The sequence below is a fragment of the Methanosarcina sp. DH2 genome (genome assembly GCF_020804225.1).
Classification (GTDB): Archaea; Halobacteriota; Methanosarcinia; order Methanosarcinales; family Methanosarcinaceae; genus Methanosarcina.
Genome location: NZ_WJBI01000004.1, coordinates 56535 through 114205, shown reverse-complemented (window position 1 = coordinate 114205; position 57671 = coordinate 56535). Strand labels below are relative to the sequence as shown.

Here is a 57671-nt window from a genome sequence, read left to right as displayed (position 1 = left end):
ATCTATCCCTGAACCCCGGATTAAACCCTGAGAACCAGCTTTCAACCGGACCTTCAGAAAAGTACATTGTAAATGACTTTTCTCTCCGGTACCAGTATGACCCGATAATGATAATCGGACATTAGTTCCGAAACGTTTATATGTTTAGTCGAGCAGGTACTCCTAATAAAATTTGGGGGAACTTTCAATAAAATTCAATAAGTTTGGCGCTTCCCCGGTTTTAAGTAAAACAGATCAAGCTTACAAAAACGTACTCGCTGCCTTTCATCAGCTATCAGGCATCTAAACCGATTGCTGATGCATTGAGTTAATGGCTCTACGAATTCCCTTGAGCAGCCATTGTGCAAAAAAAGGCAGCAATTTTCAGAAAACGGGTTTACTGGATCCATTAAAAATTGAAGGATAAATCGCCCGTTTAAAATGCCGGTGAGCCACACCCTGGGCTACCGGAAAAAACCTAAAATCCAACCCTAAACCCAATTCAAGATCCTGCAGAAACCTGACAGGGTCCTGCCAGGATCCGGCTTCGAATCCAGTCCGATTCGAACCCAATCCCGGTTTACTCCAATCAATCGGGACCCTACCGCGATCCAACCCATGGGGCAATACCTGAGAATATCCACCAACCCAAAATTCGTCGGGTACTGCCAGGAAGTCCAGCTACTATTGGGTGTTCAGACACTCAATCTACAGAATCCAGCGGGAAACCCAGCCCGGGATTCTATTATATCCTGCATGGACTCCAGCCCTGGATACAATCGAAAACCTACCTTCAACCCAACCCAACCCTAAAGGTCGTAATCGAACCATGTCGATTGTTAAAGAGAAACCCCAGTTAGACCTTGTCTTAACTCACCCTGGAGCATCCGGACAAGAAATCGAGCAAAAAGACAGACACAACGACGCACTTAAGAATTACAGCTGTTTTAAGGAGTTTAAAACAGTAAACTTTGAAACCCTGAACCCTAAAATGAATTTCCCTATCCAACCAGGTACTTGTTTCATTTCATCAAATGCCAGCACCCTATCTGGCAAGATATGCAATGTTAAAGAATCAGGCTTGAATCTCCTGCAGACTGCAGAAACAGGCTACCTGAACTTTAACCAGCTAACCGAGAGTTATTCAGTCGTAACTGGCAGAGCAACAGAACTCCGTTCTTGCCCGGAAGCCCCGGAAAACAGTAACTAAGGCGGGGAGTTTCATGTCAGTTAACGAATCCGTTAACCGGATAGTGGGAGGTTCCGGTGTAATACTTGCAGGAACCTTCCTTGGGATGCTTTTCGACATCCTTATTAAAAAAGTAATGACATCACACCTCTCGCCAGCCGACTTCGGCACATATTCCCTCGCACTTACGGTAATATCAATTTCAGGCGCTGTCGCAACTCTCGGACTCAACGAAGGAGTGCCAAGATATATTGCGTTCTTCAGGGGCAGGCAGGAGGAACAAAAGGTACATGAATTAATAATATCAGCCATACTTATGGGCCTGCTTGCAGGCTTGTTCGCTATCCTGGTTTCGCCTTCGCTGTTCGAAAGTCTGGCCGGAGAAGGATTTGATGCACAGGGCAAAATCCTGTCCGTGATCAAGATCCTTGTCTTTGCCATTCCGTTCACCATACTCCTGAACCTGACAGTAGCGATCTACAGAGGATTCGACCGTACAAGTGTTAACATGTACTTCTATAACATCATAAGGCCGTTATCTCTGCTTGGATTTGCTTCAGCCGCCGTATTCTTCGGCGCTTCCCTGAAAGGAGTAGTATTTGCGGACCTGATTTCAATGGTCTTCACTTTCGGTATAATGTCGGTGTACTTTATAAAGAAGCCACCGGTTAAACCGGAATTAAAGCTTAAATTCAGCGAACCCACCAAGCAGCTGATAAGGTACTCATTCCCGCTCCTGATAACTGCGACTCTGCTGAACCTCATGAGCTGGATAGATACCATAATGCTCGGTTATTTCAAGCCAGCCGAAGTTGTGGGAGTTTACAATGCAGTGTATCCTATAGTAGGGTTCCTGTCCCTGGTAATAGCTTCCATGGGCTATGTGTATGTCCCTGTAGCATCAAAGCTATGGGGTCTGAACGATACTCAACCGGTTGGTTCGATATATGCGGTAATGACCAAATGGTCCTTCCTGCTTACATTCCCTATCTTTGCACTGATATTCGTGTATCCTGAGTTTCTTATTACGAAACTCTACGGAGCGGAATATGTAGGCGGTACAACGGCCCTGCGCATCCTTGCCATGGGATTCATAGCAAACTCATATTTCGGATTCAACTATCACACTTTACTGGCATCCGGAGATTCTGACTTCCTGATGAAGTGTTCGGTTGCAAGTGCGGGAATTAACGCCGTTATTAACTTCACGCTTATACCTGAGTACGGTATGATAGGTGCAGCTATAGGAACTGCCGTATCTTATGCATCGATAGAAGTCTCAATGACCTTAAGAGCATGGAGAAAGCAGAAAATGCATCCATTCACTTCGATGTACAGAAAGCTGACCCTGGTTTGTGCCGTCATGACTGCAGCCATGCTCGCTGCCAAGGAAGTAATTCCTCTTTCCGGAGCAGCCTGGGAATATGCAATCTTCATCATTGTGTACTTTGCAATCGTTCATTATGCAAAGATACTGGACAAAACTGAAGTAAGCATGATAAGCGAGATACGGAAAACCATCAGGCACAATGTAAGTACTCATATCCCTGAGAAGATTAAGACACTTACATCATAACCTGTCTGCACTCGCATCATAGCTTGTTTGTGCCTGCAACATACCTAGCTGGTACGAAACAGGCCCGGCAATATCTCTCTTTGAGAGATGCCGGAACTCTATTTTTTAATTAGTTCTTAAATCAAAAGGCTGATTTGTTCAGGCGCAATCCAGATATTCAAGCTTTACCAGCCGCTAGTTACCAGCCGATACTTTATTAAAACTCATCAACTTTTCTTATCACGAAAGCTTAATCTGTGTTATTTGTTAACATACTACATATTATCATGGATTACAAGTTGATTCGTTGATTCGACTGGAGATAAAAAAATGCTAGGAATTAATGATCCCCAGATCTGGATTGCATATATCCTGTGTTTTGTTAGCGCTTTCGGATGCATTGCTTATGGCATTTTGAAATGGAATATCGGTGCCGAAGAGGAGGTCTGAGATAATGGTCGTAAGTACTCCGGTTCTCGGATTGGCGGTTCTGGTCTATTTAATGGTAATTTTCTACCTGGGATGGATGGGATACAAAAAAACGAAAGACATAGATGACTACATGGTTGCAGGAAGGAAAATAAACTCATACGTACTTGCCCTGTCATACGGGGCAACCTTCATCAGCACATCTGCGATAGTTGGGTTCGGTGGTTCAGCCGGGGTCCTTGGAATGGGGCTTTTATGGCTTACATTCATGAACGTTTTTGTAGGAATTTTTATCGCATTTGTTTTATTCGGGTCAAAAACCAGGCGTATAGGTTTGAACCTTAAGGCTGTAACCTTTCCGGAGTTGATGGGAAAACGATTTGAATCAAGGTTTATACAGGGTTTTTCAGGGATTCTTGTAGGTTTATTCATGCCGCTTTATTCGGGAATAGTCCTGATAGGTGCGGCAAGGTTCCTTGAGACTACGCTTGGAATAAACTATGATGTAGCTGTTTTGATATTTACAATCATAATTGCAGCCTATGTGATAACAGGCGGCTTGATCGCAGTCATGTATACAGACGCGCTTCAGGGAGCTCTCATGTTTCTGGGCATGGGAGTTTTAATGGTCCTGACCTACTCAAAACTTGGCGGCATTACGGAAGCACACAGAATGCTCACCGACATGGCTCCACTAGTTCCGGAAACCCTTGTACAGGGAGGGCATCTCGGGTGGACTGCAATGCCTGCATTCGGCTCAACAATATGGTGGACCTTAATCTCGACTCTTGTCCTGGGAGTCGGAATAGGAGTTCTTGCGCAGCCACAGCTTGCAGTAAGGTTCATGACGGTTAAGGATGACAGAGCCCTTAACAGGGCAGTCCTGGTAGGCGGGCCTTTCATTTTTATGATGACAGGAGTTGCGTTTACCGTGGGTGCGCTATCAAATGCGTACTTTTATAAGACGCAGAACATGATATCAATCGCCGTCGCTAAAGGAAACACAGATCTCATAATTCCTGAATACATTAACAGCTCCATGCCTGATCTCTTTGTGATCCTTTTTATGCTTACCCTGCTTGCTGCCGCAATGTCTACATTGAGCTCGCAGTTCCACACAATGGGTACGGCAATAGGGCACGACTTTTACCGCGAGTACCTTATGAAAGGGAAGTCCGGCAAAACCGTTACCGTAACAAAACTGGGTATTGCAGTAACAATCCTTGCAAGTGTAATTCTTGCATATTTCCTTCCGATAAGTATTATTGCGAGCGCCACAGCAATTTTCTTTGGGCTGTGTGCAGCAGCCTTCCTTCCAATGTATACAGGCGCCCTTTTCTGGAAGCGCATGACAAAAGAAGGAGCTATTGCAAGCCTTATAGTAGGGACATTTAGCAGCCTTTTCTGGCTTATTTTCGTGCACGCAAAAGAAGCTGCTCCCCTCGGCGTTAGCCAGGCTCTTTTCGGAAAAGCTACCCTCCTGACAGGGACATGGACTGTTATCGACCCCATACTTGTTGCAACCCCGCTTGCAATTCTTGCAGCTGTTGTTGTAAGCTTTGTAACCAGCCCCCCATCAAAAGAACATCTTGAGGCCTGTTATAGGAGGTAAGGGTATTAGAACTTCATGGAGTACGAAGTCCATGAAGTTAGCTTCTATTTTTAAGAAGTCTCAGCAAATCGTTTACTCTGTTTAATTTTTAAATTTATTTTTATTTCAGCAAATATATCATGTAAAAAGCGATACAATGGTACATGACTGTACATAATGGTATATAAAGGTACATTTGTAGATTATTCAAATTTCAATATGTTAGGAAGAGCCTGGAAAAACCAGCTTACACTTCTTTGAGGGCTATTTTGAGAAGTTAGCATTTAAAGTTTTGAGCATGCTGTTGAATATTAAAACCCCTCTCTTACGAAACTAGAAATAGGTTAAAACTTAATTTTTATATTAATCTGACTTTGCTGCAAATAGTTTTCACTTTATGGTCTTTTTTTTATCTATTTGTAGCCAGTGATGTTTATAGAGAGGTAAAAATGGCTTTTGGAGAGATAGAAATGGCTTTTGGAGAGATAGAAATGGCTTTTGGAGAGATAAAAAATGGCTTTGAAAGATGAAATTAAAACTAAGGCTCTTACCGGAGGATTCCAGCTTTTTGGAGTTTCTGATATTACTAAGCTGGAAGAAGTTGAGTTTCCTCAAGGTAGGGGGCTTTCCCTTCCGTCTGAGATAATGCCTGAAGCTAAATCACTGATAATCATGGGCATGGTGATCTGGGATGAAGGTATGAATGCTGCTATAAGTACGCCCGGAACAGGAGATTTTAGCGGGGGCGAGGCTGAGTATTACAATCTCTATTATGAGACTGTTGAGACAAGAGCCTGGAGACTTGCCCAGTGGCTCTGGGAAGACAAAGGAATAAAAGCTATTCCCACACACTCCCTGCATGTAAAAGTGGCCGCATATTTTGCAGGACTCGGCTTTATAGGGCACAACACTCAGGTTATAACCCCTGAATATGGCCCGAGAGTGCGCTGGGTCGCGATGCTCACTACAGCCGAGATTGAGCCTGACAAACCTTTCACAAGGAACCTTTGTGCAGAGCAGCCTCTCTGCCAGAAAGAATCTGTGTGTGTAAAGGCATGTCCCTACAATGCTATCATACCTGGCCCTTCCCAGGGTGTGCCTCCGGGTGAAAAAGTAAATTATGATAAGTGTGTGGTCTCCCATGAACTTGAGAAGAATATAGATCCGAAATGGGAGAAAAAAATTCGGAGAATTACGGAAAGAGGTTTTATGGAATGCACAATATGCAACCTTGCCTGCCCCTACGGAAAAACCGTTGATGAAAAGGTGATCCCTGCAAAAAGAGGCATAGTCTAAGAATAAAAAACTCTATATGCGCAGGATATAAACTACATTATGTTGAATATATTTTGTTAAACGGATTTTCTTTATCCATTTTTTTAATTCCTATGTTTTACTCTTTTATTTTACGTCTCTGTTTTATCTCTATCTTCACCATTTTTATCAGCTAAAGTTAACTCCCAGTAGTGTATTGAATTTTCATTCTTCTCTTTCATTTCATATTTGCAGAATTCGGAATTACAAATATCGAATATTATTTCAAAATACGGCAAAAAGTCGTATCATAAGGAATTATTCAGAAGATGCAAAATACCTGTCAAGTGCAGGGTAAAAATAGGGAATAAATAATTAAACAGTGTTTTCTGTAGACGAACCTGTCCATAAATCAAAAATTTTATATGTAGTGAAGGAGTATACATCGATAGCAAATATTTTACGCAATGTTTGGGGACAAAAATAAAAGAGTAGGTAAAGAGTGGGGACTCATGACAAGAATTAACCTTTCTGGAACCAGAATAATAAATATTAAACGCGATGCCTTTAGCAGGTCAACGCCTGTGTCAAGAATATGCTCTTTTTCAAAACTGATCCACAGCAAACCAGCTTTAAAAGGTAAAGAATCTATCTTCACTGAAAAAAAGACATTTGAAGCGGAAACTCATTGCAAAGGAAATTATGGTACTGTAGTGCATAAAACTATAGCATTTTATTTACCATCCCTAATAAGGATAAGAGTTACTGACAGGGAGGGAAACTCCATCGAAATCACGTACTAACTAATTGAAAGCCCGAATAAGTGCTTTGAAGGCTAAAAAGGTAAAAAGGACCTTCACGGTGTTTATTCATTTCTCTGTTTTTAAAAAATCCAGCTAGTTAAGTTGCCTACCTTTATATGTTGATTCTTTTGGATAAGTAAATAAGTGACTGGCTCTAAATGACTGGATCTACCTGAGCTGGCTTTTAGTTAGTTTACCTCTGTTTATCTTTGTCACTTTTGTTTCCCGGCTGAAGAAATAGATTTTATAGAACTTTGATAAGAGATATTTAATAAAAGAGGGTATATTATGAATTAGGGGAAAACATGAGTTCGGGATATATAAAAAGTCTGATCACCGGAACTATAAAGAAGTGGACAAAAGACGATGCACAGACTTATAGTGCTGCACTGGCATTTTATTTTGTGTTAAGTCTTCCTGCTCTTCTGTTATTTTCGGTATCCATAGGAAGTATTTTTTTAAAGTCAAGACAGCTTCAGGATACTATAATCAATTACCTGCAGGGGTCCGTTGACCAGAGCGTAATAGATATGGTAAGCGCGCTTTTCGAACGTATTCCGGAAGTTAATTCCCTCTCAACAGGCGCATTAATCGGCTTTTTGCTTCTCCTCTGGAGTGCAAGCAATGTTTTCAGGCAATTGAAGAATTTCCTTGAAAAAGCCTGGAATATCGAACCTGTTGAGCCCAATACTATAAAGGATTTTATAACGGATGCAATCGTCTCCTTTTTTATAGTCATAGGTTTTGGAGGGCTCCTTGTTCTCAGCATAATTGTTGAAGGAGTCCTTTATGCAGCTTCAAATCTGTTCCGGGGATTTTTCCCTTTTTCATCTTCCATTGCCCAGTATACAGGCTCTATAGTTAGTTTCCTGATCCTTGTGCTGTTTTTCATGCTCGTGTACAGGGTATTGCCCGATTCAAAGCTTGGCATGAAGCCGGTTTTTGTAGGGTCGCTGGTAACAGTAATTCTCATAAACATAGGCAAGTATGCCATCGGTCTTTTTTTCGCATACAGCAATCCTGCAAGCGTCTATGGGGCAATCGGATCGATAATCGGTTTATTTCTCCTGATTTATTATTCTTCAATTATGATCACAATTGGTGTGGAGTTCACAAAAGTCTATTCTGAATCATAACACGCCTGCTCCTGTAAAATTGGTTGATTTATTCAGGATCCAGAAAGGAAATCTATCAGTTTTCTCTTACCGTGCCGCACGGGGCTGAAGCCGGCATGTCAGCCAGGTAAAAACTAAAAAAAATATTGATTGTGATTATAAGAGATTAAATAATATGTGAAAAATCCCCCGTGAGATAACACTCTCTTAACCGAAGAGACCCTTTTTTAATTTAAACTGTACAGGGCGCCTCTGTCAGCCTGGCTGGTGGCCCTGCAAAAAAGCGAAAAAGAGCATAAAAAAATATTATTTTTTAAGCAAATGTTTAGAAAATAGGTGGGAAAAAATTTCAGTTTGTATTATCTGCTTTTTTGGCCCTGATTGTTTATATCACTACAGATTTTTCTGCCGTTTTCATTTTGCATCTATTCTCGTCCTTCTTGTCTTCTTTTTTCTCTTTTGTAACGTTACTTGCCCGTAAAAGCACATAAAATTCATTGAATAACAGGCTCAAATGAATGAAAATACTTTTCAAGTTGCAGTACTTTCATGCTAAATTGTCCGCCTAAGCGAAGCGGAAAGGACCGCACACTGCGGGTCCGCAACTGCTGAAACAGACTGCGTACTCTCGAGGCGCAATTCGGGCTGCAAAGCTTTAAATTCACAAATTAAAAAAATATACTTTTTGATAGATTTTATAACTAATACTTGATAGATTCTATAATTAATACATTATTTGTCCATTTTGACTATAGTAATAGAAATTAATGTTATAAATTCATATTTTAGCTAATTAATAGTCATAATAAATAATATATTATTAGATCTCATTGGCAATGTGCCGATTTTTCTGTAAAATCACAAATTTCAATAAGTTTTCGAGTCAAAAATTCCATATCAAAAGATCCATTTTCCCCACAGTACACAATAACTTTACTCTAAATTTACAGCAAATTCGCGACACTGCCATCTCGTTTCAAATCGGAATATATATAATCTCTTAATATGAAGTGATTTAATCTCAATTATTTCTGTAAGTTTGGAGTTTGGTGTACGAACGCAGAAATAAGCGGATTCTGGAACAAATCAAATCATGGTTAAAGAATTCTATTTTTAATTAGGGGTGAAATAGAATGAAAATAAACAAAAGAACGCCAATTTGTTTTGGGATATTTATTGTTTTATTTCTGATGACCGTAGGGAATGCAGCTGCAGCTCCGCTGATGATTACTGAAACCCAGATCACCACCAGCGGATCAGCATCTAATACTGCTATCTACGAGGATAAGATAGTGTGGCAGGATAGTCGCAACAGTGGAAATGATATCTATATGTACGATACTTTCACTGAGAAAGAAATCCGTATTACCACAAGTGGATCGGCATCTAATCCTGCTATCTATGGAAACCTGATAGTGTACGAAAAACATGGAATGCCCTATCCGGATGAGCCTTGGAATATTAGTTCTGATATTTATATGTACGATATCTCCACTCAACAGGAAGCTCAAATAACTACCAGCGGAAGGGCATTTAACCCTGACATCTACGGTAATAAGATAGTGTGGGATGGGGGCGGAATCTATCTCTACGATATATCTACTGAGAATGTAACGACGATAGCTGAAGATTGGTCTAATGATGACGAATTTGCTAGTTCCGGGCGTTATAATAGTAATCCTGTTATTTACGAAAACTGGATAGTGTACAATGGAAACGATTACGATGATATATTTAATGGTTACACTATTTACTTATATGACATCTCCACTAAAAACGAAACTTGGATAGCGTATAGTGGAAATGAAGGCTTTAGTTTCCCTGATATCTATAACGATGAGATAGTATATTCAACAGTGGGATACGGAGAGTCTGGAGAGTCTGGAGAATATGTCTACATGTACCATATCTCCACTCAGAAGGAAACTAAGATCACAGCCAGCGGATCAGCAACAGGTCCTTCTATTTATGATAACAGGATCGTGTGGAGGGATTGGCGTAATGGATGGGATCATATTGAACTCTATATGTTTGATCTCTCTACTAACACAGAAACTCAAATTACCACCAGCGGATCAGCATCTAATCCTCGTATCTACGGGGATAGGATAGTTTGGGTTGATGGCAATGATATTTACATGGCTACTCTTAGTTATCCGACATCGCCTGTTGCAGACTTCAGCGCCAATATTACAAGCGGGTATGCTCCCCTTTCTGTTCAGTTTAATGACGGTTCTGAAAATGCAACTGGCTGGTCCTGGAACTTTGGGGATGGAGCTACTTCAACTCAGCAGAACCCGATGCACACTTATCTCTTCGCAGGGAACTATACCGTTAACCTGACAGTGAGCAATGCAAACGGTACAGATTCAAAACTTGCTACAATAACTGTTTTAGCACAGCCAGTACTTCTTCCTGCCTTCCCCGGTTACACTAATCCACCGACAGATCTGGACCAGAATGGTCTCTATGAGGATGTCAATGGAAATGGAATACTGGATTTCGATGATGTTGTGACATACTATGACAACATGGAATGGATAGAAGAAAATGCTCCGCTTGAGTTCTTTGATTATAATAACAACGGTTTAATTGATTTTGATGATGTTGTAAAGCTTTATGATATGCTTTAAGGGGATATAGAAAAGTTTGATCCCCAAATAGTTGAGATGTATCCGGGTTCTTCTAAGGATCTCCAGATTGTGATGGATGAAGTCCCTAACGAAATTTCAGGTTTCAACATCACAATTTCTATTTTTAGGAAGGACATTTTCTTCTGGAGGTGCCTGTAGATTGATTTTTGTGTCTTTAGGTCTAGGTTTTTATTTTCTGATATTAGATGCAGTTTAATCACTTTCATATTTGATGATAATTCCCAAATTGTTCCATTACTACATCTGCGCTTTGAAATCATAACTACTATGTCCCCTATTTTTTATTAAATTTCGATTTTTTATAATATTTTAATAAAAAATCGAAAGATTTATCTATTGTTATTACAACTCAACTGTAACAAATATTTTATTAGAAATATACATAATTTTTTATATATACTGTTGTTATGATTCGCAAAAGTGGTGAGATACAAAGGTTAGGTCGGAAAGGAAATTTGTTTCATAGAATATCACGGCTTAACGGGCAAACAATGATGTTGTAATACTTTATGATATGCTTTAAGGGGTAAGGAAATATGAGTAATTTGTATAGAGTTTTAATTCTTCTCGTGACCTTTTTTGGACTCGGGATATCATGTGCATCGGCAGCAAATGTCGTTTCATTTGACCCTCAGACAGTCGAAGTGTATCCGGGTTCTTCTCAGGATGTCCGGATTGTAATGGATGAAGTTCCTGAAGGGATTTCAGGTTTCAATATCACAATTTTCATTTTAAATCCGGAAATTGCGGAAATCACTGCGGTTTCATTCCCTGATTGGGGACAGTTGCCAAGGAATTCTACACTTCCTTCGAGTTCGGTCTGGATAAAAGTTTCTGACCTTGGTAGTCAAGTTGGCCCTGGGGACACCAACGTTTTACTGGGAACCATTACTGTAACCGGAAAAAAGGCGGGTACTACGGATCTGGGCATACCGACAACAAAGATAAGTGCTGATGGTGGCAGCTTAATAAGTCCAACTATAATCACAGGTAATATACACGTATTAGATAACGAAGCCCCTGTTATCAGCTCAGTCAGCCTCAGCAACAGTTCGCCTCATACTGGCAATTCTATCACTGTTACTGTGGACGTAACTGACAATGTTGGAGTTAGTTCGGTTATAGCATCTGGAGTTTCACTTGTCAATACAGGCGGTAATGTCTGGAAAGGTGACATAACTGCTATTGAAGGAACTCATACCGTTTCAGTTACTGCTTCCGACGCTGCAGGAAATACGGCGGTCGATGAGTCTGCAACCTACACCGCAACCACAACAACATCTGACACTCAAGCCCCTATAATTAGCTCAGTCACGTTAAGCAGCGGTACACCTGATGCCGGTGCTTCTATTGTTGTGACTGTAGATGTAACTGACAACGTCGGAGTTAGTTCAGTTGTAGCCTCTGGAGTTGCTCTTGTAAATACAGGTGGGAATGTCTGGAAAGGAAATATTGTTGCACTTGAAGGTATTCATTCTGTAAATGTATCTGCTGTGGATGAAGCAGGCAACGTTGCCCTGGATAATTCTACTTCATATACCGCTCTAACGCCCGATAATTTACCTCCTTCCTCAATTACCAACCTCCAATCTACTAAAGGTACTACCTGGATCCACTGGACATGGCAGAACCCCAAAGACGCTGATTTCAACCACACTGAAATCTATTTGAACGGAGCCTACCAGACTGAGACCTCTGCAGAGCATTTCAACGCCACAGGCCTTGAACCCGAAACAAGCTACACCATCGGTACTCGCACTGTGGACATTAACGGAAATATAAATGAAATATGGATTAATCAGACTGCGATAACAGAGAAGGAGTTCGTGCCTGAGATCAAACTTCCTGTAGCAAACTTCACTAGTAACGTCAGTGAGGGTTCTGCTCCTCTCTCAGTTCAATTTACAGATTTGTCTGAAAATGCAGTTTCTTTCAACTGGAATTGTGGAGATGTAACATATTCAACAGAGAAAAACCCAATTCATACTTACTCTACAGCAGGAATCTATATAGTTAACCTGACAGTAACCAATGAAAATGGTACAGATTCAAAGCTTGCCACAATAAATATTTCAGAAAAAACTGTTCCGGGTGACAATGATACGGACGAGGGTACGGAAACTCAGATCACTACCAATAACTCAAGACAATCAAATCCCGATATCTACGAAGATAGGATAGTTTGGATCGATTGGCGCAATGGAAACGCAGATATCTACATGTATGACCTCTTCATTTCCACTGAAACTCAGATCACCAACGATGAAGCAGACCAGCTTAACCCCGATATCTATGGGGACAGAATAGTCTGGCAGGACAGTCGAAATGGAAAATCGGATCTCTACATGTTCAATGTTTCCACTTCCAAAGAAACCCGGATAACCACAAGCGGATCCGTGTATTACGGGTCTGAAATCTACGGAGATCGGATAGTCTGGATGGATAAGCGCAATTCCGGGAGTGCTCCTGATGATGGTTTCGGAGGATTTGACGTCTACATGTACGATTTGTCCACTAAGAAGGAAACTCGAATAACCAAAAGCACAATACCAGATAATCCCGATTTGAATGTTTTTGTAGATATTTACGACAATAAGATAGTGTGGGGCCCTGACATGGATGGCTCTAACATTTCTGTATATGATCTCTCGACTAGCAGGCAAGAAAATGTAAGTTCAGCCTTACAATTATACAATATTGCTTTCTCGGGTAACAGAATAGTAGGAACAAATAATCGGGAAGGGCGGGAAGGAATTGTCAACATGTACGATCTCTCCACTGCCACGGAAACTAAAATAACTTCCGACTTTTCAGCTTACGGAGGTCCCGATATCTCCGGAAACAGGATAGTGTGGCCAGATCATCGCAATAGTGACTATCCTCCTGATTCTGGATCTGAATTAGACCTCTATATGTACGATCTATCTACTTCCACGGAAACTCAGATTACCACCAGTAAATCAGTAGCATGGTCCACTCCCAGTATCTACGGAGACAGGGTAGTGTGGTGTGATGAGCGCAACGGAAATATGGATATCTACATGTTTACCCTTGCTTCGGATGAGGTGCCGCCTCTGGATGATAATGATACGGATGAAGGCAATGAGACGGATGATGATACTCAGGTTCCTGACAATTGTTCTGAATTAACGCCTCTTGATAATATACAGGCTCTCAAGGAATATGTAGAAAGTACATACAAGTGCCATGCAAAGACAAAAATCGGGCAGGCTTCTCTCCTTGATAAGTCGATGTGTTTCTACGAAAATGGTGAGGACGAAAAAGCCATTTCCATGCTTAAATCCTTTATTCACCTCGTTGAAAGAATGAAAGAATGCAAGCAAATTTCAGTTGATGAAGCGGATTACATGGTAAAGGAAGCAAAGAAAATTATCGATCAGATGGATGAAGGAGATAGAACAGACAATGGCAATAAGGTTCCAAACAATGGCTCCGATAATGTATCAGGCTGTGTAACTGACGAAGTATGCCAAGAAACTAAACCAGTCTGCGAAGAAACTATACCAGTTTGTGAACCCGTCTGTGAAGTAACCAAACCCGTTTGTAAGCCAATCTGCGAAGAAACCAAACCAGTCTGTAATTATATTGGAGAAGTGAGCTCGAATACTGAAAAAGCAGTTTCTGAACCTGTAAAGAAAGAAGAAGTAAGCCTGAATACTGAAAAATTAAGTGAAGATACTATCGACCAGATAGAGGCAAATTAAGGATAAGGATTGAAGTTGTGAACTTCAGGAGGTGATAAGCAAAAACCAGTGACACTCTTTATACATTCATTTTTCTCTTTTTTGATCTTATTAAAATGTTTAGCAATTTCCTTCTTTTCAGGATTCCAGAGTTGAATTGTATCTGTAGCATTTTTCATTTCTTAGTTATTTCAGCTATTCTTTTGAAAACAGTTAAGGAATGCAGGTACACTAATCTCTCCCTGATCTGAATTTAAAAATCAAATTTCTGAAATATTTTATAATTAATGCACAGCTTATCCATAATGATGATAATTTCTGTAAAAAATGATATAAATTCATATTTTTGATAATTGTTTATTATTATAGGTAATAAACTATTCTATTTTGTTTAAAATCGGAACATATATATTCTTATTTACTGGGTAACTGTGAAAGAATTTCTTTCTGCAATTTTATTTCGGTATGCGAATGCAGGAATAACTGGATTTTGGAGCAAATTCCAACCAGGGGTAAAAGAATTCTATATTGAGTCAAGGGGTAAATATATGAAAATTAACGAAAGGACAGCAATTTGTTTTGGGATATTTTTTGTTTTATTTCTAATGACCATAGGGCATGCAACTGCAGTCCAGGCAGAGGGCATGAGAACCCGGATCATCAGCAATGGAGCAAATCAAAAGTGTCTGGACATCCAGGGAGACAGGATTATATGGGCAGATGATCGGAATGGAGAAGGTCAGGCACACTATTGGAGACCCTCCCTTGGAAGCTGGAGCTCTGATGGAAACTGGGACATCTACATGTATAATTTTTCCACGTCCACGGAAACTCAAATAACCGCCAATAGCTCAACGCAGTTCAGTCCTGCTATCCATGAGGACAGGATAGTGTGGGAGGACAAACGGAATGGAAACTGGAATATATACATGTACGATCTCTCCACCTCCACAGAAACACGGATAACTGCCAATGAATCAAATCAGAGTGGTCCTGCTATCTATGGGGAAAAAATAGTATGGCAGGATGATCGAAATGGAAACCTGGATATCTACATGTTCGATCTCTCGACTTCCACAGAAACCCGGATAACCACCAACGAATCAAATCAGAGTGAGCCTGCGATTTACGGGGACAAAATAGTGTGGGTGGATGAAGTGCAGATAGACGATCCGGAAATTGTCGTAGACCCGTACTTTTCTATAAACCACGTGATCTGCGTGTACGATCTTTCCACTTCCACGGAAACCCGGCTTTACCCTGGAATAAGAATATGGAATCCTTCAATCTATAAGGACAGGATCGTATGGGAGCAGGAAGATAGTACAGGAAACAACGCTATGGTTGTAATGTATAACCTATCTACTTCCACATCAAATATGATAGCCATTGAAAGAACTGGTGATCCTGATATCTACGAGGATAGAATAGTGTGGACTCAAGATTTATGGGATTTTAGAAGTCATGTTTTCATGTATAATATTTCCACTTCCACTCAAACCGAGTTGACTGCAGAGGGGGTACATGAACCGGCTTACGGTAGTTCCCCTGCTATCTACGGGGACAGGATAGTATGGGTACATAACGGTATTTACATGTTTACCCTTGCTTCCGCCGGGTCGCCTGTGGATAACAGCAATAAGGAGGCTGGAACTGAAACGCAGATTACCACAAATGGATCATATCAGAGCAATCCTGCTATCTATGGAGATCGGATAGTGTGGCAGGATTCTCGCAATGGAAAAGGCATTGGTCAATCTGGATATCCCACTGGAAGCTGGGACATTTACATGCATGATCTCTCCACCCACAACGAAATTCAGATCACCAATGATAGCTCAGACAAAGGATCTCCTGCTATCTACGAGGACAGGATAGTGTGGGATGAGTGGCGAAATGGAAACCCCGAGGTCTACACTTATAATATCACTACTTCTAATAAAACCAAAATAGCCGATGGCGTATCAAATCATCTCGTTATCTACAAGGATAGGATAGTATGGGCAATTAATAACATCTACATGTACAACCTCTCCACTTCCACGGAAATCCAGATAAGCACCAATGCATCGTATCAGGACTATCCCGCAATCTACGAAGATACGATTGTATGGACGGATGCCCGAAAGGGAAACCTGGATATCCACATGTACGACTTTTCAACTTCTACAGAAACCCAGATAACCACAAATAATTCAATTCAAAGACTCCCTGATATCTATGAGGATAGGATAGTATGGGAGGACAATCGAAATGAAAACTGGGATATCTACATGTACAATCTTTCCACATCCACGGAGACTCAAATAACCACCAATGAATTTAATCAAGGGTTCCCTTCGATCTATGGAGACAGGATTGTGTGGGTGGATGATCGCAGTGGCAGGCCCGATATTTACATGTATAATCTTTCCACTTCCAGGGAAACCCAGATTACTAACAGCGGATCAGTCTGGGTAGAAATAGAATCTGATGAGATATGGGGAATGAGAGAGGGGAGACCTGTTATCTACGGAAACAGAATAGTGTGGTATGATTCTCGCAATGGAAATCCCGACATCTACATGTTTACCCTTGCTTCGGCTGAGGTTCCGAACAACGGTTCTTCTGAATTAACGCCTTTGAATAGTACACAGGCTCTCAAGGAATATGTAGAAAGTACATACAAGTGCCATGCAAAGACAAAAACTGGCCTGACCAATCTCCTTGATGCTTCGATGCATCATTATGAAAAGGGTGAGGGTGCAAAAGCCATTTCCATGCTTAAGTCCTTCATTCATCTCGCTGAAAAAATGAAGGTATGCAAGCAGATTTCGGCTGATGAAGCGGATTACATGGTCAGGGAGGCAAAGAAAATTATCGACCAGATAGAGGCGAATTAAGGGTGAGAATTGAAGTTAACGTGTTAAGGAGGTAATAACAGAGAAAATGATGAAATTCTTCATGCATTCATTATTTTTTTTCTTTTTTGATCTTTTCTTTTGACCTTTTCTTTTTTGATCCATTAAGACCTCTCTTCCATAGGACTTGTTTCTCGAAATTTTCCTCAATAATTGGAGAAGCTTCCGGGAACAATCTCCAGTTCCTCCAGTGTGCAGACTTCCCCCAGCTCGACTGTCGCATTCCTCCAGATCACGCCGGGAACAAAAGGCGTAATCATCGGCATGACAATGTTTCCCACAAGTGGCTTTATAAGAGCCGTGGATGCGTATCCATGATAAAGTAATTGCCAGCTGGATTACTCGTTTCTCTGTACTCAATTAGCTGTATACTCAGCTCTACGAGTAAGAGGGTCCAGTTCTCAAAAACTATAGTCTCAAGTGCAAATACCCTCATTTAGCCCGGTTAAGTTCCTTTTTTTCATTTATCGGGATGCCAGCGCTCCATATGCTTTGCATGAGTTTCAAGATAGGCTCCTTTTTCATAGAAGTGGTCATAGAACTCGAGGTCCAGGTGATGAGCCTGAAGATAGGGCATAACAAAGATGCTCGGGACTGTGCCCGGGAACTTTCCGAAACTATCGTAGATATACTGTGCCTGCAGGGCAACACATTCTCTGAACTCTTTATTATGAGGTACAGCGCTGCTCCGGACTGCCACTGCATCCCTGTAGTATCCCGGGGTATCAGGATTGAAAGGCCCGCCTTTTCCGAACTTCCTTTCGGTAAGTGCATCAACTGCCTGACGCATATCTCTGTAATGGGGAGGAGTATAGCCTTCAAAAACTCCCGGAAGCCCTGTCGGATTTGGAAGAGTCCAGCGTTCATCTGTATCATACCTGAAACCAAGTCCTGGAACGTCAGGATTTCCACTTGCCCCCAGAATTGAAAACGGGTCCATGCCATTGAACATCCAGCCCCCAAGGCCCATAGCCTGCAGCATGAGCATACCTGCATAACATGCAATCGAAAGCTCTGCGGTCGCTTCGGAAAAAGACCACAGCTCAAGAAAACTTAAAGGCAAAGGATTTTCTATGTCAACAAGCCCGCTAAACTTCTCAAGTCCTTCTATCTTTTCTCCGTGGATGTCGTCATAAAAGCAGGCACCGTTCTGTGTATAATAGCAAATTCCGGCAAGCACATGCTGGGCAAGGTCTGCAACTGGAATGATCAGGGTTGTTCCTGGATGGTTGACTACCCAGGTATTATGGGCTTCAACATAAGGTGTCTCTGGAGGGATTTTCAGCCTGCCCTCGGAAATCTTACGGACTCTTGCCCTGTGGGCTTTAACCAGTTCCTCTGCATCAAAAGTCCCGCTTTCCGAGCGTGTTGCCAGTTCCGGAGCGTCACGGGTCTCGAAAAAGTAGACTCCAGTATCATCGGTAAAAAAGAGCTCACTCGTATGAAAGCCTGCTGCAGATGGAAAGGTGCGACCACCAGCACTGCATGCATAATTTGAAAGGGCAGGTGCATACCTTTCCCCGCGCATTATCAGGTTGTGCCAGCCCGTGTTGCCTGCTGCTGCAGATAGGACTGCCATCTGCTCCCATTCCGTAAGAGGCAACGGATCATGTTTTGATGTATACTTAAAATAACCGTCCGGAATCGAAGCCCCCATAAAAAAACGGCGTGCCCTTCTTCCGAAAAGTGCATCCGTGAGTCTGAAATCAAGCGTGTCTTTAAAACCCGGTGGAATGTTTTCCTTTCCCATCTTTTTACTCCCCATAAAATAAATTATAAAAAATCACATAAAATACTATTCTTATGTAATTATGAGCACATGTATGGATCCCGAGTTTCGCCTCCCGAGTTTCGCCTCCCGAGTTTCGCCTCCCGAGTTTCGCTTCGGGAGCACGAGGTCCTTTTCGCTACGCTTTGCTCCGCTCAAGAGGACTAATTTATGAGGTATAGGAGTGAGCTTTGCTCAGAAGGACTGAATTGCAAATATTTCTAATCAGTGCAGCCTTATTTGCTATGTTAAGCCGGTTTTGGCACGCTTAACAAAGGAGAGCGGCTTTTCTCAAAAAGAGGAAAAGAAGAAATAAAGCAAAATTAGAGACAGTCTGAAAATATTCATAAGTATTCTTTTTTTAAGTCTCCTTTTTGTGTTTTTTTCTTTTTTTGACGGGCCCCAGGAAGGGTGTTCTCCATGGCATCTGGCAGGCTGGTTACAGCTCTGCAAAGCACGGATAGAAAGCGGAATTATCCCTTTTAAGAGTTTCTGTATATAAATCAGTTGACTAGGGAAACCCTTTTTAAAAATTTGTTTTTATTATAAGTATTCATCCCTTTTTGGAGAAAAAACCTCAATAGCTACGGAATCTTCCAGAGCTTCGGCACTGTGAATTACACCACCGGGAATATTCCATGAATCACCCGGGCTCACTTCAAATGTTTCTCCATCAAAAGTCAGGAGAATTTTTCCTGATACCAGATAGCCGGTTTGTTCGTGGATGTGGTCATGAGAAGGAAGGTTACTTCCACTTTTTAAAAGGAACTCGGTCATCAGGGTCTTTTCCCCATAAACTACTGTTTTCATCCGGATTCCGGGAAGAAGGTCTTTATATTCTTTTGAATCGCTCTTACAAAACATAAGAAGTCCTCTATTCCTTTCTAAAAATTAGATCGATATGCCAGCTCTGGCAGAATTTTTTACATGAGATTATCTTTTATATTATTTTATGTTTCCTGGTAAATTTAAGCATCAAATTTAATCTTTTCCAGATAAGCCTGGAACTACGTCTTTTCAAACTGCATTCTTTCCAGATAGATAATACTTCTATCTTGATCTAACACGGTTTTCGGATGAATTTGATCAAAAATCTGATCAAAATATATTATATCCATAATTTTATATAATATCAGCCATTATTATATCACTGGGCATCTGAAACACTCTTTTCAAACCCCCAACAACTTTTACACCCCCACTCCCAAACCACTCCAAACTCTCAGATGCCCATCCCCCTCATTTTGATCTCATTTCCAGACCTTAGAGGTAACTTACCAAAAAGATTATCTCTAAAAAGACACAAATCCATTGCATGCCCCTGATTCTTTTTCCTATTAACACCGAAAGGATGTCTCTGGTTCCTGCAACTGTGAAGCTATATCTTCTGGAACTGCATGACCGCACGTCATTTGCTTCTACGCTCAATGCACATGTTCCGCAGGAATGGCCGCCTGATCAGATCACTCCTGAAGTGATTGAAGAGTTCATAGGGAGGATGCAGGCAAGAGACAGAAAAATCTGGACCTTTTACTGGCTCCTGAATCAGAAGGAGCTGAAACTGCCTGTCCTGATAGGAAACGGAGGATTCCTTGTTCACGAAGACGGAACTCTTGAGATAGGATACTCCATGCTTGCCGACTACCAGAACAAAGGATATGCAACAGAAGCTGTCCGGTCAATGCTGGAGTGGGCTTTTTCCAGCCTCAAAAAAGATTGCATCATAGCCCATACGTATCCGCGTCTGAAAGCTTCGATTCGTGTACTGGAAAAGAATGGTTTTCTTTTTGTAGGAAATGGCCCAGAAGAAGGAACAATAACTTATGAGCTTCAAAGAGAAAATAAAAGTTTCTGATCCAGCTTTATAATCCTTTTATAAGGCTGCTTCAATACCACTTATTCTCCTGAACATTCTGAGACTAGAGATACAGTCCTTCAGGACAATTAAGTTATTGAAATAATTAGAGTACTTCCAGAAAAGGCTGAAATATAGCAGTATAAACCATATTTTATATATTTATAAGTATTATATACATACTGGGCATCTGAAAACTCTTTTAAAACCCCACATTCCTATCCCCCCAATTCCTACCTCACCGAAAAACAGATGCCCCTACCCCCTTCATAAAGTATATCTTTTTACGTTATTTTTTTATATTATTTTTTTACATCATTTTTTTACATTATTTTTTTACATCATTTTTTTACGCTATTCCGCACTTTTTTACACTTCCTAATATACTACTCACTTTCAGTACCTTTTTTTACATTGCTGCATGGCAGACTTTAGCTGTCTTTTCCTGCACTCCGGCACGAATGAAGCCGATCACCGTCAATTAAATTAAAGTATAGTTTTAAATTGGAGTACAGTTTTAAATTAAAGCACTATTTAAATTAAAGCACAGTTTTCAATAGGGCTGAAAGATAGGACAATTAACCATTAAGCAGCAAGTGACGGCTAATTGATAAACATATCTGGGATAGTCAACCTGGTTTATGAGAGTGAAAACAGCCCTGAAAATTCTTAATGATTGGAAATAAAAAACGGCTTTTGGGATGAGCTCGATAAGTAAACAGAGTGATAGGTAAACAGAGTGATAAGTAAATAGAATAATACTAATAGAAAAGAAAGAAAATAGAAACGAAAGAAAATAGAAACGAAAGGGAATAGAAACGAAAGGGAATAGAAATGAAAGGAAATATGCCAATAGATGTAACCGAAATTTCGAAAGAAATATTGATATGGAGGCGATAAATTGTCAGAAAACCCTTTGCAGGTTATAATGGATAAAGATCCCGAATTTTTCAAGCTTCTCGAAAGTACGCGCGGACTCGCATTTTCAGAAGGCGGAATGCCAATGAAATACAAATTCCTTATTGCAATGGCACTTGATGCAGCTAACGGTGCAGTCGACGGGGTAAAAGTCCTTGCAATTCAGGCAATGGAAGCCGGAGCTACAAAAGAAGAGGTTATGGAAGCAATAAGGATAGCTCAGTATATTTTTGGAGTTGGAAGTGTTTACACGGCTGCGAGAGCCCTGAATGATGTCCTATAAAAGGTAAAAAAGATAATTTCACTATTTTTATATGTGATGGAGGACTAAATAACATTGGGAATAGGGCACCTGAGAAAACTATTTTTCTCAATAAATATCCCAAACTCATATCCACCTAAACTCAATCCCAAAAATCAGGTACCCTATCTTCCCACAAAGACTCACTTCTGCTGTTTAATCCGTTGTCCTGTTATCAGTACTTTCTAGTTATCTGCCTTTTTTACTCAACTGTCGCCTTTTAATACTTAATCTGTTTTTTACTCAATATGATTTTGCCTCGCCTTAATATGAGTAGTCGGAATTTTAAAACCAGCTCATTAGTATAATAACTGATACTTTATTGGTCATGATGCTAGGCGGTGCTTCCATGCATACCATACGATTAGTGCCGAAGCCACGACTGCCGAAAGCGTCAATAGTGCTCCGCCCCAGTATGCAGACTGTGTAGCTTCAATTACGCTAATGAACCATAGGACAGCAAAGACCCCACCCACGATGATATTTAACCAGCGATTCAGCGACTCTTTCAAGGTCAGGGATAAGAAAACAATTATCATTGGAACCAACATTAAGATTGCAAAGAATAGTATCATACCAGGGCTTATTTTCTGACCTTCTGCTTCTCCTGCCATTAATTGTGCTATAATACCTGGTTCCATAAGCACCAGTATCTGATGAGCTAAAAAGGCAATTGATGCAAAGAGCCAGAGCACTGAAATCTTTATCCTCCAATCTTCCAAAACCTCTGCCTCCTTAGAGATATCTTAAAGTAACTTTACCTGTTTACCATTTTCCCTATTATAACTCATCTACTTTCCACAAATAATTTTTATTTTACTTGTAAGTGAATTTATTTTATTATGTCATGCAGGATGCCTTGGAATTGTCACAAAGAAATATCAAATAAGTTAAAAAGTTGTTATTCGAAGTGTAAGTGTAGTGATCTTTCTAATTCATTTTAAACATACTATTAAAGAGCCTGAACAAAAATATTACTATTTAAAAGTATTTTTATAGAGAAATCACTATTTGACCGTTAGTGATAACGTGAAAATATTTATCGGTTGGTCTGGAGATTTAAGTAAAAAGATTGCTATTGCATTAAAAGAATTGATTCCAAATGTTCTCCAATTTACTGAACCGAACCTTATGTCTCATTGGAAGATATTGATAAGGGAAGTCGCTGGAGCAAAGTAAGGGACACGATACTTTTGGCTCTGTATAGATCGTCATTTGAATAATGATAAAAATGTTTTTTACCAAAAGAAATTGTATCTATACAGTAATCCAGAGGTCATATTGTGATAGATAAACTAAAAAAATTGGATCAAAGAGACAACAAGCAAAGCACAACTATCATTGAGAAAAATGAACTGCTTTCAAAGGAAGACTGGCTTATTGTTGGTTCTGCACTGGTCTTGTTCATTGTGAACAATGTCTTCTTGAGTATTTTCCTCTCAAAGATGCCAGGTGGGTCAGCCGCAGGCATTACCACAATCTATGTTATTTCGTTAGTAAGCTTAGTCATCAGGAAATTCAAATCCGTCACCATGATTTTCATAATATATGGGAGTATTGGAATTCTAAGCCACATAATGGTTGGAGACTGGATATACATTCCAAAGGTTGCAATAGTAATAATGATTGCAGCGCTATTCGACTTTCTCCTGCATGAAAGTAGTTACAGAGCGACTTCATTCATTTTTGGGTTTGCAATATTTGTTTTTTTATTAAATGTAACTGACTATGGTTTTTCATATCTGTTTGAGAATTTTGCAAAGCCTATAAACATAAAGGACATAATCCTCTCTCTTGCCTATGGATACGCAGGGATAATATTTGCATTCGCCACATATGACCGCCTACAAAGAGCATGACTGCAGGAGAATTACAGATCGAAAATCTCAGGCCATTTTAAGCCCTTTAAAGCCTTTCCAAACATTTGGTCAAGGTGTTTGTGTCTAGAAGGGTCTGAAAAATAAGCCTGTTTTTACACAGTGCCTGCTAGAAGCTGTGGGTATCTATAGAATAGATTTCCTACAAAACAAGAAGCCAGAGCAAAAATACCAAATTTAAGATCTGTTATATGAGGAGTTCTTGAGTTCGAATCCCATCCCTCGCACTAAAAGATAGGGATATAGGGATCTTCAAAAAAAGTGTACGCTTTTGTATGAGTTATGCACAACCATATTTTTCAAAAGTTGCCCTGGTCAAAAATCACTTGGTTTTTATGAAGTAAATTTAATGAATAAGTTAAATTTTTTGTACTCTTTTATAAAAGTAATACCCAAGTTCTGATTTTCAAAAGTTGAACTAAGCAGAATTAAAAAATGATTTATAGTATTTGCTTATAAATAATATCATTTTTTTTGTATGTGTCTTTGTGCATTTTTAGACTATTGGCAAATGTAAGATAAATCTTTAGTAACAATATCTGACATGATTCGAATAACTTAAGTACTCTTCAATAATCTTAAATGCCTAACAGAAAAATGTAAAAAGATGCCTTATATGTAAGGTTCCGTTATCTTTCTAGCCATTAATTCTATCTTTTGAGATCAGTCCAACGATTTTGAAGAACGAACTTGGGTGCAAAAATGATCGAAGAGTTGCAGCTTATTAACTTTAGGTGTTATCGAAAACATAGAGTCCCTTTTAAACAAAATACAATAATTGTTGGAGAAAATAATACTGGGAAATCAACTATTATTGAAGCTCTTAGAATCATTTCAATAATAGCAGCGAAATACAAAAGTGTAAATTACAATAAACCTCCAGATTGGTTAGATATTCCTATTGGGCACAAAGGAGTTGCACCTTCACTAAAAGACTATGATTTTCATTTTGGGAGTGTAAGTTATCGTTATAATAAGCTGACAGCTCAAATTAAAGCTAGTTTTACGACAGGGGAGTCAATTGAAGTATATATTGGAGGAGAAGAAAAAATATTTGCTGTTATAAAAGATAAAAATAACAATGCAATTAAAACAAGAAGTGAAGCATCAGCCACAAATCTTCCCGCAGTCTTGATTTTGCCAGAAATTTCGCCCTTATTTTTAGAAGAAAAAAGGCTTAGTAAAGACTATGTTAAACAAAACCTTTTCTCACGACTATCCTCCCGCCATTTTAGAAATCAAATATTAATTTACCCAGAGAGATGCAAAAAATTTAGAGAACTTGTGGAAACTAGTTGGGATGGGTGTCAAATAAAGAGCATTAATACAGATGGTAGCCCAGGCGAAGAAAAAATATCATTAATTGTAAGAGATACTGATTTTTCTGCAGAAATTGGTTGGATGGGACATGGGCTACAGATATGGCTTCAAATTATGTGGTTTTTGTCTTTTACTGAAAAAGACAACATTGTTATCATAGATGAACCAGATACTTACATGCACGCTGATTTGCAGAGAAAAATAATTAGGTTGCTATTGGGAGAACAATACCATCAATTAATTGTTGCAACACATTCAATTGAAATTATTTCCGAAGTAGAGCCAGAAAATATATTGGTAGTTGATAAAACAAAGCAAATATCGAGATTTACAAACACTATTCCCGCTGTACAAAAAATAATAGATAATATTGGTGCGGTTCACAATATACAACTCATGAGGCTTTGGAAGTGTAAAAAATGTATTTTTGTAGAAGGTGATGACTTAATTATTCTAAAACCTTTACATAAAACTCTATTTCCAAAAGCCGAAATTCCAATCGATATTATACCTAACATGTCTTTAAGAGGTTGGAGTGGATGGGATTTAGCAACTAAATCATCAATGTTTTTAAAAAATAATGCAGGTGAAGCAATATATGTATATTGTATATTAGATAGTGACTATTATACCAAATATCAAATTGAGAAAAGATTAAAAGATGCAGAGAGAAGCGGTGTGAAGCTCCATATTTGGGAACGAAAAGAAATCGAGAATTATTTAATAGTTCCTGAAACCATCAGCAGAATTATTAATCGGGAAACAAATCTGGGCATACGTGCTGATGAGTCAAAAATAACTGAGCAATTAGAAAAAATATGCAATGATTTTTATTTTGATACATTTAATAGAATATCTATTCAAATCTCAAATGAGAATCCAAGTGAACGCGAAAAAGCAAATATAAAAGCTAAAGCGATAGTGGACGAATATTGGAAGTCAATAGACGGAAAATTAACTCTAGTTTCAGGAAAAGAAGTATTAAGTAGATTATCTGCTTGGAGTCAAGCGGAGTATCACGTATCATTAAATAGTACAAAAATAGCAAAAGAAATGAAAAAAGAAGAGATATTACCAGAAATGAAGGATGTAATCCAAGTAATAGAAGAGAGGCGTGATTCAATATAATTAGTTACATAGAAACTCGGTTTGACAGTATAAATCCTATAAGTATGAAACTCCCATTTTCGCCCAATACCATTCAGCAGTACACGAACGTGTGCCAGCTTTTCTGCAAAATTTATTCCTTTTTACAACCATTTTACTGCCTCTTCTTAAGCTGTTTTACTATTTTACAGTAAATTTACAATTTTTCTTGATGCCATTTTACTATTTTACTGTAAATTTACATTTTTACATTTTACAGTAAATTTTACATTTTACTTTTGACCTGAAACCAATGCTTCCCACTTATTTACTCTATCCAGTACATGAGCATTAAGGGTAAACGGTTTATCTGATTTTGCATTCTGCTTCATATAATGCAAAGTGCCTTTGGAAAAACCTAATCTCTTCCAGTCAACATAAGAAATACTCAGAATCTTTTGCCTTATATCGTAAGAATCAATTCTCTCAATCTCATATTCAGGCTTAACAAAATCCAGTTTTTCCTTTTTGCTTGTAAGATAATGGGCTAATTCTCTTACCTTCAAAAAGATAACATAACTCCAGGTACTTTCTTTACCCTGGTAACTTACCTTTTTATTCAGTATATTGGAGAACTCATTAACAATCTTCCTGGATCCTGCAGGTTTTAGCCTGAGATTGTAATTTTCTGTCCTTATGAAGTCTTTACTTTCCATAGTTCCACTTTCAATCAGGCTGATAACTGCCAGATCCACAGGGAACCTGAAAGGCTCCTGAAAGCCATAGGCTAAGCTGTTTTTGCTTGGGGTCATCTTTGCAAAAACCCTACATGAATATCAAGCTCCACAAAGTTAATGGCTCTCATACATTCAGATTCAGCTCCACAATGGCTCTCAGGCACTCAGATTCAAAGCAGAGAATAGCCATAATTCAGCATGGTGTTTACCATATCCCCAGATCCTGCAGATCTTCTGTACTGGTCTATCCTGGAACAGAAATCATATTCCTTTGGAACAGCCTTCGAAAACTCATTACAGTGTTTCCAGGCTAAGCCTGCCTCTATCCCATATAAGTGGTGGGTCACAACACTTTTCGGATAGGCTCTTACTCGCTTTTTTGGAATTGATCACTAACTCAAGGACACGACTAAATTTTGAAGATTCCAGAAAGTAATAAAAAACGTCATTAATATTAATTTGTTGTTCGATTTTATAATTTTTTATGTGGCAGTAACTTTTGTTAAGAAATTATTTTTTGTAGAATTAATTTAAAATAACAAAATGGATAATTGGGTATTGTAAGGTAAGGGAGTTAATAGGTCAAAAGAGTGAGAAATAACCAATAGGAATAATCGGTAAGGTATGTGAATAAGAATTGTCTGGAAGATGTTGATTCCTATGTACCGGGGGATACTGGAAAGGAACATAACTCTTTCGGGCTTTCCTCAATATTTTTTATTTGTTTTTAGACTTTAAAACATTTTTGTAGTTTTTGGTAAAACCTCAAATATAAAAACGAATAAACGAATTAAAAGCCACAGTGTTTCAAAAAATTTAAATAGTTAGAAGTGATTTGATGATAAATAAAAATTTGGAAAGAATGTAACAAGTAAAGACGGAAAGATAAATTAAAGTCTTTTTATTATTTTTGGGGTTTTAAATTGACTGTAGTCAAGAGCTAACGGAATTAATGGTAAATTTTGATAATCCCGGAAGATATTAAAAAGTTTCCTAAATTTGCTCAGATTAAAATTGCCATATACAGGGCAAATTTGAAGTGAGGAGTTAATAGATATGTATATGTTAGAAGCTATGGAAAACGAAATACTTAAGCATCTATATGAAATTGGGATGCTTGGTATAAACGAAGGTTGGGAAAAGCAATCAAAACTAGATAAAAATGCAGTCAATGAATTGTATCGCGCTAAACTCGTGGACAAAAGCGTTTCAAAGAGATTTGCGTACATACGCCTGTCAGAACGTGGCGTGGGCGCGGTACTATTAGGGCTTCGGGATGCAGACAAAATTTCTGAGTTGTTGTAAATCCCGAGCTATGGCTGCAGTGGTTATGCGTGGTTTCTACGTAATCATTAGTGTATATAAAATTGTTATGCATTACTCGTTCACTCACTTTCTGCATAGTCTAAGAATGTTATTTTTACTTTATATGGAGAGCTCATTTCAAAACCAATTTGATTCTCTAGTCAGAAATCTTTAGAAGCCTTTAGAAGCATTTTCCATGATCAGAAACTCGATTAATTATTTGGAATAAGGGATTTAGAAAAGCAATTTGAGTTTTGGGATCAGCTCTTTAATAATCCTAACTTTTGAATTACTCTTATTCTTGCATATTTTTTCATATTTTTGCCGTCTGCAGGAAGGTTAATGCGTGTCATCCTGTTGTAGACCCTGGAACGAAAAAGACGAAAGATAGTACCAGATTTTCGTTAATATATCACGTTATTTTTATGCACAGATTAAAAATAATAGCTGAGAGCATTGATTCTGAACTAAAAACCGTTACCCTAAATATTCTCAAAATTAGATTATTGAGATAGGAATCTAATTTTAAGATATTATTTTGAGAAATGATGACTGCTGAAGTGGGCAAAGCCGCATTCATTTTTCAGTCAAAAAGAATCTGAAATTAGGTGCTTTTACTGCCTGAGAACTAAAATCGGTCATTACTTACGAACTCCGGGGGACGAAAAGATAGCAGGGAGATATTACACAGGAGAAATAACGCTATGCAATGGAATTTGTTTTCCTTCTTTCCCGGAATTGTTTGTAAAGAGGCAGGAATGCATACGGAATAAGGGGTTAAGTCAACACTTCGCTTCTCAGGGCTAAAGGTCCTGGGATTTTACGCTTCATTTGGGACTCATTTTTAAAGATAAAGAAAAAAATGGAGATCGGGAAAATAAGGGGGGAGATGAATACTTTATAGAAAGATGTCGACTGGAGATGAGCTTTCAATACTGGGCCTGGGGTGCATGAGACTTCCTGTCAAAGACGGAAAGATTGACGAGGAGAGAGCAAAGAGCCAGGTACGTTATTTAATCGATCACGGAGTAAATTATATTGATACAGCCTGGACATACCATCTGGGAGAAAATGAGCCTTTCCTGGGTAGTGTCCTTGCTAATGGATACCGTGAAAAGGTCAAGCTAGCAACAAAATTGCCTTCCTGGATAGTGAAAAGCAGGGAAGATATGAACAGGATCCTTAATGCCCAGCTTGAGAGGCTCAGGACTGACCATATAGATTACTATCTACTGCACAATCTGGCAGGAGCTCTATGGGATAAAATGAAAGAGCTTGATGTGCTGGACTTTCTTGATAAAGCAAGGACTGATGGACGTATAATTAATGCCGGTTTTTCCTTCCACGGGTCAATAGAGGACTTTAAGCTCATTGTCGATGCGTATCCCTGGACTTTCTGCCAGATCCAGTACAATTTCCTGGATGAAAAAAACCAGGCAGGGACTGAAGGACTCGAATATGCCGCTTCAAAGGGGTTGGGGGTAATCGTTATGGAGCCTTTGCGCGGAGGCAAGCTCACCAGTCTGGTACCTCCTGAAATAAAAGAGATTTGGGACGAAGCAGAGGTAAAACATACACCTGCAGAATGGGCATTCCGTTGGGTATGGAACCATCCTGAGATTACAGTAGTACTTTCAGGCATGAATGAAGAATCTCATATCGAAGAAAACCTGAAAATAGCAGATGAAGCCTATCCGAACTCCCTGAATGAAGGCGAACTGCAGCTTGTGAATAGAGTGGAGCAGAAATACCGCACGCTTATGTATACCGGATGTACAGGCTGCAGGTACTGTATGCCCTGCCCTTCGGGAGTGGATATCCCTACCTGTTTTGAAGTATATGACAACCTGTACCTTTCAGGGAACGAAAATGAAGGAAAGATGATGTACGCAGCAAAAGCAGGTGGAATAATAAAAGGAGATGTCCCTGGATATGCTTCGCGGTGCATGCAGTGCAAGGAGTGCCTTGAAAAATGCCCGCAGCATCTGGATATACCTTCTCTGCTTAAAATCATTGCAGAGAAATTCGAGGGGACTGATCTGGAAACATGGAAAGCCGCTGCAAGACAGACGTTCAGGGTAGACTGAAGGCTAAAAAGGATTAAAGGTTAATTGAAGGCTAAAGTTAAGGAAGGGCTAAAGGTTAAGGAAGGGCTAAAGGTTAAGGAAGGGCTAAAGGGGGAGGGTTATAGGGTAAGGGAGGGCTAAAGGGTAAGGAAAGACCAAATATCGAAAGTCATTTAAAATGTAGAAACCCTTAAAAATCACGGAAGCAACTTAAAACGGTAAGGTGATGGAAATGCTGTACAGAAAAATGCCAGGAAATGGAGACGAACTTTCGATACTCGGCTTCGGATGCATGCGTCTTCCTCTCAAAGAAGGAAAAATAGACGAAGAGAGAGCCAGACAGCAGGTGCGCTATGCAATAGATCATGGGGTAAACTACGTAGACACAGCATGGCCGTATCACATGGGAGAAAGTGAGCCTTTCGTTGGGAGAGCTCTTGCTGACGGATATCGCGAAAAGGTCAAACTTGCTACAAAACTTCCGTCCTGGACCGTGAAAAACAGGGAAGATATGGACAGGATCCTTAATGCCCAGCTTGAGAGGCTCAGGACAGATCATATAGATTATTATCTTGTGCATGGTCTCGTAGGGACACTATGGGATAAAATGGAAGCTCTCCGTGTGGACGATTTTCTTGATAAAGCAAAGGCTGACGGGCGAATTATAAATGCAGGTTTTTCCTTCCACGGGTCAATCGAGGATTTTAAGCGCATTGTGGATGCGTATCCCTGGACTTTCTGCCAGATCCAGTACAATTTCCTGGATGAAAAAAACCAGGCTGGAACTGAAGGGCTGGAATATGCCGTTTCAAAGGGACTGGGGGTCATTGTTATGGAACCCCTGCGCGGAGGTAAGCTGACAAACCCCATACCTCCTGCAGTACAGGATATATGGAACGAAGCTGAGGTAAAACGCACTCCAGCAGAATGGGCTCTTCGCTGGATCTGGAACCATCCTGAGGCTACAGTAGTACTTTCAGGCATGAACGAAGAATCTCATATCGAAGAGAACCTGAAAATAGCCGGTGTGGCTTATCCCGATTCCCTCTCAGAAAATGAACTTCAACTCGTAAAAAAAGTAGAGCAGAAGTACCGGAAACTCATGAAAACCGGCTGCACAGGCTGCAGGTACTGTACACCCTGCCCTTCAGGAGTGGACATACCGAGCTGTTTTGAAATTTACGATAACTTTTACATCTCAGGAAATGAAAAAGAAGCAAAACTTATGTATGCGGCAAAACCCGGAGGAATAATTAGAGGCGACGTTCCAGGCTATGCTTCTCAATGCGGACAGTGCGGACAGTGTGTTGAAAGATGTCCCCAGCATCTGGATATACCGTCCCTGCTTGCAGCCGTTGAAGACGAGTTTGAGGGAAAAGACTTCAAGGGATGGAGAGTAGTAGCGAAAAAGGCTTTTGGGAAAGAGTAAAGGTCGGATGCTGCGACCCTGATCTTTCTAACCTTACGACCCTAACCTGAATTAATCGAATCGGTTTTTTACAACTGGCTATGGAACTAATATAAAGTCAAAGCTACTCAGTTCAGTCTGCATCTCTTCCAGATTCAAAAGAGCTTATTTTTGTCCAGGCCTGCCTGACTGCCGGGTTATTGTAAGTTTTATCGAGATAAATTCAGTTTTGCGTCAACAGCCTCAGATATAATTATATACTATAGTTTTATCGAATGATAAGTAAAAAGAGCCAGAAGTTTACAATATAGATAAAATTTTATCCTCTTGATTTCTTATATAGTACATCTAATTTCTTATATGTATATCTGAAAAGTGGAGAAGTTCGCAAAATAAATTTGTATTAAGAAGATTTGGAAAGAATATGCAGAGGTTTTTGTCTTTTTTTAAAAAAGGAGATAAGCCGTACTTTTAAGTACAGGATGCAAAAAACATCCGCTGGACCAACAAGAGAATTCTGATACTGCCTGAAGGGATGGAATTACAATGAGCTATTCCGATGCGGTCTTCAATAATACTGACAGAATAAAGTCAAAGGAATCAATCAAATCAACGGAATCAATCAAATCAAGGGAATTAATCAGGCGCAAACTGGAGATAGAGGAAGTATTACTTGAAATCTCCAACATGTTCACCGCTCCTGCAAATCTTGAAAGGGATATCAATTTTGCACTCGAAAAAATTGGGGCTCTCTGTGGGGCTAGCAGGAGCTATATCTTTCTGATCCGTGAAAACGGAATTACTATAGACAACACCCATGAATGGTGTGCTAAAGGGGTGGAGCCTCAGAAAAACAACCTGCAAAACGCTTCTCCCAATACATGTCCCTGGTGGATGAAGAAACTTCGCAAAGATGAAATAGTCCATATAGCCGATGTTTCAGCTCTGCCATCAGAAGCAGCAGCAGAAAAAGAGGTGCTTGAAAAACAGGGAATAAAATCCCTTATTGTTTTACCCCTGTATGTAGATGGAAAGCTTGCAGGTTTCATGGGAATGGACAATGTGAGAAAGAGTGGGAACTGGAAAAACGACTATATATCAGTACTCAGAATAGCTGTAAACCTGATAGGTATGGGGATACAGCGCAAGAATGCTAAAAAAGCAATACACGCAGGGGAAGAAATCTATAGATCCATGTTTAAGAATGCTGCCAATCTGATTATTCTGGCGGACAAAAAAGGGATTATTGTTGACTGCAATTCCCGTGTAGAAGAGCTCCTTGGATACGGGCAGGAAGAGCTTATAGAGCAGCCCATAAACAACGTCATATATCCAGATTACTTGAAAAAGTTTCATGAATCCTCAGAAGAGATAGAGAACAGGAGTTTTTCCTTCAATAAAGAATACAGGATGGTCCGAAAAGGTGGGAAGCCTGTAGATGTCAATGTTAATTCCTCGGGCTTAAAGGATGAAAATGGAAACCACATTCAGACCATATACATTATAGAAGACATTACTGAGCGCAAAAAAGCAGAGAAACTGATCAAGGAAAGTGAAAGCAGATATCGCTCTGTATTTCAGAATAACGGCGCTGTAATAATGCTGATCGACCCGGATACGGGAAATATTTTTGATGTAAATTCGGCTGCCTGTTCTTACTACGGATATATCAGAGAGAAAATGCTGAGCCTGAATATTGCTGACATCAATATACTTCCAAAAGAGCAAATATTACAAGAACTGGAGCAGGCGAGGTCAAGGGATCTCAATCACTTCTATTTCACTCACCGCTTGTCCAGCGGAGAATTACGTGATGTTGAAAATTACAGCTATCCTATTTTGATGAACGGGAAAATATTCCTGTACGTGATAATTTCGGATATAACCGAGACTAAGAATATGCAAAATGAGCTTGTTAGAGCAAAAATGGAGGCTGAAGTTGCCAATAGGGCAAAAAGTGAGTTCCTGGCCAGCATGAGCCATGAACTGCGGACACCTCTGAATTCGATCATAGGTTTTTCTGACATGCTGCTTACTCAAAACTTCGGCCCGCTTAACGAAAGACAGCTCAGATATGTAAGTAATATTTCAGTGAGCGGAGGTCATCTCCTGAAGCTGATCAACGATGTACTGGACCTCTCAAAGGTTGAAGCCGGGAAGATGGAACTTAACGTAGAGAAGTTTTCCATATCCGGTTCGGTCTCTGAAGTTAAGACGTTATTGACACCTCTGGCATCAAAGAAAAGCATACAGATCCTGAGCACGGTTGACCAAGAGCTAACAGACATAAAGGCTGACAGAACGAAGTTCAAGCAGATATTGTACAATCTGATGGATAATGCTATCAAGTTCACTCCCGAAGGCGGAAATGTTACTGTTGATGCCAGGGTTGGGGAAGATGGAGCAAAAATTACCATCAAAGATACGGGCGTTGGAATATCTGAAAAAGAAGCCAAAAAGGTATTTCAGCCATTTACACAGCTTGAGAACTCTGAATTAGGAAATCAGGAAGGAACAGGGCTTGGACTTTCTCTTGTCAAGAAATTTGTAGAAATGCATGCAGGCAGAATATGGGTTGAAAGCGAGTTTGGGAAAGGAAGTAAATTCATTTTTACAATACCCCTCAACTCTAATAATTAATCAAAGAACATATTTTCTGCCCTATTCAGTTTTTATGACTGTTTTTATTCTGTCCTATTCTGCTGTATCCCTCTTTATCCTGCTCTAGCTCACCCTATTCTGCTCTATTCTGCTCTATTCTGCTCTATTCTGCTCTATTCTGCTCTTTTCTGTCCTATTCTGCTCTTTTCTGTCCTATTCTACTTTATTTGCCATTACAGTTTCAGGCTTTTTTCCCTATCGAAAACGCTTTTCCAAGGTTACATCCGATACTATAATAACTTCTATTTCCTGTCCCGTATATCAGAGGCCTTATTTTCTCTATATCCAGGCTTTTATTTTCATCAAGCACGGATTCTTCTGCCTTGATGTCTATTATCTCTCCTACGAACAGGGTATGGAGCCCTATCTCAAGGCTGTGAAGAAGTTTGCACTCCATGACAACCGGAAATTCTCCTATATAAGGGGCGGGTACGAGCTCACTCCTCACCGGAGTAAGACAGGCTGCCTCAAACTTATCTTCATCCTTTCCGCTCGCAATGCCGAAATAGTCGGTTTCCTTTACATAAGCTTCAGAAGGGATGTTTATAGTAAACGCCTTATTTTCCATGATACCTGCATAGCTGTAAGTCGCTTTTCTTAAGGATACGCTGATACATGGAGGGTTCGAACAGCAGATCCCTGCCCAGGCCACAGTCATTGCATTTGGCTTCCCGTTCATGTCATAGGTGCCGACAACCCATGCAGGGGTCGGAAATGCAAGTGGTTTTGCTCCGATTGATTGCTTCATGGTTAGAACCTTCTTTTCGATAATACAAAATGCTTTCGTGATCTATTGTTCCGAATCTTTATTACTGCCCTTATCTTTATTTCCCTTCTTTATTCTCCTGAAATTTCTCCTGAAATTTCCTAAAGGAGAAGTAAATATTTAATACTTAATACTTATACCTGCGGATAAATCAATCAGTAATCGGTCTTTATTTGGCTTTTTCAATTGTTTGTTCTCTGTAGAGTTCTCCAGTGATTTTTTAATAAGGATTTTTGTGCCGTTTTCAATTAATCTCAGGATTATTTACTGGACACCCGATATCTCTTAAAGGCGGTTATCAGTTGCAAATTATTAGATATCTCAGATAGTTGTCGTTATATATTATGTGAGATATAGGATAAATACAGGAGTACTAATTTAATGTTCTCCTTTCCGGATGATGTTAAAAAGGGGATTTTCCGGTTAGGAAACGTCTGGGGGTATAAAAATTGTTAAGCAAATATGGTAAGCTGTTGCTGGGCGCGTATATCCTGAGGAGGCTTCATTCAAGTAATTCCCACGAAGTTTCAGAGCATAGAAGTAGTGGAATGTTGGGCAAATACGGCAAATTGATACTGGGCGCATATTTGGTGAAGAGGTTCAGGGCAGGGAAGCGTCACGGGACCGCAGAACACGAAGAGAGCACAGAAGGACTATTGCACAGGTACGGGAAGTTAATGCTTACTACCTATGCTATGAAAAGGTTGCGATCAAGAAAATCTCATAAAGAGATGGAACAACCTCAAGAATACGTGGAACCGCCTACTAGGCATGGTTCATTCTTACCGCACATGGCGATGAAATACGGAAAATGGTTACTGGGCGCATACCTAATGAGAAGGTTTCACCACAGAGGACCGGAAGCTGAGATAACAGAAGTAGTTGAGACCGAGACATACGAGGAAGATAAGGGATCATCCATGTTTAAGTTCAATACAATAATGGTAGGTGCACTTGCCGGAGTTACTGCTGTATACGCAATTAAAAAATATAGAGCTAAACACTGTGGGTACAAAATAGAAGTCGAATAAGCCCAGAGAAGGTTCAAAAATGCACAGAACAAGAAGCTGGTCTAAATTATTACTGGGTGCTTTTGCAGGAATTGCACTTCTATACATCATCAAAAAATACATGCACGACAGGTCTCTTCCTGTGGCGTTAAAATCTCTTCCAGTACCTTTCAAACACGGTCCCACTCCTCCCAGAGTAAAAGCCATTTATCCTGACAGGCAGACTTTTGCCTACAGGTGTGACTCTCCTATCTGGATTGAGTTCGACATGCCTATGAATAATGCAACAATAACGAAAGATACCGTGATAGTCAAAAGTTCTGCATCAGCAGAACCTGTAGACGGACTTCTGGACGTCGGGTCCAGAATGCTTATGTTCCGTCCCTATAACGAATATCCGATGGATGAGTCCGGTGCCGAGATAACAATAACTCTTCTTGGAAGCGAGACCGGATCCGGATTTATAATGGATGAGAGGGGAATCGCTCTGGACGGCAATAAAAATGGAAAGCCGGGTGGAGACTTTGTATACACTTACAGAGTTGTAAGGTGAAGCAGAACACCAGGCAAATTATTCTGGCAAATCTTTCTCTGCTTTCTGAAAAACGGCGCCGTTTTCTCAATCTATTCTTTTTTCATTCAGTTTCTTTTCTTCATCCTTTTTCGTTCATTTTTTCTCTTTACCGGTTTTCTTTCACCCTATTTTTTCATCTTTTCTCTTCATCTTTTCTCTTCATCTTTTCTCTTCATCTTTTCTCTTCATCTTTTCTCTTCATCTTTTCTCTTCATCTTTTCTCTTCATCTTTTCTCTTCATCTTCTTCTCCATACCCACCGCCTCCAGGCGTTTCAATTACGAGTAAATCTCCTTTCTGTACCCTGACTTCAGCCTTTCCTCCGAGATCAATAACCCCGCCATCCCTGCGGACAAGCATATTTTTTCCGCATTTTCCGGGTGTGCCGCCTTTAAGCCCGAATGGCGGGAATTTCCTGTGGCTTGAAAGGAGAGCTGCATCCATCTCTGTCAGGAACCTGACTCTCCTGACAGTCCCATTTCCACCCCTGAATCTGCCTTCTCCGCCGCTCCCACGCCGGATGGAAAACTCTTCAACGATTACCGGGAACCTTGTCTCAAGGACTTCAGGGTCTGTAATTCTGGAATTGGTCATATGGGTATGCACAGCATCAGTGCCTGAAAAACCCGGACCTGCACCGGCACCTCCGCAGATAGTCTCATAGTACTGATAATCAGCATTCCCGAACGTGAAATTGTTCATCGTGCCCTGGGAGGCTGCAAGGCTTCCGAGAGCTCCGAAAAGGGCATCAACTATATACTGCGAGGTCTCAACATTACCTGCAACAACGGCTGCAGGAGGCTCGGGCCTGAGCATGGAGCCCTCAGGAATTATGATCTCAAGCGGCCTTAAACAACCTGCATTCAGCGGGATGTCACTTTTCACAAGAGTCCTGAACGTATAGAGGACAGCAGCCAGGCAAACCGAAGCCGGAGCATTGAAATTGCTTGAAAGCTGCGGAGAGGTGCCTGTAAAATCAATCCTTGCACTCCGGTTCTTGCGGTCGATTGTAACCTTCACTTCAATTGCGTTCCCATCGTCAAGGATGTATGCAAACTTCCCATCATCAAGCCTGTCAATAACTCTTCTGACGGCTTCCTCCGCGTTATCCTGCACATGACCCATATAGGCTTCGACAGTTTCAAGAGAAAACTCCTCAACCATCCTGTGCAGTTCCTGAAGCCCTTTTTCATTTGCTGCTACCTGTGCCCTTGTATCAGCCACGTTCTGGTCAGGGTTCCTTGCAGGATATTTGCCTGAACCGAACCATGCCTTCAGTCTTTCTTCCAAAAACCTGCCCTGTTCAACTATTTTCATCCCCTCGCTAAGTACACCCTCTTCTTCGATATTTCGGCTTTCCGGAGGCATAGAACCTGGAGTAATCCCTCCGACATCAGCATGGTGACCTCTGGAAGCAAGGTAAAAAAGAATCTCTCCCGAACTGCCTGACATGGGAGTGACAACAGTGATGTCAGGAAGGTGGGTACCTCCGTGATAGGGGGAGTTAATCAGGTATACATCTCCTGCATGCATATCCCCTAACTGCGCCTGGATAAGGGATTTCACGCATTCTCCCATGGAACCCAGGTGCACAGGGATATGAGGGGCGTTTGCTATCAGGTTTCCGTATCGGTCAAAGATCGCACAGGAAAAGTCAAGCCTCTCCTTTATGTTTACGGAATGGGCGGTGTTCTGTAAGGTGTAGCCCATCTGCTCGGCAACGGACATGAATCTGTTATTGAAAATTTCAATCATTACAGGGTCGGCCTCTGTCCCTATAGCTGTTCTGGCAGGAAGGGGAGCTCTGCGGGTAAGGAGAAGGTGATTGCGTACAGTAATTTCTCCCTGCCAGCCAGGTTCGATTATAATTGTAGTGTTCTTTTCAATAAGGATTGCAGGCCCACTTATGCAGGCTCCAGGCATCAGCTCTTCTGTATTGAAGACAGAGGTTTCGCGGAATTCCCCATAACTGTACATCTGGACCCTGGAAATCGGAGAGAAATCAGGGTTCTCTTCAAGCTCAAGAAGGGGATCAGAAACTCTCTCGGTAACCCCCACGACCTCTACAGAGATGGCTTCCGCAAAAATGGATTTCCCTTCCATTACAAATCCGAAGCGTTTTTTATGGACTTTCTCAAAGCCAGCCCTGAGGAACACATCATTATCCACGAAATCCACAGCCAGCTGCGTATCCGAACCTGCATAGCGCATGTGCACCCTATAAAGCACGTTGATGCAGTCTTCCCGGACTCCCTGCTCAAACATAGAAAAAAGCCCTTCAGCCTTAAGCTCTGCAAAAGTAGATTTTAACTCCTTTACCAGCCCTTCTGAGAGTTCAGCTCCGATGTACTGCTCTTTTATCAGCCTCTGGTCTGCAAGCCCCATGCCGTATGCAGAAAGGACTCCGGCATACGGATGGATGAGAATGCTTTCGATTCCGAGAGCATCTGCCACTCTGCATGCATGCTGGGCTCCTGCTCCTCCAAAGCAGCAGAGTGTGTATTCTTTTATGTTATACCCACGCTGGACAGAGATTTTCTTGATCGCGTTTGCCATATTCTCAACTGCTACGGAAAGAAAACCTTCTGCTACCTGCTCGGGTGTAAATATATTACTACTTGCAGAAGCCTTTTTAGCAAGTTCTGCAAATTTCCTGTGTACAATTTCGAAATCCAGCGGCTGGTCTGCTCCAGATCCAAAGATCTTCGGAAAGAATTCGGGATGTAGTTTTCCGAGCATAAGGTTGCAATCCGTAACCGTAAGAGGCCCACCTTTCCGGTAACATGCGGGTCCGGGATTCGAGCCTGCGGAATCAGGTCCCACCCTGAACCTGCCCCCTTCATAATGGAGAATCGAACCCCCGCCTGCTGCAACAGTATGGATGCGCATCATGGAAGAACGCAGTCGCACACCTGCAATCTCTGTTTCGAGGCTGCGTTCATATTCTCCGCTGTACTGGGCTACATCCGTGGATGTCCCTCCCATGTCAAAAGTGATTATTTTTTTTGCCCCTGCCATCTCTGAAGTTGCAACTGCCCCAACGATTCCTCCGGCAGGCCCTGAAAGGATGCAATCCTTGCCATGAAAAGCCTTCGAATCTATAAGCCCGCCGCTGGACTGCATGAACATGAGCCTTGGAATATTATCTCCCCTGTTTTCCTCTCCAGGACTTTCTTTTTCCGGACTTTCTTCTTTTTCCTCTTCTCTGTCTCCTTCCAGGTTTTCTTCTTTGTTTCCTTCACTTTCTTGCAGGCTCTTTTCAACCATATCAACATACCTGCGCAGCACCGGAGAGAGATAAGCATCCACAACCGCTGTTTCCCCTCTGCTCACGAATTTTATGAGCGGGCTTGCCTGATGGGACAGGGAAACCTGAGTAAAACCCATTTCTTGCGCCAGCCTGCCGAGCTTCAGTTCATGCTCGGAATACCTGTACGCATGCATAAGCACAACTGCAGCCGAGCGGATTCCGGCTTTGAAAGCCTCTTCAAGCTCTTTTTTAGCGCTTTCAAGGTCCAGAGGCATAAGCTCTTCCCCATCTGCCCCGTACCTGCCGGAAACTTCGATAACCCTCTCATAAAGCTGGTCAGGAAGTTCAATTTTCTGTGCAAAAATGTCCGGACGGTTCTGATACCCTATCCTGAGAGCATCTCCAAACCCCCGGGTTATAACAAGAACAGTGCGCTCCCCTTTCCTTTCAAGGAGGGCATTCGTACCCACAGTCGTGCCCATTTTTATGGCTTCCACATCTTCCGCAGGAAAAGGGGCATTCTCAGGCAGCCCGAGGATCTGGCGTATCCCGTGCATGGCTGCGTCTTCATAATGAGATGGGTCTTCGGAAAGGAGCTTATGTGTGATCAGTTTTCCATCAGGGCTGCGCGCTACGATATCAGTAAACGTGCCTCCGCGGTCTATCCAGAACTGCCATCGGGATTTGGGGGACATGAAAGGAATAATTGTAGAGGTGGTATTAATTATTAATCGGGAGTTTCGAGGTTTTAGCCCGATATTCAGAAAGTAACAGATCCTTTTTTCAAAATCACTTTGAGAGAATGGCATCCTTATACAGAGACTCAAATAAAAAGAAAAAGCTTTTGGAGTTATAGTGTGATGAAAAAATAAGAGAATTGAAAATTTCTCTGATAAATCAGATGTGAAAAAAGGATTTTGAAGGGATATTTAAAATCTGTCCGCGTTGAGACAAATTTAGGGATAAAACATCCTTTTGCTATCAGCAAAAAAGATATTAACGGTCTCTCACGAACCCTTCTTTGCTGATAACAAAAAGGATTTTATTATTTAACCAAATTGTAAGCCCATTCGATCCATTCACAGAGGCATTCTAAATCCTCTTTCTCTACGGTAGCACCGCACCAGATGCGCAAGCCTGACGGGGCATCACGGTAAGAACCGATGTCATAAGCAACTTTTTCTTTCTCAAGCGTTTTAATCAGTTCTTTAAGCTTTTCGTCAGATAAATCAACTTTAAAGCAGACACTGGTACTGGACCTTATATCTTTTGTTTCCGCTAAAAAATGGATCCAGTTGTTTTTAGCAACAAATGCCTCAAAGACCGCCAGATTATCATTTGTCCGCTGGATAAGTTGCTTAAGCCCTCCTATAGACTCTGCCCATTTTAATGTTGCCAGCCAATCTTCATTAGCCAGCATGGATGGGGTGTTAATAGTAGAGCCTTCAAAAATCTCCTTATTCAGTTTACCACCTTTGGTCAGCCGGAAAATTTTGGGCAATGGCCAGGCAGGAGTATAGCTTTCTAAGCGCTGAATAGCCCGCGGAGATAAAATCAGCATCCCGTGTGCACCTTCCCCACCTAAAACTTTCTGCCATGAGAAGGTAATGACATCCAGTTTATGGTAGGGTATATCCATAGCAAATAAAGCAGAGGTGGCATCGCAAAGCGTGAGCCCTTCGCGGTTATCAGGAATCCAGTCGCCGTTGGGCACTTTGACTCCGCTAGTAGTCCCATTCCAGACAAAGACTACATCATTCTTGAAATCGACCTTCTTTAAATCTGGTAATTTCCCGTATTCTGCCTCAAAAACTCGGGTATCTTTTAATTTTAACTGTTTAGTGATGTCGGTTGCCCATTCTTTACTGAAAGATTCCCAAACCAGAACATCAACCCCGCGGCACCCCAGCATAGACCACATGCACATTTCAAAAGCGCCTGTATCGGAAGCCGGTACAATACCTACCAGATAATCATCAGGAAGTCCAAGCATATCTCTTGTTCTTTTAATTGCTTCAGCTAATTTTTCCTTGCCAGGTTTGCTCCGGTGTGACCGGCCAAAAGGTGTATCCTTCAGCTCTTCAACAGAATACCCTGGATGTTTGGCACAAGGTCCAGAAGAAAAACAAGGATTTTTAGGAACTCGTGTTGGTTTCATTTTTGTCTTTTCCTTTTTTGGTACTGTTATGTCTTAAGGGAATAAGAAATTTTCCAGTTACAGGCGAACATGTAATTATAGCCATCCCGGAAGACTTAACAATATACCTTTTATTTATCTTTTCGTGCTACTTTTACATGGTCAAAACCGATGTTCATAGCACAAAAAAGTGCCTATATTATAGTTTTTTTGCATTTGATGAAAGGTAATCGACCAATTAACCTGTATCTCCCTTTTTTTATTCTTTTTCTCCAAGTTCCTATACTAGTTTTTTGGAAAAATTTATCCATTGTTGGGGTGAAATAAGTCTCCATGAAAGAATACCTGGGGATCATTGTTGATGCCGTTTCCAGGCGGCAGTTCAAAGGTGAGATTACCGTTGAAAACGGAAAGATCATTAGCATAAAAGAGAAAAAGCACGATAATGAGCAGTACATCCTGCCAGGACTCGTAGACGCCCATGTGCATATAGAAAGTTCTATGACCGTGCCTTCGGTTTTTGCCCGGATGGCTGTTGCAAAAGGCACGGTTGCAGTTGTCAGTGACCCTCATGAGATTGCAAACGTTATGGGGGAAGAGGGCATTGTCTACATGCTTGAGGATTCAAAAAAAGCCCCGCTGAAGGTCTTTTTTGGGGTGCCCTCGTGTGTGCCGGCTACACCCTTCGAATCAGCGGGGGCAGTCCTTGATGCCGAAGCTGTAGACAGGCTGCTGGCAAGGAAAGACCTGTACTACCTTTCCGAGATGATGAATTTCCCGGGTGTGATCTCAGAGTTCCCTGAGGTAATGACAAAACTGGAATCAGCTAAAAAGTACGGCAAAGTCATTGACGGGCACGCGCCTGGCTTGAGAGGAGACGATCTGCAAAAATATATCGGAGCAGGGATTTCCACAGATCACGAGTGTTTTACTTATGAAGAAGCAGTTGAAAAAATAAAGCTAGGGATGAAGGTCCTGATCCGGGAGGGGAGTTCAGCCAGAAATTTTGAAACTCTGTACAGCCTGATAGATGAATATCCCGAATCGGTTATGCTGTGCACAGATGACTCCCATCCGGATACCCTGATACACGAAGGGCATATCGATAAGCTAATCCGGCGCGGACAGGAAAAAGGGATTGATATCTATAACCTTATCAGGGCAGCTGTGATCAATCCTGTGGAGCATTACGGGCTTAATGTCGGGCTGCTGCGCGAGGGGGATGCTGCTGATTTCATCATTGTAGACGACCTGAAATCCTTCAATGTGCTGAGCACTTTTATTAATGGAAACTGTGTTTATAATAATGGGAAGGTTCTTTTCCCTGTGGAAAAAGTTTCTGCTAAAAATGTTTTTAATAGGAACAAAATTTCAATTGACGATGTAAAACTGTCTGTGCCTCCTGCAGGAGAAACAAAGGAACAAATAATCAGGGAGCAAATGAAAAAAATCAGGGTAATAGTTGCCAGGGACGGAGAACTGGTTACATGCCAGGAACTGGCTATGCCAGAGGTAGAAAACGGTAATATAGTCTCAGATCCCTCAAGGGATATTTTGAAAATGGTTGTCCTGAGCAGGTATGCAAATGATCCTGTCCAGATCGGTTTCATAAAAAATATAGGCCTGAAAAAAGGCGCTATTGCAAGCAGCATTGCCCACGACAGTCACAATATCATTGCAGTCGGGGCTACCGATAAGGATATAGTTGAAGCTGTCAACAGGCTTGTGGAAAACAGAGGAGGAATCGTTGTTGGGACTGCAGACCATTTGCTTGATCTTCCACTCGAGGTTGCAGGCCTTATGAGCACACGAAATGGAGAAGAGGTAGCTTCCCGGTACCACCTGCTGAATGCAGAAGCCCGGAGACTGGGAACAACGCTAAAATCGCCCTTTATGACTCTTGCATTTATGTCACTTCTGGTAATTCCTGAACTTAAACTGGGAGATCGGGGCATTTTTGATGTGACAAAGTTCGAATTTGTCAAGCTTTTCGCAAGTGAGTAAATGAGTAAGCGTGAACTACACCTACCTAAAATCTTCGTAAACTCAGATTTTTGAGGAAGGTGCTTCCTGCTTCATACTAGGCGGTTGCCGTTTTTTCCCGGTCCACAGGCTCAAACCGTAGTCCCTACGGCGAATTTCTTTATATTGATAGCTGCATTAATGTCCCTATCATGCAAAACATTACAGGAAGGACAAAGCCACTCTCTAATATCTTCTGTCAAATTTGGATGCTTATAACCACAAACGTTACAAGTTTTTGAAGATGATTCCCATTGACCTATCTTCAAAACTGTTTTACCAGACCATTCAGCTTTGTATGTTAATTTTTGCACGAAAGAATACCATGCTGAATCACTAATAGCCTGTGCTAATTTGTGGTTCTTTTTCATTCCTTTAATATTTAAAGTTTCAACWGCTACYGCTTGGTTTTCACTGATTAGCTTTTTTGAAACTTTATGTTGAAAGTCATGTCTCTGATTAGCTTTTTTGAAACTTTATGTTGAAAGTCATGTCTCTGATTAGCAATTTTCTCATGCAACTTAGCAAGTTTGCATGCTGCCTTTCTACGGTTTTTTGAACCTATGACTTTCCTGGAAACTCTTCTTTGCAAGAATTTCAATCTTTCAAGAGAAATTTTCAGGAATTTAGGATTATCTATTTTTTCTCCTGTAGAAAGAGTAGCAAAAGTCAAAAGTCCAACATCAACTCCAATCATTGTAGCATGGGAAAATGATTCAGGTTCAGGACATTTCTCTCCATCATCAGTTAAGATACTGATATAGTATTTTTCTGTAGGGGTTCTCGATACAGCTATTGTTTTTAGAAATTCAGAATTAGAATCACTTTTAATAGTATTTCCTTCTAATTCTATTTCCTTAAAAAGTTGCTTATGTATCTTAACTTTTATCCAACCGATTTTTGGTAAATTAATTTTAGAGGTAGCAAAATTAATAATATAATGTTGTGGAATTTGGAAAGAGAAATGATTATCTCTTTTTCTTTTCTTTTGTGGATATTTAAACCCATCCTTAAAGAAATGGTTGAATGCAGAATTAAGATTTTTGCTAGTTTGTTGCAGAGATTGAGAATTTACTTCTTTCAAGAAGGGATAAGCTTCTTTAAGAACTTGAATATGGTTATTAAGTTCAAATTCAGATATACTTATTCTGAATTTTTTATACATTAATGATTTTATTTCAAGAAGTTTATTGTAGACAAATCGAGTACTACCGAAGTGTTTTTCCATAAGGGCTTTTTGTTCCTTATTAGGGTAAATTCTGTATCGGATTCCTCTTTTAATCGGCATTATATACGTTTGGAAACTATATCAATATTAACAGGATAACTATCGGTATGATGTTGGGAAGTTGACGGCTCTCATCCCCTCCCTGTCCCATTCGGGCGAAAGCCCGATGTGCTGAGGAAGGGGGCTTCCCGCCTTATGAGATAAGCCTATAACGACGGATCGGCAACACTTTCCCGATAATTAAAAAAGTAACACATTTTGAATTAATGTGAAAACAAAAAAACCTTGAATAGCTAAAAATACTTATTTTAATTTATTTTTAAGGGTCTGTTAATGAGGCCCATAAAAATATTTTTAGTAAATGCTTACTCCTTTTACCGAAGGCAGGTTCAGGATTTCGTCCACAAGGTTTCCGGGCACCTTGCGGTCAGTGATAATGGTGAGCCTGGGGTTATCAGTAAGGTATGGGTCATCTGAGACTGCCTGGCGGATACTCACATTGTTTCTGGAAATCAGGCCTGCTACCTCTGCAAGGATTCCAACATGAGCAGCGTCCTCAGGAATAATAATGATCACTCCCAAACCAAGGGAAGGAGCAACGTCCCTGAGGAAGGGTATAGAATGGACATTTTTAAAAATAGTACTTAGAAGTTCGTCCGAAATAATGGTTTTTGTGGTTGCATCAACCACCCGCCGGTCCACTCCGGCTTCCTTTGCAAGCTGAGTATGTGCTATCTCGATGGATCCGGAAGTTACTTTTCCTTCCTCATTAACCTGGAACCCACGTTCAAAAATTAGTTTAAGCACTTTTGCCTGCGCAGGATATTTTTCAAACTTTTTGAGTAGTGTCTGCCACATATAAACTTAAGTTTAAAATGAGTCCCCTGATATATAGTTTACTGATTGTTACGAACCCGAACCTAAAAGGTAGTGAAGAGAAGAATTTTTCACCTACCTTCTTGAGTTTTACAAATTTTTTAAAATTTGACAATTGTCTGCGTTAATTTGATGTACCTGCAGGACAGGAACCTGTACATGGAAATTCCAGTATCAGGCAGTAATGAAAAATCCCGAAAAACAGAATACCAGCTAATTCTTATTGCCGCCCTCAAAAAGGAAATAGAGATCGCTCGCAGGCTTGACCCTGAAAAGCTTGCAGCCGAAATAGAAAAAACAGGTTTTTCCTGCCAGCACTGCGGGAAATGCTGCAGACGGGCTTTTGGGGATAACAGGGTAGTTTTGACTCCTCAGGAGATTGAGAAAATCAGGGAGTATACAGGACTTTCAAAACTGGAGGTTGCAGGACCTCTTATCCCTGAAGCCTGCCAGCCTGAAGAAATCGGAGAGGATGATGAATGTAGGGATACAGAAGGTTCTTTCAGGTCATCAGAAAAAAACGAAGGACCAAATGAAGAGCCGTTTTCAGAACTCTCCGGGCTGTTTGAGCTTCTGAAGGAAGATATTGATTCGGAAGGAAATATTCATGCCTTTGGCTGGATGCTCAGGCGTAAAAAAAACGGAGACTGCGTTTTCCTTGAGAAAGACACAAACCGGTGCAGGACATATCCTGTACGCCCGATGCTCTGCAGCACCTATCCTTTTTACATTGAAGGGCTTAAACTGTACACCTGCGAATGTGAAGGACTTGGAGATCACATTTCTGCGAAAGAGAGCCGAAAACTTGCAGAGGCTCTGCTTTCCAGATATATCCTGGAGCTTGAGGATACGCTTGCCATGTACGAAAAATACGAGGATTTTAAAAGAGAGGAAGGAGGCCCGGAAATTGCTAAGAATAATTTTGAAAACGGCATCTGTATTTATATAATCCATGACAGCAAAGGAATTACAAAAATTATTGAGTGAGTTGTGGATTTCAGGAGACACTGATATTTCCTGAATGACTGATTGATACTTTCCGGGACCCTGGAAGAAATTTTTAATTTTCTCTCCCAATGCCGCACGGGGCCGGGACCTGCCTGTAAGCCAGAAAAAACAACAGTGAAATCAATGCTGCGATTGAGGGAAACAGTATATCGAAGAAACATCCCCTAGACTAAGGTAATACTTACTTTTTCCCTGAAAACCGATTTCGAATTCACAGCTAAGCATAGTGTGTCCCCACCAGTTTGTCTGGCAGCCGGCCGAAAGAAACAAAAGGAAAGTAAAAAAGAGTTGATCTTCTCTTTCTTCCTCCTCTTTTTTCTCATTTTTGTCTAAAAGACCACTTTCCTTCATCGAGCGTAATAAAAAACGACACGGGACAGTGAATGAAGTTACACGGGTTAGAAATATTGCATAGTCCGCTTGAGCTCAGATTACTGCTAAAACTCCTAAATTAGTCCTCTTGAGCGTAGCGAAAAGGACCGCGTACTCCCGAGGCGCAATTCGGGCGAGGCGCAATTCGGGCGAGGCGCAATTCGAGCGGAAAAACTTATTTGAAAATATATTTTATTCGACCTGAACTTCATTTTTTTTCTGGATCATCAATTAAATTTATTTATTAGAAAGCGCCAGTTATTCCCCATGACCGGAATGTCTGGTAGCGACAATCGCCCGATGACCGTTTCGGAGAAGATCTTTTCGAAGGCCTCCGGAACTCCCGTGAAAGCCGGGGATTTTGTACTGGCAAATATAGACCTGGCAATGACCCACGACATCACAGGTCCGCTGGCAGTCCAGGGCTTTTACGAAATTATGAGAGATGAAGAAGAAAAGAAAGTCTGGGACCCCAGCAAAATCGTAATTATATTCGATCACCAGGTCCCTGCAGACTCAATTAATGCTGCACAAAACCATATCATGCTCAGGAAGTTTGCAAAAGAGCAGGGCATTTTAAATTATGATGTGTATGAAGGAGTCTGCCACCAGGTCCTGCCCGAAAAAGGGCATGTGCTGCCCGGAGACCTTATTGTGGGTTCTGACTCCCATACCTGTGCATACGGGTCTTTAGGAGCATTTTCTACCGGCATAGGGTCTACTGACATGGCTGCAGTTTTTGCTACAGGCAAACTCTGGTTCAGAGTCCCTGAGACCTTCCGTTTTGAAGTTGAAGGAAAACTGCCGAGGCGAGTTTACTCAAAAGACCTTATCCTGCACCTTATAGGGGATGTCGGGGTAGAGGGTGCCAGGTATATGGCAGCTGAGTACGCTGGTTCGACAATCCGCTCCCTTTCCGTCCCCGAGCGCATGACTATGTCCAACATGGCAATCGAGATGGGAGGAAAAGCAGGAATTATTGAAGCCGATGAGGTTACCGAAGCATACCTTAAAGAGCGTATTCCAGGCTACAAACTTGATCCTTACTGGAAATCCGATGAAGATGCTAAATACCTGGATGTCAGGCATTACGATGTATCTGATCTTGAACCCCAGGTAGCCTGCCCTCACAATGTAGATAACGTAAAGCCGGTAACGGAAGTCGAAGGCACGAAAATTGACCAGATCTTTATGGGCTCATGCACTAACGGCAGGTTTGAAGATATCAAACTCATGGCAGATATCATGGGTGACGAACCTGTTGCAAAAGGTGTACGCCTCCTGGTAGTGCCTGCTTCAAGGACAGAATATATGAAACTGTTAAAAGCCGGATATATTGAAAAACTCATGAACGCCGGCGCAATTGTAGAATCCCCCTGCTGCGGACCATGCATGGGCGGCTCTTTCGGCCTCCTCGGCCCCGGAGAAGTCGGACTTGCGACCTCCAACCGCAATTTCAAGGGTAGAGAAGGAAGTGCAGAATCATTTGTGTACCTTTCCTCCCCTGCAACAGCAGGAGCGTCCGCTCTCACAGGAGAGATCACTGATCCCAGGAAGGTTTGAAAAACCCTCCTGTTTTTACTTCTTTTTAATTTTTTCATTACCTATTATTTATCTTGAACAGGTGTTAGAATGCCGGAGGCTGACTTATCCATTTTAAACAGGGTGTACGAGATCATCCTGGATCGGAAAGAGAACTATGATGAAAATTCATATGTCTGCAAACTTTTGAACCACCGCAAGGGCATAAATAAAATCCTTGAGAAAGTGGGAGAGGAATCCATTGAAACTATACTTGCAGTAAGGAACGAAGACCATAAAGAAATAGTCTCGGAGAGCTCGGACCTTATTTTCCATCTACTGGTACTGCTTGCAGCAAACAACGTCACTCTTGATGAAATCGCAGCTGAGCTAAGTGCCAGACACGAAAAAATGAAGAGAAACTAAATAAAGAGATTTAAAAAATGAAACTGGAATAAAGGGATCTAAAAAAGAAACTGAATAAAGAGACCTAAAAAAACTGAATAAAGAGACCTAAAAGCGACAAAAGCTGGATAGCGACCGGAGGAACCTGAAGAGATCAGGAGGAAGTTTTAAAAGAGCAAAGGGAGTTGAAGATCCGTAACTTCAGTCCTCCGGTCTGGCATTCTCTTAACCAAATTACATTTTAATACACTGCAAGTTCATTGAGCACGTCTGTTTTAGAAAGTGTTCCTTTCGGGACTCCGTTAATTGTTACAATAAGTCTCCCCACGTTATATTTATGGAAGAGTTTTACCACATCATAGAGCTGCATGTCTCCATCAACAGTTATCAGCTCTTTTGTCATTATGTCCTTAACTTTTACATTGGGTTTTCCCTGGGCAATGGCATGCGCGATATCGGTATAGGTAATTATCCCTACAATTTTTCCTTTATCTTCTACAGGAGCTCCGTGTACATTATTCCGGATAAAGAGCCTTGTTGCTTCCTGGATGCTCGCATTAAAGTTCACAAGCAGTGGTGGATACTTCATGTAATGTTTGACATGTTTTTTAGGCAGAGAGATCATCTCTGTGATATTAAAAAGAATTGCATTATTGGTATCGTCCCTTCCTGTAACTTCACCACGGACTATGAGGCGGTTTACAGGTGTCGGACCTACCTGAAGCTTATCGTCCATTACAAAGTCCTTGATATTTCCTATTACCCTGATTACCCCGTTGCAGGCATCGGGATTCCGGACGGTCGTAAAGCTGATTTCTGCAGCTGTTGCCCCGTTAACTATCACGTTATTCCTGTAGAGAGGGACTACGGATTCGTTTTTCAACTGCTGAATGCGTAACGAATCATATGCTGCCCCTGTTGGTTTATATCCCCCCTTTGGTCCGGGTACCCCTTCAACCAGTCCAAGAGCCTTTAATAACTGCATCTGGTTGCGGACTGTTCCAGGGTTTCGCTGGATAACTTCGGCAATTTCTTCCCCTTTAATTGCCCTGTCTTTTTGCCGCTGAAGGTTGATTAATGCAATGATAATGTCTTTTTGAATCGGAGTGAGTTCCATACTACCACCATCAATTTCATATACCTTGTATCAGGATGATGTATAATATCTATACATCGAGAATAGTGTATCCTTTAATTTACCATAATTAATGATTATAAATTCCTAATACAAATTATAATTACAAATATAAATAAAGTCCGGTTCTTTGAAGAAATACAGCTGTTTTCATGCCTGTATTTAGGTAATTATAATAATTTACATTAAAACTCTGATAGAACCAGATTATAAATTAACTACTGATCATGTAATTGATAAAAGTAAATTAAACGTTAATTATATAGTACCATAATACTGCTCCAGATCGATTTTAAGAGAAGTAAATCAGAATATCTCAAACATATTAAGTTTCGGATATTGCGGCAGTGTAAAACCAGGGCTTAATTATTTTTCCGGGCAATCTTTCCGGCATTGTAAGTTTTGGGCAGAAAAAATTGGACAGAAGCTGTTCAGAAAATCCAGACAAGAAAAGCAAAGAAACTCCGCTCAGGAACTTTTGCGAAACTTTTGCTTGCGGACTTTAGATTTTTCTGTTAAACTTCTTTACTCAGAAAAACCTTTATATAGATGAAAAGAGCCCCCAGAGGGTTAGAAAATTATGATCTTTGAAAAAATTCACACCGTCCCTACTTCCGACGAGTTAACTAATAAAGCTTTTAAACGGGCAGCAAGAGCTATGTCCGGGAAAACTATTGAGGGGAGAGACAGCCGGCTCAGAGCCAATGAGTCCATGGTACTGACAGCTGCAAACATTTTCACGGATAACCTTGCTAATATAGTCAGGCGTTTTCCGAGCTTTGAGCAGTTACCCAGATTCTATTATGAATTGACTGACATCCTGGTAGGTGTAGAGAAACTTAAGATGTCCCTTGCATCCGTGGACTGGGCGAGCAGGAAGATCCATGAAGTTGCAAGGAGCTACGTAGGAAAAATCCGGGATTCAGACCTCCCAGAACCTGTCAGAAAAGAAGCTTTCGGAAGGCTTGCATCCATTGTCAAGTCCATCAATAAGGACCTTCTCTTTCTGAATGAAGCCAGAAACATCCTCAGGAAACTTCCTGATGTCCAGGATGAACCTACAGTTGTAATCGCTGGCTATCCCAATGTAGGAAAGTCAAGTTTTGTTACAAAAATTACCGGTGCAACCCCTGAAATTGCCCCTTATCCTTTCACGACAAAAGGAGTAACCATTGGCCACTTCACACGGAAAGGAGTCCGTTATCAGGTTATGGACACCCCGGGTCTCCTTGACCGTCCCATGGCTGAGAGAAACAATATTGAACGGCAGGCAATTACAGCAATCCACTACCTGGATGCAGTTGTAATGTTCATGATTGACCCCAGTGAAAGCTGCGGATACGAGATTGAGGATCAGAAACGCCTTCTTGCTGAAATCAGGGAAAATTTTAACCTTCCCCTGCTCGTGGTTGCTAACAAAGCTGACAGGCCTGAGTTCAGGAAAATGGACGGAATAGATCTGAATATATCCACAATTACCGAAGAAGGAATCGAAGAGGTAATGGAAAGACTTCTTGAGATGATTGAAGAAAAGCGCCTTAAGTCTTTAGAAGAGACAGCTTCGGAAGAACCGGATGAGGAATTCACTTTCTAATTCCTTATCTAACTATATTTAGCTTCAGAACCTGTTTTAGCCAGAACTCTGTGCCTGCAGGATTTGTTTTGACCAGAGTCTGGTTTTAATTAGAATCCAGATTTTTAGTTAGAATCTGATTTTTTAGTATCCGATTTTAAGAGATCCGATTTTTAGTTATCCGATTTTTAGTTATCCGATTTTTAGTTATCCGATTTTTAGTTATCCGATTTTCAGATACCTGGCTGCTCAGAGTATCCTGAACTGCATCAGCAGGGCAAGGGCAATAAGTATCAGCCCTGTTGTCAGCCTTATCTCCACTCTTCTTTTTTCTCTGAACTCAGTGACTTTTTTCGGGCTCAATCCGAAGGCCAATAAAAGCCCAAGGCACACTACAGGCAATAGAAGTCCAAGATTGTATATTCCCATGTATGCTATTCCTTTTACTATATCGGTTCTTATTGCCAGCACACTCAGGATTGAGAGATAGATTGCCCCGACACAGGGAGCTTTGACCAGAGAGAACATGCCCCCTGCAAGGAAAGAAAGAAGCAGAAGGTTTTTTTCACCCATCCTGCTCATAAAATCCTTCAGAGATTTAGGGGTCCTGAAGGTTGACTTTGCATGAGTTTTCAGCCAGTAGGCATCATAAATGTGCCAGAGACCAAGCAGTGCAGTCAGCAGGATCGTAATTGCGGTAAAATGTCTCCGGACTTCAGGCAGCAAACTGACAGTACTCAAAATGCTTATCCCTGCAAACATATACATCGTGAAAATTCCTGCAGAAAATCCCAGGGTGATTTTGAGCATCTCTTTTCGTCCTCCCTGCTGAGCAAGGGTGATAGAAGCCAGGAAAGCCATTACTGCAAGCAGGCAGGGATTAAAACCGGCAAGGATACCTATAGCCAGGATTAAAAAGGGGCTCACTCTCTCAAGATGTTTATTTTTCCCTTCTCTGCTTCCTGTTAGAAGGTATGAAGATTCCGGGGTAAAAAGCAAAGCCGAAGTTTCGAAAGTTCCCAGCAGAAGAATCTCTATTGTATTTGCGCTTCCGTAAAAATAACCGTTTGATCTGTTTCCTGCCAGAATGACCGAACCGGAAGCAGGGCTCAGCAACAAAAAAATAGATATGAACACAAGTGTTCCTTTAGTTACAAACTGTGGTTTTACGAATCGCTTTTTCATATCTCTTTTCCGAAGCTATATTTGTGGAAACATCCAGAAATTCCCCTTAAATCGGTGATGCATATTTTTGATACGGACAGTTTTCGGTGTACTTCAGTGTATACTTTCAATGAACAGGACTGCTTTTGGAAAAATATTACTGGTTAAAAAAAGGCTCATTGCAAGATAATATGGATTAGTAAGCATCGGAACAATTGCAAAAAGCTCTTTTTCGGTATGTCAAGGTATCTGGATGCCTCAATATAAATTCTCCCAAAGTTAACGGCATTTTTCAGAAAACAGGTTAATCGAATAGAAAAATAAAGGAATACAGAGAAGTAAAAGTTAAAAAGGAGAAAAAATTGAAAAAAGGAAGAGAAGGGAAAGATCCTTCTCTGTAAAAAGGCTCAGAGCAATTTTTCCATGATGCTCAGGGCTTTTTCAAGATCTTTCATCGAAGCTGCGTAAGAAATTCTTATGTGGCCGTCCCCATCGCTTCCGAAGGCTGTTCCCGGGACAACAACAACGCCATTTGAGATCATTTTTGAGGCGATCTCTGCGGAGTTTGAGACTTTCGGGAAGGCATAGAAAGCCCCTTTCGGAAGAGCACACTCCATCCCCAGGTCATTAAGACCTTTTACAAGCACATCCCTGCGTTTCCGGAACTCTTCACGCATTATATTGACAGAGTCTTTCGGTCCGGTTACTGCGGCATAGGCAGCTTTCTGAGCGACTGAGTTTGCACATGCCTGTATATACTGGTGCACTTTGAGCATCTGGGCTATATACTCTTTTCTAGCTGCAAGGTACCCGAGCCTCCATCCTGTCATAGCATAACTTTTAGAGGTTGCATTTACAGTGACTACATTATCCGAATAACTCGCAGGGCTCACATGCTCGCCTTCGTAAATGAAGTACTCGTAGACCTCGTCAGAAATAATGGTTATGTTATGGTCGTCTGCAATCTCGGCAAGAGCTTTGATGTCTGCCCTGCTTGAGACAGCACCAGTGGGATTGGACGGAGAGTTAAGGATAACGGCTTTTGTTTTCGGGGTAATTCTCTCAAGCACGGAATCCGGCTTCATGGTAAGGTCTTCTGCAAGAGGGACACTTACTACCTTTCCGTTAAGGATTTCAGTCAGGGCGTTGTAGGATACAAATCCGGGGTTTGAGATAAGAACCTCGTCTCCCGTATTGAGAAGGGCTGCGAGGGCAATGGTGAGGGCTTCAGATGCTCCTGATGTTACGATTATTTCCTGGGGAGAGACTGAAAACCCGTTTTCCTCCTGGAATTTATGGCTCAGGGCTTCCCTCAGTTCAGGGATTCCGGGACCTACGGTATAGCCTGTAAAGCCTTCATTTATTGCTTTGATTGCTGCAGTTTTTATATGTTCAGGAGTATCGAAGTCAGGCTGCCCGAGCCCGAGGTTGATGGCATTTGAGCCTGCAGCTTCGAAAATCTTTCTGATTCCGGATGTATCTATCCGGGATACACTTTCTGAAAACTGAATTTCCTTCAAATTGAGCCCTCCTTATATCCCTCAAAATTGTATCCTTTAAATCCTGAATTTCTGAGTTACCCACTGTTCCGATCCATATTATTTTAACGGTTAACTTTAAAAGTTATTTTGAACCCATTATTGAATGTTCAATCCGTTATTCGATATTTGTATGCCTGGACTTGAGTTCTGCTTCCGAAGCACCTGTAAGTGTTATCAGCTGGGCAATTACCGAGTCAAGGAAGACCAGTGAGGTGATTTCGAAAGCCGTGCCCAGGGGAGGTAAGTTCTTATAATCTCCTCGCATGTTTTTTTCAAGGTAGCCGCCTGCATCATGATCATTTTTGGTCTTGCTCGGAAGAACCATAGTTATATCAGAAATTCTGCCGAGTGTTGACTCCCTTTTGGAGGTGACAGTTATGAGGGTTGAACCGATGTCCTTTACTATTCTGCCGAGATCTGCTATGGAACGGGTTTCTCCTGACCCTGAAATGGCAATCACGACGTCCTGTGGATGAACAGCAGGGGTGGTAGTTTCTCCCACGACATACACAGTAAACCCGAGATGCATCAGTCTCATTGCAAAGGCTTTGGCAACAAGCCCGGACCGCCCTGCCCCCATTACGAAGACCCTTTCCCCTTCCAGTATATTCTGAAGCATGTGTTTTATGGCTTCGCGGTCAAGCATCTTAACCACCTCGTTGAGGTTTTCCACTATAAGTTCCATTGATAATACTACATCTTCGCAGTCTTTTACCTGATCTTTTTTCATATAAGTTCTCCAAAAAGCATTGAGTTAAATTCTCAATAAACAATCAATTGACCTTTTACTTACTTCTACCAAATAAGGATTACAGTCCCAAAATAAGGGCAGAGCTCCTGAGACTATTGACTATAAATATTGACTATAAACACTGACTATGAATATCGACTATAAATAATAACTGGAAGTATTAAATGTAAATATTAAATGTAAATATTAAATGTAAATATTGAAATAAAAACTCCTGAAATCCCTTCCAGATAACCTTTTTTCAATTTCTTAAACTTATTGGTGAGGATCTCAGGACAAATTTCTGGAAGCTTCTTTTTATCCCGCTGCTGTGCCGGAGACCATTATCGGCTTGTTTGCGGCTCAGTCTTATAATTAATAGCTTTTAATTCCCAGCTATCGATATTGTTTCTGAATTCCTGGTAGAGCCGCTGGATATCGCAGTCACTCCCGTTCCAGTAGAAGTCCTTGCGTACCTCTCCTTTCTGGAGCTCTTCAAGGACAAATCTGGATAGATGGAAGAGGGCTTTTTTATTGGAAAACGGAATACTGTAATTTACACGATAACCGCCGGCTGTTTTGCCATAGGACACCAGTATATACCCTTTGCTTTCATACTCCGTAATCTCATCAAAGTCGCAGATAATCTCAAATTCATGAACTGTAGACTGGTCTACCTTTGAGATTCCTAGGAGTACCTGCGCTATAATATAATCAGGAACCTTTCGTCCGAACCATACTGCAATTTTCCCGTAGGTACAGACTACGTTAACGTCGTTCCTGCCCATCTCAAAGGAGCCGAGGGACTGGGGAGGGGATATTTTTGCTTCCAGGTCTTGGGTCTTCTGGGCACACATTGTTTCCACTTCGTTTACTTACTTGCAGAGACAAGTGCACTGATCAGATTCCTGTCTTTTTTAAGGGTTTTGAGCTGATTTGCGGGCCCTATAACCGTAAGTCTCTTGCTGCTCTGTTTTTTAAAAAACTTTCCCAGCAAGGAAGCGTCCGCGTTTGCAGGGTAGCTTTGCATCTCGATTCCTGAAAACACGTCAGGCTGAATTGCTGACATTGTCATCTCAATGAGTTTTGCTTCCTCCATAGGGTTGAGACCCTTTTCAAGCACAAGGATTTTGCCTTTCCGTACCTCATCGATTATGTACCGGACTTTTTCCATAGAAGCCATTTGAGAGATTTTGGCTTCGGATATAAGATCAAGTTGGATTCCCTGCATTTTGATCACCCGAACTGTTTGGCCAGAGCTTCGTAGAATGAGTCCATTCCCACTCCTTCAAGAGCCGAGACAGGTACCATAGGGTGCTGAGGGAAGGCTTCCTTTATGACTCCGGGGTCGGCATCAGGAAGGTCCACTTTATTTGCTACAATGAGAAGCGGAAGGTTTCTGGCTTCCATATTTCCTATCACAGTTACGTTAACCTGAGTATAGGGATTTTCTGTGGAATCCATAACCAGTATGACTCCGTCAAGGTCATCCAGCCATTTGACAGCCTCAATTACGCCCTCTGTTGCTTCTTTGGACCTTTTCTTCGATTCAACGTCACTCATTCCCTGTTCCATGAAGTCATGGAAATCGATCTTTGTTGCAAGCCCGGGAGTGTCCACAATATCAAGGCTGATAGTATGCCCATTAGTCTCGATAGTGACTGCATTCCTTCTTTTTGCATGCCTGGTTTCGTGGGCGATATGTGAAACAGAGCCCATTGTTTCCTCGTTTCCGACCCAGTCTCTAAGGATGCGATTGCTAAGGGTTGTCTTGCCGGCATTGGGGGGTCCGTAGATACCTATGCATGCTCCTTTTTTCTTGAACAGTTTATTGAACATTTTTGAAAAGCTTACCTTAAATCGTTTTATCATATTCATGGCTTCC

Annotated in this window: 47 protein-coding genes and 1 pseudogene; 28 read left to right on the top strand and 20 right to left on the bottom strand. The window is 41.1% G+C overall.

What is annotated here, in order from left to right; genetic code table 11:
- Positions 1 to 670 precede the first annotated feature (670 nt).
- From FXV91_RS07735 to FXV91_RS07700, 9 genes are all read left to right on the top strand, one after another.
- On the top strand, positions 671 to 1189 hold the full coding sequence (locus FXV91_RS07735) for a hypothetical protein (RefSeq protein WP_229390008.1): 519 nt from the start codon (positions 671 to 673) through the stop codon (positions 1187 to 1189).
- A gap of 13 nt (positions 1190 to 1202) precedes the next feature.
- Positions 1203 to 2744: a flippase gene (locus tag FXV91_RS07730; RefSeq protein WP_229390007.1), complete on the top strand. Its 1542-nt coding sequence runs from the start codon at positions 1203 to 1205 to the stop codon at positions 2742 to 2744.
- A gap of 309 nt (positions 2745 to 3053) precedes the next feature.
- Positions 3054 to 3173: a symporter small accessory protein gene (locus tag FXV91_RS20195; protein ID WP_345945482.1), complete on the top strand. Its 120-nt coding sequence runs from the start codon at positions 3054 to 3056 to the stop codon at positions 3171 to 3173.
- Between the two features lie 4 nt (positions 3174 to 3177).
- On the top strand, positions 3178 to 4764 hold the full coding sequence (locus tag FXV91_RS07725; protein ID WP_229390006.1) for a sodium:solute symporter family protein: 1587 nt from the start codon (positions 3178 to 3180) through the stop codon (positions 4762 to 4764).
- A 353-nt stretch (positions 4765 to 5117) separates the two neighbouring features.
- A complete protein-coding gene (locus FXV91_RS07720) occupies positions 5118 to 5273 on the top strand; it encodes a hypothetical protein (RefSeq protein ID WP_229390005.1) in 156 nt (51 codons plus the stop codon).
- Complete coding sequence (locus tag FXV91_RS07715; protein WP_229390004.1) at positions 5257 to 6039, top strand: epoxyqueuosine reductase; 783 nt, start codon at positions 5257 to 5259, stop codon at positions 6037 to 6039. The genes FXV91_RS07720 and FXV91_RS07715 overlap by 17 nt, the downstream gene beginning before the upstream one ends.
- A 425-nt stretch (positions 6040 to 6464) precedes the next feature.
- Entirely contained in the window at positions 6465 to 6800 is a 336-nt protein-coding gene (locus FXV91_RS07710; protein WP_229390003.1) for a hypothetical protein, read from the top strand.
- Between the two features lie 305 nt (positions 6801 to 7105).
- Entirely contained in the window at positions 7106 to 7936 is an 831-nt protein-coding gene (locus FXV91_RS07705; protein WP_229390002.1) for a YihY/virulence factor BrkB family protein, read from the top strand.
- A 1169-nt stretch (positions 7937 to 9105) separates the two neighbouring features.
- Positions 9106 to 10548 (top strand): PKD domain-containing protein, encoded by a 1443-nt coding sequence (locus tag FXV91_RS07700; protein WP_229390001.1) that lies wholly within the window; start codon positions 9106 to 9108, stop codon positions 10546 to 10548.
- On the opposite strand, the gene FXV91_RS07695 is transcribed toward FXV91_RS07700, so the two are convergent.
- Positions 10545 to 10829 (bottom strand): hypothetical protein, encoded by a 285-nt coding sequence (locus FXV91_RS07695; protein WP_229390000.1) that lies wholly within the window; start codon positions 10827 to 10829, stop codon positions 10545 to 10547. The two genes, FXV91_RS07700 and FXV91_RS07695, sit on opposite strands and share 4 nt — an antisense overlap.
- Positions 10830 to 11105: 276 nt before the next feature.
- Between FXV91_RS07695 and FXV91_RS07690 the strand changes: the two genes are divergently transcribed.
- The gene (locus FXV91_RS07690) at positions 11106 to 14294 is read left to right on the top strand and encodes a PKD domain-containing protein (RefSeq protein WP_229389999.1); all 3189 of its coding nucleotides are present in this window, start codon (positions 11106 to 11108) and stop codon (positions 14292 to 14294) included.
- Here FXV91_RS07690 and FXV91_RS07685 read toward each other — a convergent pair.
- Positions 14291 to 14452: a hypothetical protein gene (locus FXV91_RS07685; protein ID WP_229389998.1), complete on the bottom strand. Its 162-nt coding sequence runs from the start codon at positions 14450 to 14452 to the stop codon at positions 14291 to 14293. The two genes, FXV91_RS07690 and FXV91_RS07685, sit on opposite strands and share 4 nt — an antisense overlap.
- Before the next feature lie 369 nt (positions 14453 to 14821).
- Between FXV91_RS07685 and FXV91_RS07680 the strand changes: the two genes are divergently transcribed.
- Positions 14822 to 17155, top strand: a complete 2334-nt coding sequence (locus FXV91_RS07680; RefSeq protein WP_229389997.1) for a hypothetical protein — start codon at positions 14822 to 14824, stop codon at positions 17153 to 17155.
- Between the two features lie 70 nt (positions 17156 to 17225).
- Here FXV91_RS07680 and FXV91_RS19735 read toward each other — a convergent pair whose 3' ends face one another.
- Complete coding sequence (locus FXV91_RS19735; protein ID WP_255679990.1) at positions 17226 to 17348, bottom strand: hypothetical protein; 123 nt, start codon at positions 17346 to 17348, stop codon at positions 17226 to 17228.
- Between the two features lie 17 nt (positions 17349 to 17365).
- On the opposite strand from FXV91_RS19735, the gene FXV91_RS19730 reads away from it, so the two are divergent.
- Positions 17366 to 17491 (top strand): hypothetical protein, encoded by a 126-nt coding sequence (locus tag FXV91_RS19730; RefSeq protein WP_255679989.1) that lies wholly within the window; start codon positions 17366 to 17368, stop codon positions 17489 to 17491.
- 142 nt (positions 17492 to 17633) lie between these two features.
- Here the strand turns inward: FXV91_RS19730 and FXV91_RS07675 are convergent, their stop codons facing one another.
- Together FXV91_RS07675 and FXV91_RS07670 are read right to left on the bottom strand one after the other, a co-directional pair.
- The gene (locus FXV91_RS07675) at positions 17634 to 18923 is read right to left on the bottom strand and encodes a hypothetical protein (protein ID WP_229389996.1); all 1290 of its coding nucleotides are present in this window, start codon (positions 18921 to 18923) and stop codon (positions 17634 to 17636) included.
- A 561-nt stretch (positions 18924 to 19484) separates the two neighbouring features.
- A complete protein-coding gene (locus tag FXV91_RS07670) occupies positions 19485 to 19805 on the bottom strand; it encodes a cupin domain-containing protein (RefSeq protein ID WP_229389995.1) in 321 nt (106 codons plus the stop codon).
- A 451-nt stretch (positions 19806 to 20256) separates the two neighbouring features.
- On the opposite strand from FXV91_RS07670, the gene FXV91_RS07665 reads away from it, so the two are divergent.
- Positions 20257 to 20796 carry a GNAT family N-acetyltransferase gene (locus FXV91_RS07665; RefSeq protein ID WP_229389994.1) on the top strand — a complete coding sequence of 180 codons (540 nt, stop codon included), beginning with the start codon at positions 20257 to 20259 and terminating at the stop codon, positions 20794 to 20796.
- A gap of 901 nt (positions 20797 to 21697) precedes the next feature.
- Positions 21698 to 21997: a carboxymuconolactone decarboxylase family protein gene (locus FXV91_RS07660; RefSeq protein WP_229389993.1), complete on the top strand. Its 300-nt coding sequence runs from the start codon at positions 21698 to 21700 to the stop codon at positions 21995 to 21997.
- A 344-nt stretch (positions 21998 to 22341) separates the two neighbouring features.
- Here the strand turns inward: FXV91_RS07660 and FXV91_RS07655 are convergent, their stop codons facing one another.
- Entirely contained in the window at positions 22342 to 22737 is a 396-nt protein-coding gene (locus FXV91_RS07655) for a DUF6326 family protein (protein WP_229389992.1), read from the bottom strand.
- Between the two features lie 289 nt (positions 22738 to 23026).
- On the opposite strand from FXV91_RS07655, the gene FXV91_RS07650 reads away from it, so the two are divergent.
- The 3 genes from FXV91_RS07650 to FXV91_RS07640 all read left to right on the top strand — a co-directional run bounded on the left by FXV91_RS07650 (position 23027) and on the right by FXV91_RS07640 (position 26340).
- On the top strand, positions 23027 to 23194 hold the full coding sequence (locus FXV91_RS07650) for a hypothetical protein (RefSeq protein ID WP_229389991.1): 168 nt from the start codon (positions 23027 to 23029) through the stop codon (positions 23192 to 23194).
- Between the two features lie 104 nt (positions 23195 to 23298).
- Positions 23299 to 23874 carry a hypothetical protein gene (locus FXV91_RS07645; protein WP_229389990.1) on the top strand — a complete coding sequence of 192 codons (576 nt, stop codon included), beginning with the start codon at positions 23299 to 23301 and terminating at the stop codon, positions 23872 to 23874.
- A 708-nt stretch (positions 23875 to 24582) separates the two neighbouring features.
- Positions 24583 to 26340, top strand: a complete 1758-nt coding sequence (locus FXV91_RS07640; protein WP_229389989.1) for an ATP-binding protein — start codon at positions 24583 to 24585, stop codon at positions 26338 to 26340.
- A gap of 251 nt (positions 26341 to 26591) precedes the next feature.
- Here FXV91_RS07640 and FXV91_RS07635 read toward each other — a convergent pair whose 3' ends face one another.
- Both FXV91_RS07635 and FXV91_RS19725 read right to left on the bottom strand, forming a co-directional pair.
- Positions 26592 to 27110: a CRISPR-associated endonuclease Cas1 gene (locus FXV91_RS07635; protein WP_255679988.1), complete on the bottom strand. Its 519-nt coding sequence runs from the start codon at positions 27108 to 27110 to the stop codon at positions 26592 to 26594.
- 95 nt (positions 27111 to 27205) lie between these two features.
- Entirely contained in the window at positions 27206 to 27382 is a 177-nt protein-coding gene (locus tag FXV91_RS19725; protein WP_345945481.1) for a CRISPR-associated endonuclease Cas1, read from the bottom strand.
- Positions 27383 to 28091: 709 nt separating this feature from the next.
- On the opposite strand from FXV91_RS19725, the gene FXV91_RS07630 reads away from it, so the two are divergent.
- The 4 genes from FXV91_RS07630 (at position 28092) to FXV91_RS07615 (ending at position 34454) form a co-directional block, all read left to right on the top strand.
- On the top strand, positions 28092 to 28340 hold the full coding sequence (locus FXV91_RS07630; RefSeq protein ID WP_229389988.1) for a hypothetical protein: 249 nt from the start codon (positions 28092 to 28094) through the stop codon (positions 28338 to 28340).
- Positions 28341 to 29233: 893 nt separating this feature from the next.
- The gene (locus tag FXV91_RS07625; RefSeq protein WP_229390221.1) at positions 29234 to 30427 is read left to right on the top strand and encodes an aldo/keto reductase; all 1194 of its coding nucleotides are present in this window, start codon (positions 29234 to 29236) and stop codon (positions 30425 to 30427) included.
- Between the two features lie 211 nt (positions 30428 to 30638).
- Complete coding sequence (locus FXV91_RS07620) at positions 30639 to 31835, top strand: aldo/keto reductase (protein ID WP_229389987.1); 1197 nt, start codon at positions 30639 to 30641, stop codon at positions 31833 to 31835.
- A gap of 525 nt (positions 31836 to 32360) precedes the next feature.
- On the top strand, positions 32361 to 34454 hold the full coding sequence (locus tag FXV91_RS07615) for a PAS domain S-box protein (RefSeq protein ID WP_229389986.1): 2094 nt from the start codon (positions 32361 to 32363) through the stop codon (positions 34452 to 34454).
- A gap of 202 nt (positions 34455 to 34656) precedes the next feature.
- Here the strand turns inward: FXV91_RS07615 and FXV91_RS07610 are convergent, their stop codons facing one another.
- On the bottom strand, positions 34657 to 35223 hold the full coding sequence (locus tag FXV91_RS07610) for a flavin reductase family protein (protein ID WP_229389985.1): 567 nt from the start codon (positions 35221 to 35223) through the stop codon (positions 34657 to 34659).
- 467 nt (positions 35224 to 35690) lie between these two features.
- Here FXV91_RS07610 and FXV91_RS07605 point away from each other — a divergent pair, with 467 nt between their 5' ends.
- Complete coding sequence (locus FXV91_RS07605; protein WP_229389984.1) at positions 35691 to 36272, top strand: hypothetical protein; 582 nt, start codon at positions 35691 to 35693, stop codon at positions 36270 to 36272.
- Positions 36273 to 36291: 19 nt separating this feature from the next.
- The gene (locus tag FXV91_RS07600) at positions 36292 to 36804 is read left to right on the top strand and encodes an Ig-like domain-containing protein (RefSeq protein WP_229389983.1); all 513 of its coding nucleotides are present in this window, start codon (positions 36292 to 36294) and stop codon (positions 36802 to 36804) included.
- 245 nt (positions 36805 to 37049) lie between these two features.
- Here FXV91_RS07600 and FXV91_RS07595 read toward each other — a convergent pair whose 3' ends face one another.
- Both FXV91_RS07595 and FXV91_RS07590 read right to left on the bottom strand, forming a co-directional pair.
- Positions 37050 to 40769: a hydantoinase B/oxoprolinase family protein gene (locus tag FXV91_RS07595; protein ID WP_229389982.1), complete on the bottom strand. Its 3720-nt coding sequence runs from the start codon at positions 40767 to 40769 to the stop codon at positions 37050 to 37052.
- A gap of 350 nt (positions 40770 to 41119) precedes the next feature.
- Positions 41120 to 42232, bottom strand: a complete 1113-nt coding sequence (locus FXV91_RS07590) for a phosphoserine transaminase (protein WP_229389981.1) — start codon at positions 42230 to 42232, stop codon at positions 41120 to 41122.
- A gap of 312 nt (positions 42233 to 42544) precedes the next feature.
- Here FXV91_RS07590 and ade point away from each other — a divergent pair, with 312 nt between their 5' ends.
- Positions 42545 to 44215 carry an adenine deaminase gene (gene ade / locus FXV91_RS07585; RefSeq protein WP_229389980.1) on the top strand — a complete coding sequence of 557 codons (1671 nt, stop codon included), beginning with the start codon at positions 42545 to 42547 and terminating at the stop codon, positions 44213 to 44215.
- Between the two features lie 110 nt (positions 44216 to 44325).
- Here the strand turns inward: ade and FXV91_RS07580 are convergent.
- Both FXV91_RS07580 and FXV91_RS07575 read right to left on the bottom strand, forming a co-directional pair.
- Positions 44326 to 45515: pseudogene (locus FXV91_RS07580) on the bottom strand (RNA-guided endonuclease TnpB family protein).
- 300 nt (positions 45516 to 45815) lie between these two features.
- Positions 45816 to 46319 (bottom strand): amino acid-binding protein, encoded by a 504-nt coding sequence (locus FXV91_RS07575; RefSeq protein ID WP_229389979.1) that lies wholly within the window; start codon positions 46317 to 46319, stop codon positions 45816 to 45818.
- 150 nt (positions 46320 to 46469) lie between these two features.
- Here FXV91_RS07575 and FXV91_RS07570 point away from each other — a divergent pair, with 150 nt between their 5' ends.
- From FXV91_RS07570 to hisE, 3 genes are all read left to right on the top strand, one after another.
- Complete coding sequence (locus FXV91_RS07570) at positions 46470 to 47324, top strand: YkgJ family cysteine cluster protein (RefSeq protein WP_229390220.1); 855 nt, start codon at positions 46470 to 46472, stop codon at positions 47322 to 47324.
- Between the two features lie 669 nt (positions 47325 to 47993).
- Positions 47994 to 49280 (top strand): 3-isopropylmalate dehydratase large subunit, encoded by a 1287-nt coding sequence (locus FXV91_RS07565; protein ID WP_229390219.1) that lies wholly within the window; start codon positions 47994 to 47996, stop codon positions 49278 to 49280.
- Positions 49281 to 49349: 69 nt separating this feature from the next.
- Positions 49350 to 49664, top strand: coding sequence for a phosphoribosyl-ATP diphosphatase (gene hisE / locus FXV91_RS07560; RefSeq protein ID WP_229389978.1), 315 nt, complete (start codon positions 49350 to 49352; stop codon positions 49662 to 49664).
- Between the two features lie 220 nt (positions 49665 to 49884).
- Here the strand turns inward: hisE and FXV91_RS07555 are convergent, their stop codons facing one another.
- A complete protein-coding gene (locus FXV91_RS07555) occupies positions 49885 to 50760 on the bottom strand; it encodes a CBS domain-containing protein (RefSeq protein ID WP_229389977.1) in 876 nt (291 codons plus the stop codon).
- A gap of 598 nt (positions 50761 to 51358) precedes the next feature.
- Here FXV91_RS07555 and FXV91_RS07550 point away from each other — a divergent pair.
- Complete coding sequence (locus tag FXV91_RS07550; protein WP_229389976.1) at positions 51359 to 52372, top strand: NOG1 family protein; 1014 nt, start codon at positions 51359 to 51361, stop codon at positions 52370 to 52372.
- A gap of 228 nt (positions 52373 to 52600) precedes the next feature.
- On the opposite strand, the gene FXV91_RS07545 is transcribed toward FXV91_RS07550, so the two are convergent.
- The 6 genes from FXV91_RS07545 to FXV91_RS07520 all read right to left on the bottom strand — a co-directional run bounded on the left by FXV91_RS07545 (position 52601) and on the right by FXV91_RS07520 (position 57664).
- Entirely contained in the window at positions 52601 to 53536 is a 936-nt protein-coding gene (locus FXV91_RS07545) for a cytochrome c biogenesis CcdA family protein (RefSeq protein WP_229389975.1), read from the bottom strand.
- A 386-nt stretch (positions 53537 to 53922) separates the two neighbouring features.
- The gene (locus tag FXV91_RS07540; RefSeq protein WP_229389974.1) at positions 53923 to 55035 is read right to left on the bottom strand and encodes a pyridoxal phosphate-dependent aminotransferase; all 1113 of its coding nucleotides are present in this window, start codon (positions 55033 to 55035) and stop codon (positions 53923 to 53925) included.
- 136 nt (positions 55036 to 55171) lie between these two features.
- Positions 55172 to 55786, bottom strand: coding sequence for a 6-phospho-3-hexuloisomerase (gene hxlB / locus FXV91_RS07535; RefSeq protein ID WP_229389973.1), 615 nt, complete (start codon positions 55784 to 55786; stop codon positions 55172 to 55174).
- Positions 55787 to 56130: 344 nt separating this feature from the next.
- Positions 56131 to 56643, bottom strand: coding sequence for a hypothetical protein (locus FXV91_RS07530; RefSeq protein WP_229389972.1), 513 nt, complete (start codon positions 56641 to 56643; stop codon positions 56131 to 56133).
- A 14-nt stretch (positions 56644 to 56657) separates the two neighbouring features.
- Positions 56658 to 57017, bottom strand: coding sequence for a DUF2073 domain-containing protein (locus FXV91_RS07525; RefSeq protein ID WP_229389971.1), 360 nt, complete (start codon positions 57015 to 57017; stop codon positions 56658 to 56660).
- A 5-nt stretch (positions 57018 to 57022) separates the two neighbouring features.
- The gene (locus tag FXV91_RS07520) at positions 57023 to 57664 is read right to left on the bottom strand and encodes an Era-like GTP-binding protein (protein WP_229389970.1); all 642 of its coding nucleotides are present in this window, start codon (positions 57662 to 57664) and stop codon (positions 57023 to 57025) included.
- Between the last annotated feature and the right edge of the window lie 7 nt (positions 57665 to 57671).

Bases quoted from the DNA above. Each gene is read 5' to 3' on its own strand.
- FXV91_RS07730 (WP_229390007.1), top strand. From the start codon at position 1,203: ATGTCAGTTAACGAATCCGTTAACCGGATAGTGGGAGGTTCCGGTGTA.
- FXV91_RS20195 (WP_345945482.1), top strand. From the start codon at position 3,054: ATGCTAGGAATTAATGATCCCCAGATCTGGATTGCATATATCCTGTGT.
- FXV91_RS07725 (WP_229390006.1), top strand. From the start codon at position 3,178: ATGGTCGTAAGTACTCCGGTTCTCGGATTGGCGGTTCTGGTCTATTTA.
- FXV91_RS07715 (WP_229390004.1), top strand. From the start codon at position 5,257: ATGGCTTTGAAAGATGAAATTAAAACTAAGGCTCTTACCGGAGGATTC.
- FXV91_RS07710 (WP_229390003.1), top strand. From the start codon at position 6,465: ATGTTTGGGGACAAAAATAAAAGAGTAGGTAAAGAGTGGGGACTCATG.
- FXV91_RS07705 (WP_229390002.1), top strand. From the start codon at position 7,106: ATGAGTTCGGGATATATAAAAAGTCTGATCACCGGAACTATAAAGAAG.
- FXV91_RS07700 (WP_229390001.1), top strand. From the start codon at position 9,106: ATGACCGTAGGGAATGCAGCTGCAGCTCCGCTGATGATTACTGAAACC.
- FXV91_RS07695 (WP_229390000.1), bottom strand. From the start codon at position 10,829: ATGATTTCAAAGCGCAGATGTAGTAATGGAACAATTTGGGAATTATCA.
- FXV91_RS07690 (WP_229389999.1), top strand. From the start codon at position 11,106: ATGAGTAATTTGTATAGAGTTTTAATTCTTCTCGTGACCTTTTTTGGA.
- FXV91_RS07685 (WP_229389998.1), bottom strand. From the start codon at position 14,452: ATGAAAAATGCTACAGATACAATTCAACTCTGGAATCCTGAAAAGAAG.
- FXV91_RS07680 (WP_229389997.1), top strand. From the start codon at position 14,822: ATGAAAATTAACGAAAGGACAGCAATTTGTTTTGGGATATTTTTTGTT.
- FXV91_RS07675 (WP_229389996.1), bottom strand. From the start codon at position 18,923: ATGGGAAAGGAAAACATTCCACCGGGTTTTAAAGACACGCTTGATTTC.
- FXV91_RS07670 (WP_229389995.1), bottom strand. From the start codon at position 19,805: ATGTTTTGTAAGAGCGATTCAAAAGAATATAAAGACCTTCTTCCCGGA.
- FXV91_RS07665 (WP_229389994.1), top strand. From the start codon at position 20,257: ATGCCCCTGATTCTTTTTCCTATTAACACCGAAAGGATGTCTCTGGTT.
- FXV91_RS07635 (WP_255679988.1), bottom strand. From the start codon at position 27,110: ATGACCCCAAGCAAAAACAGCTTAGCCTATGGCTTTCAGGAGCCTTTC.
- FXV91_RS07630 (WP_229389988.1), top strand. From the start codon at position 28,092: ATGTATATGTTAGAAGCTATGGAAAACGAAATACTTAAGCATCTATAT.
- FXV91_RS07620 (WP_229389987.1), top strand. From the start codon at position 30,639: ATGCTGTACAGAAAAATGCCAGGAAATGGAGACGAACTTTCGATACTC.
- FXV91_RS07615 (WP_229389986.1), top strand. From the start codon at position 32,361: ATGAGCTATTCCGATGCGGTCTTCAATAATACTGACAGAATAAAGTCA.
- FXV91_RS07610 (WP_229389985.1), bottom strand. From the start codon at position 35,223: ATGAAGCAATCAATCGGAGCAAAACCACTTGCATTTCCGACCCCTGCA.
- FXV91_RS07600 (WP_229389983.1), top strand. From the start codon at position 36,292: ATGCACAGAACAAGAAGCTGGTCTAAATTATTACTGGGTGCTTTTGCA.
- FXV91_RS07595 (WP_229389982.1), bottom strand. From the start codon at position 40,769: ATGTCCCCCAAATCCCGATGGCAGTTCTGGATAGACCGCGGAGGCACG.
- FXV91_RS07590 (WP_229389981.1), bottom strand. From the start codon at position 42,232: ATGAAACCAACACGAGTTCCTAAAAATCCTTGTTTTTCTTCTGGACCT.
- ade (WP_229389980.1), top strand. From the start codon at position 42,545: ATGAAAGAATACCTGGGGATCATTGTTGATGCCGTTTCCAGGCGGCAG.
- FXV91_RS07575 (WP_229389979.1), bottom strand. From the start codon at position 46,319: ATGTGGCAGACACTACTCAAAAAGTTTGAAAAATATCCTGCGCAGGCA.
- FXV91_RS07570 (WP_229390220.1), top strand. From the start codon at position 46,470: ATGTACCTGCAGGACAGGAACCTGTACATGGAAATTCCAGTATCAGGC.
- FXV91_RS07565 (WP_229390219.1), top strand. From the start codon at position 47,994: ATGTCTGGTAGCGACAATCGCCCGATGACCGTTTCGGAGAAGATCTTT.
- hisE (WP_229389978.1), top strand. From the start codon at position 49,350: ATGCCGGAGGCTGACTTATCCATTTTAAACAGGGTGTACGAGATCATC.
- FXV91_RS07555 (WP_229389977.1), bottom strand. From the start codon at position 50,760: ATGGAACTCACTCCGATTCAAAAAGACATTATCATTGCATTAATCAAC.
- FXV91_RS07550 (WP_229389976.1), top strand. From the start codon at position 51,359: ATGATCTTTGAAAAAATTCACACCGTCCCTACTTCCGACGAGTTAACT.
- FXV91_RS07545 (WP_229389975.1), bottom strand. From the start codon at position 53,536: ATGAAAAAGCGATTCGTAAAACCACAGTTTGTAACTAAAGGAACACTT.
- hxlB (WP_229389973.1), bottom strand. From the start codon at position 55,786: ATGAAAAAAGATCAGGTAAAAGACTGCGAAGATGTAGTATTATCAATG.
- FXV91_RS07530 (WP_229389972.1), bottom strand. From the start codon at position 56,643: ATGTGTGCCCAGAAGACCCAAGACCTGGAAGCAAAAATATCCCCTCCC.
- FXV91_RS07525 (WP_229389971.1), bottom strand. From the start codon at position 57,017: ATGCAGGGAATCCAACTTGATCTTATATCCGAAGCCAAAATCTCTCAA.
- FXV91_RS07520 (WP_229389970.1), bottom strand. From the start codon at position 57,664: ATGAATATGATAAAACGATTTAAGGTAAGCTTTTCAAAAATGTTCAAT.